We start from the raw sequence: 57,671 nt of genomic DNA, 5'->3' as shown, positions 1-57,671 counted from the left end.
TTTAAAAGCGAGTTGGAAAACCCCTTCGGTTTCGCCAAAAACATACGCACCCGTCTCGGTTACACCGATTATCAACATACTGAAATCACTAATGGCCAGCCCGGCGCATTTTTTACCAATCAGTCTTATGAAGGCCGCATTGAACTGACCCATCAAGATTTGGGCCCTCTGCATGGCAGTGTTGGTTTCCAGGCGCAAGCAAGCGATTTCAATGCCATCGAAAAACTCAGCGGCGAAAGCATTGTACCCCGCTCCCTGATCAATAGTTATGGTGTGTTTGCGGTAGAATCCTTCGAAGTCGGCAAGCTGAGTTACCAATTGGGCGCGCGTGTCGAACCCACCACCATCAGCCCGACAAACATGGCGGACTTGAATTACACCCCGGTCAGTGCCTCCGCTGCCGCCATTTGGAAACTCGATGACAGCAATAGCGTTAATCTGGGAGTGACCCGCTCGTCGCGCGCACCGCAAGTGCAGGAATTACTCTCAAACGGCTTTCATGATGCGACCCGTAGCTTTGAACGCGGCAATTTACAGTTAAGCAAAGAAACCAGTTACAACCTGGATTTGGGCTATCGTTACCAATCCGATGCCTTTAGGGCCGAGATCGATGTTTTTCACAATTGGGCATCGGACTATATCGTCCAACAGCGCACCGGCGAATTTGTCGATGAAGGCGGCAACCCCTGTATTACTGACTGTGTGCCGGTACTCGGCACCGGCCAAGCCGATGCGATTTTCAAAGGCTATGAAGCCAAGCTGATTGTTCCGCTGATGGAAAATCATTTCGGCATGCTGGATTTAAGCCTGTTCAGCGATTATACCCGCGGCGAATTTGTGAACGGCGGTGACGTTCCGCGCATGCCGCCGTTACGTTACGGCCTGCAATTGGACTACAATCAAAACAAACTTGCCGGCTATCTTCGTTTTACCCGGGCGGAATCCCAAGACCACCCGGGCGATCACGAAACCCGCAGCGCCGGTTATTTGCTGTTGAATGTGGGCATGAATTATCAACTGGAAGCCTATCAGGGTGCCAACCTGATGCTGTTTGCCAAGGGTAACAATTTGTTGAATCAGAATATCCGTAACGCCACCTCCTATTTGCGCAACTTTGCCCCGGAAGCCGGCCGAGGTGCGGAGATTGGCTTTAGAGTATCTTACTAGAGGCCGGATACAGCCATGAAAGCCACTAAAATCCCCGTCATCGTGATTACCGGTTTCCTCGGTAGCGGCAAAACCACCCTGTTGAATCGCTTACTGGCCGATAATCCCAACACCGCCGTGATTATCAATGAATTCGGCAACACGCCGGTCGATCAAGATTTAATCGAACAACAAGGTCTGCCATTAACCACCCTGGCCGGCGGCTGCATGTGCTGCCAAATCAAAGGCACTTTGGCGCCTACCTTACGCAACTTATGGATGGCCTGGGAGCAAGCCGCGCAAAAACCTTTTCAGCGTATGATCATTGAAACCAGCGGCATAGCCAGTCCGGAACCTATTTTGGACACCTTGCTGCGCGACAAATGGCTGTCCGGCCGCTATCACTTGCTGCAGGTGATTACCACTTTAGCCATACCCTCGGCTATCGAGCAATTGAACCGGTTTGCCGAAGCCAAAGCCCAAGTGGCTTGGGCGGATACACTGCTGCTGACTCATGCGGATCTCGCCGATGAAGACCAGAAAGCGGCACTGGAAGCGCAGTTAGCCGCATTGGCACCTACCACACCTCGATTTGAAACCGTTACCGCGCGCCTTAGCGCGGCACAAATACCTGACCATGTTCCGGCCATGCGCCGCCTACCCAATCAGGCTACCCCCATAATTCACGGTTTTTCCAGCCTGTCCTTACATTTGCAAACTCGCATCAGTTGGCCACAGCTGGAAACCATTTTGCAAAACCTGGTATCCGAACAGGCGGCGGATCTAGTCCGAATAAAAGGCGTGGTTTTATTGTTAAACGAACCTCAACCCATGGTGATACAAGCAGCCGGACAGCGGCTGTATCCGCCGGCAGCATTAAGCGGTAGAGCCACGGACGATTTAAGAAGCCGGCTGATATTTATCACCCGGGCGAATCAGCAAAGTCTGGCGGAGCAGATACTGCAGGCATTCGGGGCTATAATCGATAAATCCGCGCTACGGCTACACGCCGAGAGCTAGCGGATTTGCGAATTTTGTCCGCCTAAGCGCCGGGCGGCTCCGCTTCACCTTGCGCCGCGGCTTTTTTAGTCACCGTTTCGGAAAATACAAACCCCTGGTCCATACGTTCCATTTCCTTCATCACTTTTTCGAACAATACCTCCAAGCTTTCGCGGCTGAAAATCACATGACGCATCAGATTTTCGGCGTGGGTCTGACGTTTTTTATAATGGCTATACAGGGCAAACAACAAAGCCGCCAGACCGGTAACCGATGTTTGTACCATGGCACTATAACCGACGCCCAAGCTATCCAGCTTGAAGGCAATCACCGGCCAGACCAAAAGTGCGATACCGGCGACCAAGGCCAACCAGAAAAAAACTTTATTTAAAATAGCGTAGCTGCGGGCTTTAATGAATAAATCAAACACCATCAAATAGCGTAATCTCATCGGCTCGGACGGACTTTTACCCCAGATGTCGGCGGCAAAATCCACTAATAACCGTCCGCTGGTTTTATTGGGGCTGAACAAAGTACGCATGATTTTCTCCCAAAAGACTGACAAGCCGAAGGTACCTTATAATTCGCTTTTTATGTTGAAATTTTAATCACTGTTCTGCGAGGCGGCTCGCCCCTGCTCCTGCCGGGAGAAAGGCTGGGACGAGCCAGATCAAAATAAACTGGGTCCTTGATAATGCTCTCGCCGTACCTTCGCGCGACGGAAACGGTTTCCGATAACAGCTGTTGCGATTTGCGCGAAATAGTGACAAATTTTATACCTCAACCGCAAACAGCGTTACCATAACCGCGATTAATCAGCCCTGGTTCACCATGCTTTCACATATCCTGCCCAAAGCCGAAATCTCCATCCGCGAAAATCTCAACTGGCTCTACATCCTCAGGAACCTGATGCTGTTTGCAGTGGTGGTTTCTGTGTTTATAGCGGTACACGGCCTGGGCATAGAATTACCGATGAACCAGCTCTGGCTGGCCATTTTCGCGATTTCCATCCTTAACCTGTACACCTGGCTGCGCCTGCGCACGCCGGAACCGGTCACCGAGCATGAGATTTTTTCGCAAATCTGTATGGACGTACTGGCACTCGCGTATTTGTTATACCTGACCGGCGGTGCCTCCAACCCAATTATTTGGGTGTTTTTATTGCCGCTGATCGTCACCGCCATCATGCTACCGCAATCTTATGCCTGGAATATGGTAATCATCACTTCCTGCATTTATACGGTGCTGATTGCCTACAATGTTCCCTTGCCGGCTCTGGCGCCCCATTCGGATCATCACAGCATGTTAAATCTGACGCCCGAGATGAGTCTACGCATGCAATTATTGGAAGACCGACGCTATTTCAATCTGCATGTCTTTGGTATGTGGTTCGGATTTGTGTTTAGTGCTGGATTGGTAGCCTTCTTTATCATCGCATTGGCAAAAACCTTGAAAGATCGCGAGCGCAGCCTGGCCGATGCACGGGAAAGCGCGTTGCGCGATGAGCGGGTCGTCTCGCTGGGCACTTTGGCGGCCAGTGCCGCGCATGACATGGGCACCCCACTCGGCACCATAGCCATACTGGTACATGAAATGGCCGAGGAATTACCCGAACACCGCTTCCCCGAGTCCCACCAAAAGCTGGTTATCCTGCAACAACAGTTGGACCGCTGCAAGCAAGCCTTGTCGGTGATGTCGGCTTCCGCCGGCGAAATGCGGGCCGAATCGGGCCAAGTGATGCTGGTCAGCGATTATATCGATCAAGTGCTTAACCAATGGCGCACCCACAAGCCCAGCACCAAACTGAATCTATTCGTCTCGGGTGATGTGGATACCAGCGCGAATATCATTGCCGAACGCACCCTGACCCATTCGCTGATTAATATTCTCAATAACGCCGCGGAAGCCACCGATAGCCAGTCCGGCATTGAATTTCATGCCCATTGGGACGACTTTATCCTGACTTTAAAAATCCGCGACTTCGGCCCCGGTCTGCCGCCGGAGTTTGTCGATTTTGCCGGCCATAAACCAGTGAAAAGCAATAAACAGGGTATGGGCGTCGGTTTATTTTTAACCTATACCACCATCAAACGCTTGGGCGGTACAATACGCTTTAATAATCTCGATTCCGGTGGCGCCTGCGTGGAAATCAGCCTGCCCATATTAACTAAGGAGAGTATGTATGACAGATACACCCATGGATAAACCCAATCTGCTATTGGTCGACGACGACGTCACTTTTTGTTCCGTACTGAAACCAGCCCTGGAAAAACGCAATTTCCAGGTGACGATCGCGAACGATGTCAACACAGCCATGCAGTTAGCCGAGCAAACCGAGCCCGAATACGCGGTGATCGATCTGCGTATCGGTTACGACTCCGGCCTGGAAATGGTGAAAAAACTGATCTCGCTGGACAGCAATACCCAAATCGTCATGCTGACAGGATTCGCCAGCATTGCCACGGCGGTGGAAGCCATTAAACTGGGTGCCATTCATTATCTGACCAAACCGGCCAGCCCGGATGAAATCGTCAACGCCCTGCACAAGAACGAAGGCGACGCCAGCGTGGCCATCAGCGACAACCCGCTTTCGGTCAAACGTCTGGAATGGGAGCATTTGCAAAAAGTCTTGATGCAGCACGACGGCAATATCTCCGCTGCCGCCCGAGCACTCAACATGCACAGACGCACCTTGCAAAGAAAACTGGAAAAGCGCCCGGTTAGAGAGTAGTTACCTTTTTACAACGATCACTTGGTCATGCTGATGATAAAAATTTTAGACTGGATAGCCTTACTGGCCTACTGTGGCTTGATTTTCTGGTTATCGAATCAAGAAACCATACCCCTGCCGCCGGTGTTTGAATTTCAGGATAAACTCATGCATTTCGGTGCCTATTTTGTGATGGCAGCGTTCAGTTGGCGCGCCTTCAGGCATCAAGGACTGACGAGAAACAAGCTGGCACTGGCAGCCTGGCTGTTTTGCTGTGTTTACGGCTTGTCGGACGAGTGGCACCAATCGTTCGTGCCGGGCCGAACCACCAGCGGCTGGGATTGGCTGGCCGATAGCTTGGGAGCCGCCACGACAGCATTGGCGCTATTATCCTTAAAGCCAAAGCAGCAATGCCAGGCTAGTTAGATTCCTTTCTTGAAAAGGAGGCCGAACCCTATAAAAGGACGCTCTGAATTATCCACTGCGGGGCGGGTTTACAAAACCCGTCCCATTTAGTTACAAGATGCATACCATTACTTACCCAGCAATCTTAAAAGCCCCCTGCAGTCCTTCTATCGCCATCTGCGTTCCGATCACCGCGAGGATCAAGCCCATCATACGCGTGATGACGCCCAATGCACTGGCCCCGAGGTAGCCGACGAATTTCTCGCCAAACACAAAAAACACATAAGTGATCACGCAAAGCACAGCAAACACGGCGATCGTCACCACAACCTCCATAAGACCACCGCCCGATGAATAATTCATCGCCGTCGCGATGGTGCCTGGGCCTGCCAGTATCGGCATTCCCAAAGGCGATACCGCGACACTGAGCGCAGCTTCCCGAGACTGCCGCTTGTCCTGTTCACTTGGATGTTGGATATTCGAGTGATTGCCTTGCAGCATATGAAACCCAATCAGAAAAACCAACAGCCCACCGGTAATTCGGAAGGCGGGTAGCGTGAGGCCGAACAGGTCAAAAATCACCTTCCCGGCCAGCGAAAATAACGTAACGATCAGAAATGCCAGCAGCAGCGAACGTAATGCGATGACCGCAGTGGTTTGCTCATCATCGTCAACGGTGAGGCCAAGAAAAATCGGTACATTGGCAATCGGGTTCATGATTGCAAAAAACCCCATAAACACGCTTACAGCGTGGAGCAGCGTATTTTCCATTCTAAGGTCAACTCCTGTTCAGTGTCATTGTATAGTGCGTGAAATTTCCCGCTCAAGCCAGTATTTGATTGATTCGAAACTCGTCGAGATGGCATTTGGATAATGAGTTGCTAATCGATAACTTTCGAAAGGTTCTGTGCCAAAACGGGGCAAGATGATCAACCAAGTAATTCCCCGTTCAACTTAGCTGGGTGGATTATTCAATCCGCTCGGAACGTTTTGCCATGCTTCTGCAAATGGTTAAAACGTGCGGGACGGGTTTACAAAACCCGTCCCGCTTGAGGTTCTACGCTATCCATTGTTGCCCTTTAACGCTGCCATAATTTGCAGTTTTGGAGTGGAGACTTTTGTGCTATTTTTAAGCACAAAAGGCGTAACGGAAAAACTGTCAAATTGATGGCCTTGTTAGGGCTATACCAGTCCCCATTCTTGATGAGCTTCGCGAGTGTAGTAACCATACCCATTTGTAGGATAATTTTTGTTGGTTATATCGAATTGACTCAAGGCATCTAAAACGGGTGCTTTTCTAAAAGGTATATGAATAGCTCTTGCTGAGCCGTTCTCGATTCTGGTTTTTAGTGCCGGAGGCCAATAATCGGATAATTCAGCCGGAGCCATTATTGAATCGTAATCAGGGTATGCCAGTATTAATGGCAACTCACAAGTGTCGACAGCATAGGCAATCTCGAATGGAACCCAATCTGTATCATTTTTTGTGGTTTTTGTGAGTATCAATAGAAATTGCTTAGAATTTCTAAGCCTTGTAATCAAGCTTCTTTTCAGAGTTTCTTTTTTTGACGAGTCTCGTACTGACGAAGTTTTTTCATGGCTATTACATAGGCTAAATTCAATATGCTTGCTAGCATCCCACATCTTCATTGTATTGTAATACTTTATATCTGACTTAGTTGGGTCTGTGGTTCCGCCTGCGTGAAAGGCCACATATGTTCCGTTACGATATGCCATTTTTAGCTCCAAATAATACGCTTAATCTATTCTTACAAGGCTGCTACTAACTAAACTTAAATACCGTTTCTAGCCGACTTTATGTCCAGAAGATTAATTTTATCAATCTTGTCCTTGTGGATAATAATGGTAAGTCTGGCTGGGTATTTAAAACGCATTTCGCTAATCCTAAAGGTCCAGAGCATGATTTTAAGTAGGTCTTCATCACTTATATTTTTATGCCCTTGAATTCGTGTTATGCCTGATCCGAATATAGGTGTTGATACATTTTTTTGTGCATAAACTCTATTCACCCGATCCCAGAAGTTAATCAGAAACTCTAAATACTCTGGCATTGTAATTAATGCTTTGTTTGAATCATCAAACTTAGTAAAGGCTGTCAGCAGATAATCTTTGTAAATACAAATAGAACCAATTTGGTGCCGAAGTTTCTTGCCTTGCTTTCTGTTCTCATTAGCGCCCAAAATTTCATCTTTATCAAAATCATAAGCAGCAATGTGTTCGTCCAGATCTGAAACTGCAATATCAAGATGCTCTTTAATAAATACTCCATTCAGCGAGCCTTCTGAAATTATTTTATTATCTACCTGAGTATCGAAGTACTCATTGAAAGCAATAACCTTAAAATCAGACTCTTGAAAAATATCACCCACCTTTATAGTCACATCGCTTCCTTCGATAGTGACATTGATATTTGTAAGTTTATTTGACCAAACCCATATCTCAAAATAGATAAGCAACAAGCTTATTAAGAAAATCCCTCCATATACTTCCTTACACTCTTTTGGTATATCAACGAAAATTACAATCAATGATAAAGCAGTGCTTATGAAAGCGGTGACCTTGAGAAAGGTCTCAATTACTCTTCGATCAAAAAAGCTAACCTTAGTCATTAATGTATGCCCTTATCATTTCTATACATCTACATGTTCGGATTGTAGTCACAGGCTTGAGCCCTAACGCCGCCATAACCGGCGGCCGGAGCGCAGCGTAGGCTGTCCGGCGCCGATAGGCGCGAAGTTAATGGCCTTGTTATACAATTTACTAGCAGACACTTAGGATCACCTGCTCCTGCATACCTTCATGAGTTAATTTGACCTCATTTTTAGTAACTGTGGCTAACCATTCCAGGAAACTTACCAGCTGGATGTATGCACTTTCAGTTTGTATATCATGCGGTGAGACATCTAGTTCGATTTCCGTTTCTACGAAGAAATGACAATTTAACTGAATATTATCGGTTACCCAGATAAACAAGGTCGTAGGATCAGTTTGCTGCATACTCTTGATTGCATTTAGATCACAAGGGAATTCTTTTACGACATCTCCGTGGGAAAACTCAAACTTATACCCTGACCGCTTCACCTCTCCGATAAATTTATTCCAAACAGCCGAGTCTATATGTTCTACATAGATGTCTCTCAAAGATCCATCCGTTTCGAATTCGTGCTTTATGTCACTCCATTGCTTCATATTAGTTTCGTATAACGCCGCGCTCTGCGGCAAATTTGGAACGTAGTGGAAAATTTGTCCGGCAGCAGCGCCTTGTTAGCTGTCTGGCGCATATATATCAGTTCCAATCGTTTCCACAAACTCATTCGCGAACGAGAACTCATTTTTAGACGAGATTACAAAACGCTTACAGGAAAACACCTGCCCTGCATTTTCATGCTCGACCATTTCAGTTGAAAACTCAACAGGCGAAAGAGCATTGTTTGCCGCACTGATCTTTTCCCAGAACGTTGGCTCCTTGCAGTAAAGGATATACTTAGGAGAAAGAGGAAAAACTACATATGTGCCTTCAGACATAATTCCTGGCCCCTTTAGCCACATCCTGTTATCCCCCGTTTTGAAGCAGACAGGATTATCGGATGTCCAGAAAGGAGTTTCGGTATTGTTTTTAGCAAACAGCCAAATAGAGCTTTCTATCCGACTAGTCATCTCCATTATCAAATCGCTAGTAACTAAAAAATATGCGTGAAGGTCAATTCTTTCTTCAGGAGATAGCTCAGATTCGTAACCACCTTTAGTTTCAGCAAAAATAGCTAGGATATCTCTCTGATCCGCAGTCCGAAAAAACTGAATAATGATGAAATAAGAAATGATGTGCCTTTCTTCATCTTCCATCTCTAATTTTTGCATTGGTTCAAGAGATTCCAATCTCTCAAACCATTGCTTCAAAATTACTGCCGCTTTTGCCTCCAAATTGGCTAGGTCATATTCTAAGAATAGTGGATCTGTCTCAGATTCTACAAACTCTGGAACTCTGTAAAAGTAGTTTTCAGCAGCTACACCATAAGGATTTCCTTTAAAACTATTCTTATGGTCTTTATTCCATACCCAAAATTGTTCTTTATGGTCAGCAAAGCTCTTCAAATAGAAGCGAGGAACATAGTGGTGTAGTTTAGGCGAACTCATTTAGTTTCCTACTTACAGCTAACAAGTAATTAGATAGTTAACAGTATACCTACCGTAAAATTTACTTCGACACACTAAAGTTTTGATACGCATCTGTTTTTCCTTTCCGTATACCATCGCTACAAAGCATAGTAGGGTGGGCACTGCGTTTTGTGCCCACGCGAAAACGAAGGCATCAACTCTAACCGGTGGGCAGAAAAGCGTTGCCCAGCCTACGCTTGACGATCGAATTTGGGTCGACGCCGGCAAGCGCCAGCATCCAGCCGCATTGACACAAAACGGCAAATATCCACGGTCACAGGCAATCGGTTCGCTCAATAAACACAAAACCGTTATTTCTTTTTAGCGGCGGTCTTTTTTTTGCTGGTGGTTTTTTTCGCCTTTTTAACGGCCTTATTCTTTTTATTAGCGGTTTTTTTCGATTTTTTAGACTTGGCGGGTTGCGTGGTTTTCTCTACCGGCCGGGCTTGTTCTGTTGCAACGGGCTCAACCTCATCCGGCGGCAAGGGTTGCGCCACCGACTCGGTATCGTGATAGGGTTTTTCGCAATCCGGCAGCACTTCACCGCCCGGTGTGCAAATCACCCGGTAGATAATCCGCCTGTCGTTCGCTGCGGGGTTAACCGGCTCGGTAACGGCCGGGGCCAATTCATCCGACATATGGCGCAGCACTTCACCTGCCTGGGCAGGAATTAGCCAAGCGATAAGGCCCAGCAGCAACAGCGACCGTATCAGATGCTTCATTGCTTACCACCTGAATGGGTGTTTTTTTGCACGCGTTTGGCTTCATGCCATAGGCCATCCAATTCTTCCAACTCGCAATCCCGCAACTGCCGGCCGCTGGATTCAATTTGTTTTTCGATGTAATTGAAGCGGCGGGTAAATTTTTTGGTGGCTTCTTTCAGGGCAATTTCCGGATTCACCTTCAAGTGTCTGGCCAGATTGACTGCCACCAGCAACAGGTCGCCGACTTCTTCCTGGACATGAGCCTGATCGCCGGATTGCCAGGCTTCATGGACTTCCTGCAATTCTTCTTGGACTTTATCGAATACCGGCGCAATATCCGGCCAGTCGAAACCATGGCTGGCGGCGCGGTTTTGGATTTTTTCGCAAGCGACCAAGGCCGGCAGGCTTTTCGCGACGCCAGACAGCACGCTTTCGGGCTTATTTCCGGTGTTTTTCTGCTGCCTTTCTTGGGCTTTGGCCTCTTCCCAGGCTTGCTGGCGCTGTTGGTCGGTCTCGAAATTGACACCGGCAAACACATGCGGATGGCGGCTGATCAGCTTTTCGGAAATGCCGGCCGCCACGTGTTCAAAATCGAACAAGCCGCGTTCTTCGGCAATCCGGGAATGAAACACCACTTGTAACAGCAAGTCGCCCAGCTCGGCCCGCAAATCCTCGAAGTCGTTGCGTTCGATAGCGTCGGCCACTTCGTAGGCTTCTTCTATGGTATAGGGAATCAGGCTGTAAAAATCCTGTTTAACATCCCAGGCGCAACCCGTTTCCGGGTCGCGCAAACGGGCCATTAAGGACAGTAATTCCCGGGTTTTATCCAAACTCAAAACGTGGAACCGAAAGTCTCTTGATAACGTTGTTTGAATTCTGTCATGCTGAACAGATGATTTTGGGTGCCGTTATGTTCGATTTTGATCGCGCCCAATAAGGAGGCGATCCGGCCGGTGACATCCCAATCGTAGTCGTTGATCAAACCATACAATAATCCGGCCCGATAAGCATCGCCGCAGCCAGTCGGGTCCAGCACCTGTTTGGGCTTGGCTGGCGGAATTTCTATACACTTGCCCTGGGTATAGATGTTTGAACCTTTGCTACCCAAGGTGATGATCAAGGCATCGACTTTTTCGGCAATTTGTTCCAGCGTCAAACCGGTACGCTGTTGCATCAATTCGGACTCGTAATCGTTGAAGGTGGCGTAATTCGCCAACTCCAGGAACGCCAGCAGTTCGTCGCCGTCGAACATCGGCATGCCTTGGCCGGGATCGAAGATAAAGGGTATACCCAATTCGGCAAACTGGGCCGCATGTTGTTGCATGCCTTGCTTGCCATCTGGCGAGACGATGCCGATGCTGATTTCCGATGCGGCCGGCACCTCGTTAAGATGCGAAAAATTCATCGCGCCCGGATGGAAGGCGGTGATTTGATTGTCGTCTTCGTCGGTGGTGATATAGGCTTGGCCGGTATAGTGGTCGTCCAGGGTTTTGATATAACGGGTACTAATGCCGCATTGGCTCAACCATTGCGCGTAGGGTTCGAAGTCATGACCCACCGTGGCCATGATCAACGGTTCTTCTTTCAACAATTGCAGGTTATAGGCAATATTACCGGCACAGCCGCCATATTCGCGGCGCATCACCGGCACCAGAAACGACACATTCAAAATATGCACTTTTTCCGGCAAAATATGGTGTTTGAATTTATCGTGAAACACCATAATGGTGTCGTAAGCCATTGATCCACAGATTAAAGCACTCATTGTTTTCCTTTTATTAACACATTCAGCGGGCTGTAAAGTACCGGATGTTGGGTTCCGGCACAAGGTAAAAGTTGAAAGAACAGCCCCTGTTTCGGCGCCTGTGCCACGCCGTTATAACAAAATCAAACCCCAGGTGACGGCGGCCCATATCAAGGACAGCATCACGGCCGCGGAGCCGATATCCTTGGCGCGACCGGATAACTCGTGATGCTCGAAGCCCACCCTGTCCACCACGGCTTCAACCGCCGAATTGAGCAATTCAACCAATAACACCAATACGACGCTGCCGATCAATAACACCATTTCGATCGCGGTTTCGCCCAGCCACAACGCCAGCGGCGTGGTAACGACGAACAATATCACTTCTTGCCGAAAGGCTTCTTCGTGCTGCCAAGTGGCCTTAAAACCCGCCGCCGAAAAAAAACAAGCGTTGATTAGTCGCTTCAAGCCTTTTGCATTTTGATTAGCCATAAAATATTCTCATTACTCCTCTATCATAGTTTGGTAAGCCTGGGCATCCAATAATTGCTCAAATTCGGCGGGATTATCGGCTTTGATACAAAACAACCAGGTTGCAAATGCATCGTCGTTGACTTGCTCGGGCGCATCCACCACCGACTCGTTGATTTCCACCACCGTGCCCGTGACAGGGCTAAATAAATCGGACGCGGTTTTCACCGACTCCACCACCGCCAGCTGTTCCTGGGCAGCCACCGCCCGGCCCACTTCGGGCAAACCGATAAAAACGATGTCGCCAAGCTCCGATTGGGCAAAGTCCGTGATACCCACGCGTACCAGCTGCCCATCTTCCAGACTGGCCCATTCGTGAGTGCTTGCATATTTTAGATTTTCGGGATTTTGTTTCATTTGTAATTCCTGTTTTTAGCCTTAACATCAACCCGGAAAGGATAACCGGCTATTTTTTTTACACAACAAATAATTTAGAAACCCCAGGTTAGCTAACTCTATAATCAACAGCCAAATCATTCTTTAATTTGAAAAATGCACGCTTTAATTCCACTAACTGCTCTGATTCTTTTGTTCCACAGTATCGCAGCCTGCGCGACTGTAGACGATGACGATCTAAATCCGCCGCGCGCATCAAGCCGGACACCCGCGCAAACCGGCCAGCCCGCGCGGCAAACCGCGGGCATCAAAACCCAACCGCTACAAGCCGCCGCCAAGCAACCGGAATTTAGCGGCTACGGTAGCGTCGTTGACCTGCAACCGTTACTGGCCCTGCGCCAACAATTTCTGGCTGCCCAAGCCGTGCGCGACAGCGCTCAGGCCCGTTATCAGGAAGCCGACGCCAATTTGTCCCGTACCCGGCACTTACATCAGCAGGACATCGTCTCGACCCGCCGTTTACAGGAACAACAGGCGCAATGGCGCAACGATAAGGCCAACCTGTCCACCAGCAGTTACCAGCAACAAACCATCGTCGCCGCCAGCCGCCTGCAGTGGGGGGAGGTGTTAACCGACTGGTTTACCCAACCGAACAGCCGCCAAGCCGAACAATTTTTAAATCACCGCAGTCAATTACTGCAAATCAGCCTGCCGGCCAATACCCGGCTGCAACCCGAAATCCGTACCATAGCAGTGGATGACCACGGCCGTCGCGATCAAGCCATTACCGCCACACTGATTTCTCCCGCCCCGCAAGTCGACCCTATCACCCAGGGCGAACGCTATTTTTTCAAAACCGAGGCCCGCCGGCTTTCCTTCGGCGCCCGCGTCAGCGCCTGGATTGCCAGCGGCGCGCCCGGCACCGGCGGTGTGATTATTCCGGAAAGTGCCGTGGTTTGGCATTTGGGACAAGCGTTTGTATATATCAAAGCCGAGAATGGCGAATTTAATCGCCGCCTATTACCCGACATCGCAACCGACAATGGCGGTTATTTTGCAGCGGAAGGATTTAAGACCGGCGAAGAGATCGTCACCACTGGCGCACAGACTTTGTTATCTCAAGAATTGAAAAACCTGATCCCAAGCGAGGACGACGACTAAGTCGTTGCCCTTTGTCAGCCGGGTTTGACCACTTGCCCATGCTTGACTTGTAGCACTTCTACACTGTCCCAAACGCTTTCCACAAAATCATTATCCATTTTTGGCATACCGGACTGCAGCCAGTTGACGATCACTTTAGCCACATTGGGATAGGTGACCCGTACCGCATGCGGATTGTGCAGCCAATCCTCTATGACCTGAGCATCCATATCAAACATGGTGCGGCCATAACCCAATTGTTCCAGCGCGGCCGCATTGGAAATTTGCTCCATTTGCGCGTGCAACGGCTTGGCCAGGATTTTTTTGCCCAACTGCAAGGATTCGCTGGCCAACTCGAAGCCGGCATTACTAATGATGCCGACGCTATCGTATAAATCGCGTTGAAAGCCTTCCCTCGACAGCGACTTGAAGGAAATATGCGGATACTTCGACTCGATCACATCCGGGGAATAGACATGAAATTCAAAGTTCTCGAATGGACACAATAAGCGCATGACCGCCTGTTGATCTTCAAAGGGCAGATAAACCACGATTTTGTTGGCTTGCACCTGCTCAGGAAACGCCGGGGTTTCGATAATCGGCGGCAGGATGGGTTGCCCGAAGTGGTGCCAATGCAGCCCTACGCCCACATTAGCGGGCGCGAATAATTTCATGACTTGTTCCGCCAGGGGATCGGAACCTTTCCGGGGAATGGCATGGCCGAAAGCATATTGATGACCGATGCCGATCACCTGCTTGTTTTGCCGTTTGGCGGCCCAAGCCGTGACAGGCTCGAAATCGCTGATCACATAATCAAAGCCACTCAGATCCAGGGCATTGATATCTTTTACAAAGCGTATCGGACTGGCTTGCAAGGCGGTTTTTAAATACGACACCTGACCTTTACTGGTATTGAAGGTCAGACCTTCCCGGGTTTGATAACCGTTGAAAACCTGCATATCGAAGTATTTATCAGCCGGACGGCCGGTAAATTGAAAGGTAACCTCAAATCCGGCAGCGTATAGTTCGTTAGCCATGACTCGTGCACGGGTAATGTGACCATTACCCGTGCCTTGCACACCATAAAAAATTTTCATCATAGAATGTTATTAAGACTAAAAACGGCGGAACCGACTCCCAGCACCACCCCCATCAATGTGTCGGTCGGAAAATGCACACCCAACACTATCCGCGAAAAGCCCAGCAACACGGCCCACGCGTATAAAGCAATCGCTAAACCCGGAAAAAAGTAACTCACCAAGGTGGCAACCAAAAAAGCGGCCGAGGTATGTCCGGAAGGAAAACTGAATTGATCGGAAGGCGTAATCACGCTACGGAAGTTCAGGATCGCCTGCTGCGGACGGTTCCGTTTAAAGGCATTTTTCAAAACGAAATAGACAGATCTTTCCAGAGCAAATCCCAGCAGCATGGCCTGTAACAGCAAGTTAGCGGTGCCCTGCTGCCAATATAAACAGCCGGCCAGCACGATATACAAAATGCCGTCGCCACTCCACGACAGCAGACGGCAAAACCGCACCAAACTGGCATGGATTGAACTATTGTTGAGCCGGCTGAACATCAGCACATCATATTGGTGAATCGAATACATCAGTTTCATCACTCTCTCCCGTTCTATGCCGCAACCCTTTGCGGCGTTGGAAAACCCATTCTTCCGTTAAATTTTGTTTACTCTTTTATGTCGGGATCAGCTTAAAGCGGCTTTATTACAGTCTTGTGAAGAGATGTTTAAGATTATGTGACAGCATGAATTTGTAGGAATGTTTGCTACAATTTCAGGTTTGCGATTGATACCAGTCTCACTCACACTGTCGACCTATTCCGCTAACACAGGCCAACTATGCAACGCTTCTGTACTCTCGCCTTTGTGCTCGGCTTGATTTTGATGATTTTCGGGCTGACCTATGCCCTGCCGATAGCCACCTCAATCTACTTTGATGACGGCATGACGGAACACTTTCTGCGGGGCATGTCTCTGAATATTGGCGTCGGCGGTTTACTGGCCAGCGTGACCATGCAGTTTCGCGGTGACATGAAAACCCGCGACGGTTATTTATTGGTGGCTTTTTTTTGGATATTGATGGCCTCGGCGGCGACACTACCCTTGATGTGGGGTATACCCGGCTTGACGTTTACCGACGCATTTTTCGAAACCATGTCCGGCTTCACCACTACGGGCGCCACCATATTAGTGGGGCTGGACCAGCTGGCCCCCTCGTTAAACTTATGGAGGCATGAGCTGAATTGGATAGGCGGACTGGGCATTATCGTTCTGGCGGTGGCCATTTTGCCCCTGTTGGGCGTAGGGGGCATGCAGCTCTATAAAGCCGAAATACCCGGCCCGGTTAAAGACAGCAAACTGACCCCGCGGATTACCGAAACAGCTCGCCTGTTGTGGATGGTGTATGTCGCTTACACCTTGCTGTGTATCGTTTCACTGAAGTTTGCCGGCATGAACTGGTTCGATGCGATCTGCCATTCATTTTCCACCTTATCGCTGGGCGGTTTTTCTACCCACGACGCCAGCATAGGGTATTTCGATTCGCCGGCCATCGAACTGGTGATTACCCTATTTATGCTGCTGTCCGGGATGAACTTTGCCACGCATTACACGGCCTTGCACCATACCAGTATCAAACCTTATTTTATTGACCCCGAAGCCATCCCCATGCTGGGATTAATCGCCTCCGCGATTTTGTTGTGTGCTTTTTACATCTGGCACTTCGATATTTATCCGGATTTTTTTTCCGGCCTGCGTTTTATCAGCTTTAATACCGTTTCATTGGCAACCGGCACCGGATATTCCAGCACGAACTACGAAAAATGGCCGGCATTCATTCCCTGGCTAATTCTGTTCCTAAGCGGCGTGACGCCTTGTACCGGCTCCACGGGCGGAGGCATCAAAATGTTTCGCGCCTTGCTGTTATGGAAACAAGCAGGCCGGGAATTATTCAACCTACTACATCCTCACGCCGTAAATCCGATCCGGATCGGCCACACCCCTATTGCCAACAAAATCATTTTTGCGGTGCTGGCTTTTATATTTTTGTATTTTATTTCGATCGTGCTGATGACCTTCACCTTGATATTTACCGGCATGGATCCCGTGTCGGCCTTCAGCGCGGTCATGGCCTGCATCAATAACACCGGCCCCGGACTAAATACAGTAGGTCCCGCCGCCAACTATGCGCATCTGAATGATTTTCAAACCTGGCTTTGTGCCATCACCATGCTGCTGGGACGGCTGGAAGTATTTACATTAGTTGTGCTTTTTACTCCTACTTTCTGGAGAAAATAGTACAATTCCTGGTTTTGGTACGTGTCGCCCATTAAAAACGGGTACTATCGATCACCACTCATTACAATTTATTACTCAGGATTTGTGCATGAAACCCATACGGCAACTTGATTTTCTCGGCAAAAGAAAACTGGCCTTTATCTTTTCCAGTATTTTGCTTCTGATCTCGGTCTCATCGTTTTTTGTTAACGGTTTGTCGTTCGGTATCGATTTCACCGGTGGCAGCATCTATGAAATGCACTTCAATCAATCCGTCGATTTGAACAAAATGCGCTCGACCCTGGCGGAACGCGGCTTTGCCGATGCCAATGTACAGCATTTCGGCAGTTCCGAAGAAGTCTTGCTCAGACTGAAACCCATGGAAAATATCAACCAACAGGAACTGGGACAGCAAATTCTGGAAGCCGCCAACGCCAGCCAGGCGGAGCCCGGCGAAATGCGCCGAGTCGAATTTGTCGGCCCGCAAGTGGGAGACGAATTGCTCGACGATGGCGGCCTGGCATTGTTGTTCGCCTTTATCGGCGTCATGATCTATGTCAGTATCCGCTTCGAATGGAAATTCTCGGTCGGCGCGGTAATGGCCTTGATTCACGACTCCGTCATTACGCTGGGTTTTTTCTCGGTATTCCAATGGGAATTCGACATGACCGTGCTATCGGCGATACTGGCCATCATCGGTTATTCCATCAACGACACCATCGTGGTTTACGACCGTATCCGCGAAACCTTTCGTATCAGCCGAAAAACGGAAGTCGAAGAAATCACCAATAACGCACTCAATGAAACCCTGGGCCGTACCATCCTGACTTCATTCACGGTCTTTTTGACCGTATTGGCGCTGGTATTTTTAGGTGGTAAAACCATACACGGCTTCGCGATCGCCATGCTGATAGGTGTGGTTATCGGCACGTACTCATCGATTTATGTAGCCAGCGCCATTGCGCTGGCCTTGGGGTTAAACAAGGAAGACCTGTTGGTCACCCAAAAAGAAAGCATCCTTGACGACTTACCCTAACACACCATTTTCAAATATCTCACAAGCGACTACTAACGGAATAACTTGATGACCCAAAAGCTTAACACCAGCCAATTAACGCAACCGACCCTAGGCATACCCGGCTTTGAATACAAAGATCTGTACGATGCCAAACGCCTGGCCGATTTGTTGGACGTTTTCGACCAATCCGTACAACAACACGACGCGGATTTATTTGCAGAGATAGGCGCTTACCGTGCCTGTGCCGGCGAAGGCATGAAACCGGAAGAAATTTCCGAACTATTGGTCAGAATGGCGCCCTTGGTTGGTACTTTTGTAGCCCGGTTATTTGACGTCAGCGATGTCCGCGAACAGCAAATAAATCTGATTCGCGGCGAATTCGACGCAGTTTTCGTGTACCGCACCGAAATCGTCGGCAAACTAGCCAGTCGTTTCAAGGGCCAAACCGCGGAGGGTTGGGACACAAACGAATTGCAGCAACAACTGGAAGCGCTATTGGTTGCGACCGGAAAGCAGGCCTTGTTCAATGACGATCCCGAACTGGCTGTCAGCCAATTGGGCGCGGAACTTTGGCGCTTGTCGCAGCAACCCGACCTGAGCGATACCGATGTCGCCATTTTGAAAAGTCAAATTAGCGAACAACCTGTGCTTGTCCTGAGTTGTAACTCCGCCACCGGTTTAATCGCCTGCTTACTGGATATCGTTTACCGCTGGAGCTTTGCCGCCAAACAAGTACCGGAATTACAAGCCGTGGTAGCCAAATGGCTGAGCTTTAAAGTGCCGGAAAAAACCAATCTCGGCAACTTGGTCGAGCATGCATCGGCGGAGCAAAAAGGCTATGACGTGTGGGCCTGCGATGATCACCATCACCGCCGTCGCGATGGTTTTGCGCTGACCGACAAACGTTTCAACCAAAGACAGGCATTGTACGAAGTAGACCATTGCATCTATTGTCACGATCGCGACAACGACTCCTGCTCCAAAGGCATCAAAAACAAAAAAGACGCCACGTTTAAAACCAACCATCTCGGCGCCTTGATGACCGGCTGCCCGCTGGAAGAAAAAATCTCCGAGATGCATGTGGTTAAACGTCAGGGCGACAATATCGGCGCCTTGGCGATGATCATCATCGACAATCCGATGTGTCCGGGCACCGGCCATAGGATTTGCAACGACTGCATGCGCGGCTGCATTTACCAGAAAACCGAAGCGGTCAATATTCCGCAAATCGAAACCAATGTGCTGACCGATGTACTTTTCATGCCCTGGGGTTTTGAAATATACAGCCTACTGACCCGCTGGAACCCGCTGAACGTCAAACGCCCCACCGCCCTACCCTACAACGGTAAAAACGTGCTGGTGGCCGGCATGGGTCCGGCCGGTTACACCCTGGCGCATTATCTGCTGAACGAAGGTTTCGGCGTGGTCGGTATCGATGCGTTAAAGATTGAACCGCTGCCACTCTATTTGACTGGCGACAAAGACACCATTCCGCAACCGGTCATCGATTTCAAGGACCTGTACGAAGAACTGGACAAACGGGTCATGCTGGGTTTCGGCGGCGTAGCCGAATACGGCATTACCGTGCGTTGGGATAAGAATTTTTTGAAAGTGATTTACCTGACCTTGTTACGTCGTGCCGCCTTTAAATGCTATGGCGGCGTGCGCTTTGGCGGCACTGTATCGATCGATGAAGCCTGGAAACTGGGCTTTGATCACATTGCCATCGCCAGCGGTGCCGGCAAACCGACCGTCATTGACCTGAAAAATAATCTGATCCGCGGCATTCGTAAAGCCTCGGACTTTTTGATGGGTTTGCAATTAACCGGCGCGGCGAAAGAATCCTCACTGGCCAATCTGCAAGTGCGCTTGCCGGCCGGCGTGATAGGCGGCGGCTTGACTGCTATCGATACCGCGACTGAATTGCTGGCGTATTATCCAGGCCAGGTCAGCAAAATCGTCAACCGTTACGACAAACTGGTCGCCAAGTACGGCGAACAGACGGTACGTAGCCGATACGACGCCGAGGAACTGGAAATTCTGGAAGAATTTTTGGCGCATGGCCGTATTATCGAACAAGAACGCGACCGCGCCGCTGCCGCCGGCGAAACGCCCAACTTTTTGCCTTACTTGAAACAATGGGGCGGCGTCACGCTGTTCTATCGTAAAGGCATCAAGGATTCACCGGCTTATCGGCAAAACCACGAAGAGATACACGAAGCCTTATCGGAAGGCATCTATTTAGCGGAAGGCATGAGCCCGCTGGAAGCCATCGAAGATCGCTACGGCCACCTGCAAGCGGTGCGCTTTGAAAAACTGGCTGAACAGGACGGCAAATGGCGCAAGACCGATGAAGTAGAGGTGACACTGCGCGGCTTGTTTATTGCCGCCGGTACCGCGCCGAACACCATTTACCAGTCCGAACATCCGCGCACCTTCGTGATGGACAGCAAATTCTACAAACGCCACGAACCGGAATGGTTGCAGGGCCAGGCGGAATTGGTGCCCATGGCTGACGACACCCAGGTCAAGGTCGGCAAACCGGCGCCGTTTACCTCATATAACAGTAACGGCCGCTATATCACCTTTTACGGCGACAACCACCCGGTTTATGCCGGTAACGTGGTCAAAGCCATGGCCAGCGCCAAAGACGGCTACCCTTACATTGTCAAACTGTTCGGCAACGAACTGGCCGAGCTGGATCCTTCGCAGCAAAGCCAACGTGACCAGCAGCTGCTGGATTTACAACAACGCCTGGATGCGACCTTCCTTGCCCATGTGGTTGAAGTGAATCGTTTGACCCCAACCATTATCGAAGTGGTCATCAAAGCGCCGGCTGCCGCGAAAAATTTTGAGCCAGGCCAATTTTACCGGGTGCAAAACTACGAATCCCTGGCCCCCGTTGTGGAAGGCACCTCCTTGGCGGCAGAAGGCCTGGCTTTAACCGGCGCCTGGGTGGACAAGGAAAAGGGACTGGTCTCGTTGATTGCCCTGGAAATGGGCAGTTCCAGCCGCTTGTGCGCCACCTGGAAACCCGGTGACCCGCTGGTGTTAATGGGTGTTACCGGTGCGCCCACCGAAATCCCAACCGGCAAAACCGTGCTTTTACTAGGCGGTGGCTTGGGCAACGCAGTGTTGTTCTCCATCGGCAAAGCCATGCGCAATGCCGGCAATAAGGTGATTTATTTTGCCGGTTACCGTAACCGGGAAGATTTATTCAAGGTGCAGGAAATTGAAGAGGCGTCGGACTTGATTGTCTGGGCCGTGGACAACCGCCCCGGCAATGAGGCCATTCCGGTTACCCGGCCGCAGGATAAAACCTTTGTCGGCAACATTGTTGAAGCCATGATAGCCTTCGGTAGCGGCGAAATGGGCGAAACCGCTCTGAAACTACAAGATGTCGATCACCTGATCGTGATCGGTTCCGACCGCATGATGGCGGCCGTGAAAGCGGCCCGCTTCAATGCCTTAAAACCTTACCTTAAACCGGACCATGAAGCCATCGGCTCCATCAACTCGCCAATGCAATGCATGATGAAAGGCGTCTGCGCGCAATGCCTATGCAAGCATGTCGACCCCGAGACGGGCGAAACCAGCTTTACGTATTCCTGCTATAACCAGGACCAGGCATTGGATTATGTCGATTTTCCCAATCTGCAAGCCCGTTTACGACAGAATACAGTCCAGGAAAAATTATCGTCCTTGTGGCTGACTTATCTGTTGGAAAACGCCTGATCCGGGACGCGCTTTTTATGCTGGCAACACGTCCGACGTGATTGTCAAAACAAGTGTAAACCTGAATAATCGGGGTTTAATGGTTGACCAAGGCAGTTACGGCATATCGCCCATCGTAACTGCCTTAGTGCTTTGACGCAGCAACACTGATTTTGGAGAATCGCCCATGAATCTTGACGTGTTTTTATCGCTTTTCAGCCTGATGCTGATCTCCCTGGCAGTGTTTTTACTGTCGAAAAAACTCAAACTACCTTACACAGTATTACTGGTGATTGCCGGTTCCTTATTGATACCGCTTTCCCATCTGGAATTTTTTTCCTTTATTACCAGTTTTGAACTGACCCCGGAGTTACTGTTTTTTGTGTTTTTACCGATTCTGATTTTCGAATCGGCCTACAACATGAATATTCGCAATGTCACCGAAAACATATATTCCATCGGCTCTTTAGCCGTGGTGGGTTTATTGATTTCCACCCTGTTTGTCGGGATTGGCGGATTTTATGCTTTCGAATTTTTAGGCGTTGATGTACCCATGCTGGTCCTGTTGCTGTTCGGCGCTATTATTTCCGCGACCGACCCGGTAGCGGTACTGGCCCTGTTTAAAGAATACGGCGCCCCGCAGCGATTAACCTTAATTTTTGAAGGCGAGAGCTTATTTAACGACGCCACCGGTTTCGCTGCCTTTTTAGTGATACTGGATCTGATTATGGAAGGCTACCACGGCTATACCTCGGCAGCCTCAGCCCTGTTTTCCTTCGTCACCATGCTGGGTGGCGGTATCGTCTTCGGCCTGATGATGGGATTTTTGTTTGCCAAACTGATCGAGACAGTAAACGGCAACGAACACCTGGAAATCACCCTGACTCTGCTGGTCGCCCACTTTACCTTCATCCTGACCGAAGTTATTTCCGAGCACTTGATCATCGCCGGCCAGGAAATCCGCCTGTCGTCGATTGTAGCCACCTTGATTGCTTCAATGGTTATCGGTAATTTCGGCCGCTACAAAATGTCGCCGGATGTTGAAGAGTACATGGAAAAATTCTGGGGCTATTTTGCTTTCGTAACCAACTCCTTGGTATTCATATTAATGGGGCTGTTGTTCGCCGATTTAGCGATCGACCTGAATATCGCTCTGTGGCCTATTCTGTTATGTATTGTTACGGTAGTGATTGGCCGCGCCATTTCGGTTTATCCACTGATGTGGCTAATGAATAAAGTCGGCAAGGAGCGCCCTATTCCGCGTAACTGGATGCATTTAATGGCCTGGGGCAGTTTGCGCGGATCGTTGGCGGTCATTATGGTATTGTTGATTCCGGATGATTTAACCGTTCCGAATTGGCACTTTAATTTCAGTGTCAAGGACTTCGTGTCCGCCGTCACCATAGGCAGTATCTATTTCACCCTGCTGGTGAAAGCCACCACCATAGGTAAAGTCATGCATGCGTTGGGTATTGACGCGCTGACCGGCATGGAACAAGTCGGCTATCACAAAAGTAAGGCGCAGATTTACGACAAGACTTTACATAAGCTGGATGCGCTATTAAGCGATCAGCAATTGACTCAAAAGCAGTACGACAAGCTGAAGCAACGCTACGAAAGCCTGTACCAAATTGCCTGCCTGGAATGTAAAAACGCCATCGGCGATTCCGATACCTTGATCGAAAACATGTTGCGCACTTATGCCCTGGGTATCCAGAAAGAAGAATTGAAAGATATTTTTCAACGCGGCGAAATCGAGGAAAAAACCTATAAAAAAATCACCAACATGCTCAGCATTCAAACCGAGCGCATCAAACGCGGGCAACAACAGGTAGCTTCGGTTAACGAGCATTTTCCTATCGACAGCTTGGAGCGTTTCGTGCTCCTGGTTAGCCGACTGGCGTTTTGGCGCGATCACAGCTTTAAAGATGAAGAACTGTATCGTTATTACCGGGCTCTAAGCAAAATCAGCGGTAAAGTCGTCAAAGAACTTAATGCGGTAGAAGGCTCCAGCCTGAGCGCGGTATTTGACGATAAACCCGCCTTGGAAAAGTTATTGACCCTGTACAAAAGCATACAGGAGAACACTCATGAAAAAATGTTGGCCGTGATTCATAAAAATGAAGAGCTCCTATCCCAGGTGAACGAAACCTCCGCGGCACAATCCCTGGCTGTGCTGCAAGAAGACACCTTGGATAAACTGCATAAAAACGAGATTATCACCAACAAACTCTACATCATGCTGCGTCATGAACTGGAGCAAAAATCGCATTAAGTATCGGGGTGAGTTGTGCAACGGTTTCTGTTGCAGCTCACCGGAACCGTTACCGATCCCGCGATTGGCTCCCCCTAAAGCGTTTTTAGCATTCTGAACCGCTGCATCCTAACCAATCCGCGACAACAGACGCAAAGTAGCATCACGTTTGCCCATTGGCGTTCTAAGCGTTTCTCTTCCGATAAAACAGGATGCCCATGAATTCAATAATTTGGCTTTCCTCCTTCGCGAACATGTCAATTCAGGAATGGCAACCGTTGTTATTTGCCCTGAACTAACGGGAATAATATCGGGAAAACCGCGGAGATAAGTCAACGTTATCTCTAAGATTGCTCTCGCTGAACGCAGTAACCGAATTCAGCCCTACTTTTGGCTGTATTACGCCGCTTTAAACAACCCGCAAAATCCTCCCCCCTAACGAAGCGGTTTCGATTAATTCAATCAGTTTTTTCCTGCCTTTATCAGAAATTACCGCTAAATTAGCGACTAATTTCAAGCTACCCCGTCAGGCGCCTCGCACAGTCGCCAGAGTGATTTTGCCCGAAAACCACCCATAAAAACCAATAAATACAATACTTTAACAAGTTAACGAGTATTTACAAAAACGCAAGGAAATGACATGTTTTGAAATTCATAAAACCTTAACAGGCCGAATCCATCTTTTTTCTTGGTGTATTGCCATAGCTATGTATAATGTCACTGATTTAGCTAGGTAATCGTTGTCGCTTTACACGTCTTCCACTACCCGCTTTATTCACCACCCGTAACACAAACGCCGGTTTCGGCACTTTTTAGAAAGAGAGATTTATGTCAGCACAAGTAGAAGGCAAAGTAAAATGGTTCAACGATGAAAAAGGCTTCGGTTTCATCGAACAAGACGGCGGTAAAGATGTATTCGTACATTTCAGCGCCATTGTCGGCAGCGGCCGTAAAACCCTGAAAGAAGGCCAAAAAGTCACTATGGAAGTGACCAACGGTCAAAAAGGCCCTCAAGCTGAAAACGTGAACCCTTTATAAGCTAACGCCTATAATTGAAAAACCCGCCAATGCCGAGCAGCGGCGGGTTTTTTTATGCCCAATGGGCTATGCCATTAAATCAGCTTGCCCCATACATCATATTCATCGGCTTCTTCGATTTCCACGTCCACGAAATCGCCGACATTAAGATGAGTGGCGCCATCGATGAAGACTTGCCCGTCGATTTCCGGCGCATCGCTTTTGCCGCGCGCCACCGCGCCCTCTTCGACCACTTCGTCGACCAACACGGTTTCGACTCTACCCACCCTGCGCTGTAGACGCTCGGCGCTAATCGCCGCCTGATGCGCCATAAATCGGGCTAAACGCTGTTGTTTGATATCTTCTGGCACGGAATCCGGCAATTCGTTAGCCGCGGCGCCTTTCACCGGCGAATAGGCGAAACAACCGACCCGGTCCATTTGCGCTTCGGTCAAAAATTGTAATAACGCTTCAAACTCCTGTTCGGTCTCGCCGGGGAACCCAACGATAAATGTACTGCGAATAGTCAGATCGGGACAAATGTTACGCCAGGCTTTTATCCGTTCCAGATTGTTTTCCGCCGCCGCCGGACGCTTCATCAGCTTTAAAATACGCCTATCGGCATGTTGAAACGGAATATCCAGGTAAGGCAGAATTTTACCCTCCGCCATTAACGGTACCACCTGGTCCACATGCGGGTAGGGATAGACGTAATGCATACGCACCCATATTCCCAACTCGCCCAACGCGGCGGCCAAATCATAAAAACGGGTTTGTAGATCTTGTCCGCGCCAACGCCGGTGCTGATATTTCAAATCCAAGCCATAGGCACTGGTGTCCTGCGACACAATCAAAAGCTCCTTTACACCGGCATCGGCCAAACGTTCGGCTTCCTGCATCACTGCGTCGACGGGTCGGCTGACTAAATCGCCGCGCATGGACGGAATAATGCAAAAGGTGCACCGGTGATTGCAACCTTCGGAGATTTTAAGATAGGCATAATGCCGGGGCGTAAGCTTGATGCCCTGCGGCGGCACTAAATCCGTAAAAGGATTATGTGCCGGCGGCAAATGCTCGTGTACCGCGCTCACCACTTCATCGGTGGCATGGGCGCCGGTAATTTTTAACACTTGCGGGTGTCTGGCCAGAATTTCATCCTGCCGCGCCCCCAGGCAACCAGTAACAATCACCCGGCCGTTTTCCGCCAGGGCCTCGCCTATGCTATCCAGCGACTCTTCCACGGCGGCGTCGATGAAGCCGCAGGTATTCACTATCACCAAGTCTGAATCCTTATAATTCGGCGAGACTTGATAGCCTTCACTGCGCAGACGCGTCAAAATCTGCTCACTATCGACCAGGGCTTTCGGACAGCCCAAACTGATAAAACCAACGCGGGGATTACTCATTTATTACTCTCAAAACGTTTAAAATCAGGTTACAAACAGGTAGGTGGCTTGGGCAAACCAGCCAATTTACAGGCGTATTTCAACGGCCCGTCGGGAAATAATTTTTGCAGGTAGCGGCTATTGGCTTTGTCGTCGCCAAGCTTTTTTCGAATCGCGGCGGCAAACATGCGCGCATTGGGTAAATGCTGATACTGCTGATAATAATGCCGAATGAAAAACAGGATTTCCCAATGCGCGTCAGTGATTTCAATACCGTTTTGGTCCGCCAGCGCTTCGGCAACCTGTTCATTCCAAACCCCGGCATTCCGCAAAAAACCATCAGCCGTGGTTTCCAGCTCAACATCTCCGACAATCAACACCACGTATGTATCACCGGATTTTTTATCGTCAATGCGACTAAATGCACATATTCGAGAGGTTGAACTCCTGCCAATAATTGCTGGTGACTCATGCCGTTCATGGCAAGCACATCGCTTAGCGCGTAAACGCTGCAACCTTTCGATAACAACTCGCTCAGTTTGGGGTTGTCCCGGTGTCCCAAAAAGGCCGCCCAAACCGCACCGGCTTGCAAGACCACATCGTCTCCATTCGATATGCGCGCCACCACTGTTTGCGATAAGGTGTTTTCCGCTATCAGATGCAACATTAATCTACGTGAGTCAGTTTCAATCCGGCGATACCGATCACTATCAGCACGATGGAAGTTAAACGTATCCAGTCCGACGATTCTTTAAATAAAAATATGCCGATAATCGCCACGCCGACGGCCCCCATGCCTGTCCAGACCGCATAGGCGGTACCTAATGGCAGGGTTTTTAAAGACAACATCAGCAGATAAAAACTACCGACGCCGGAAAAACAAGTCACCACGCTGGGCCATAGTTTGCTAAATCCTTCATTGTATTTTAGGCTTAGCGCAAAAATGATTTCCGAACAACCCGCTGTAAATAATAACAACCATCCCATCAACTTACCCTTTTGTGTGCATAATAATTCTAGCTATTTTACAATAGCCACTTTGTTACACAGCAACATTTAACATATTAATTAAATGGCACCGGAATCTGAGTACATCGTCAAAAATGCCAAAATGGTATTTAACCACTTCAATGAATTGGTAACTAAGAAATGCCTGATCTCCGCGCATTTTGGCGATAGGAACACCTCCTTTTTGACGACGATAGTCGAACTAGACTCCAAAAATAAGCTGTTACAACTGGATTGCGGCCCTTCCGAAGCGGTAGACTCGCAACTATTGGCCTCCGGAAAGGTTCTGTTTCGTACCGAATATAACGGTATTAAGGTCTCGTTTAGTGCTAAAAATATCCAGAAAATCAAAGCGGGGGGCGAGTCTGTTTTCTCCATGCCTATTCCCGACAGTATTTTTTGGCTGCAGCGCCGTCAATATTATCGAGTCCGAATCCCTTTTTCGCATAAAGGCAGCTATTGCCTGCTAACAATAAAATCCGATCAGGACGACACTATAGAAACATTGAAATTTCAGTTGTACGATCTCAGCATGACTGGCGTTGCTTTTCTAAATCCTGATCCAAAATGGGCTGAACGACTGCAACCCGACTGCCAATTTATAGATTGCGATTTGCATCTCAATAATGGCAATCATGCCATTGTGGGCTTTGTGATCAAAAATAACGTCAAGGTCCGCAGCGGCACCCTTACCCTACAAGACAAAATAGGCTGTTTGTTCCAAAGCATGCCCACCAACTTTGAAACCAGTATCCAACGCTATATGCAGGAAATTGAGTTGCAGCAAAAGAAAAATACCGGCTAAGGCGATCCGACAGCCCGCACGGTTAAATCCCCGATAAATAAACCAGCTTCCTGCCGCATCACTGCGTATCGCGTTTATAATTAAGCTCGTTTCCGCTTAATTTGATCGTAATGTCGTCTTCAACCTTTACCCAAGCCGCGCTTCCCCAATCTACCGATACCCCGCTTTACTGGGCCGGACTAAAAGGCTGCGGCGATTCCTTGGCATTAGCCAACACCATTCACCGGAAAAATCGCTTACTGGTCATCGTTACCCCAGATACCCAAACAGCGTTACGTCTAGAACACGAACTGGCTTTTTTTCTAAATAACGACCTACCCATTCTGCATTTTCCGGATTGGGAGACTCTGCCCTACGACGTATTCTCGCCACTGCCGGAAATCATCTCGGAACGTTTGAGGACTCTGGCTGTATTGCCGGATACCAAACGCGGCGCGCTAATTCTCTCGGTTTCCACTTTGATGCACCGGCTGGCGCCGCGAGAACACGTGTTGGCGCATAGCTTTGCCATAGAAGTCGGCGGTAACTTAAATCTTGAACTGACCCGTGCCAAACTGGAGGCCGTCGGCTATCAATGCGTGTCGCAAGTTTACCAACATGGTGAATTCGCCGTGCGCGGCTCGATTCTGGATTTATTCCCGATGGGTAGCAAGCAACCCTACCGCATTGAATTATTCGATGACGATGTGGAATCTATCCGCAGTTTCGACCCGGATACGCAAATGTCTCAGGAAAAAATGCTCAAGATCGAGCTGTTTCCGGCCCGCGAATTCCCATTTACCGACGAAGCGGTCAAACATTTTCGACAGGCTTTTCGCGAGCAGTTCCCCGAGTCGTCACCCAAGAATCCGCTATATGTCGATATTTCCAAGCAAATCGCTCCGGCTGGTATCGAATATTACCTGCCGCTGTTCGTAGAGCATACCGAATCACTGTTCGCTTATCTTCCCAAAAATGCCCTATTTGTATTGCCGGCCGGCTTTGCCGCGCATACCTCGCGTTTTTACAGCGAAGCCGAGGAGCGCTATCAGCAACGTAAATACGATCTCGAGCGGCCGCTGTTGCCACCATCAAGACTGTTTTTATCCGAAGCGGAAATCCAACAGCAAACCGTCCACTTTAGTCGCATCATTCTTGACGATCAGGCAGAACAGGCACACTGGTTTAATTGCAAAAGCCTGCCCGACGTCGCAATCGACAGCCGTTTGAAAGAACCCGCGCAACGCTTGCGTCATTTCATTGAGGGTTTTACCGGAAAAATCCTGTTCGTGGCCGAAACCGCCGGTCATCGCGAAGGACTGATAGACAAGCTGAAAAGCGTCAGACTAAGCGTCAAACCGCTGCAAAACTGGCCGGAATTTTTAGAAAGCGACGAAGCCCGCTGCATTGTGGTTGCTCCCATGGACCAGGGGCTTTGGCTGGATAATCCCGCGCTGGCCATCATCACCGAAAGTCAGCTCAGCGGCGCCAAGGCCCAGCAACGTCGCCGCCGCAGGCAATCGGCCGCCCGCGAGCTGGAAAACATTTTCAACAACCTCAACGAGCTGACCATTGGCTCGCCGGTGGTTCATCAGGAACATGGGGTAGGCCGTTATCTGGGCCTGCAGACTCTGACGGTCGGCGATATCGAAGCCGAATTTTTGATGTTGGAATATTCCAATAACGACAAGCTGTATGTGCCGGTCTCATCGCTGCATTTAATCGGCCGTTATAGCGGCATTTCTGCTGAAAACGCCCCATTGCACAAACTCGGTACCGAGCAATGGAGCAAGGCCAAGAAAAAGGCTATGGAACGGGCTCGCGACGTGGCCGCCGAGCTGTTGGATATCCATGCCAAACGCGCCGCCCGGCTGGGCTTTGCGTTCGATGTCGACAATAGCGAATACAATGCCTTTGCCGCTGCTTTCCCCTTCGAGGAAACCCCGGACCAGCTTAGCGCCATCGACGCCATCCTGGGGGATATGGCCGCCACCCAACCCATGGACCGGGTAGTTTGCGGCGATGTGGGCTTCGGCAAAACGGAAGTCGCCATGCGAGCCGCCTTCGTCGCGGTACAGAGCGGTAAACAGGTGGCGGTGCTGGTTCCCACCACCCTCCTGGCCCAACAACATTATCAAAACTTCCGCGACCGTTTCGCCGATTGGCCGGTGCGGATCGAAGTCATGTCCCGCTTCGTCACCGCCAAACAGCAAAAGACCGTTACAGATGAGTTGGCGGCAGGCAAAGTCGACATCATTATCGGCACCCATAAATTACTGTCCAAGGATATGAAATATCAGGCCTTGGGACTAGTGATTATCGATGAGGAACATCGTTTCGGCGTCACCCAAAAAGAGTATTTCAAGAAATTGCGTTACGAGTTGGATATGCTGACGCTGACCGCGACACCGATCCCGCGTACTCTAAACATGGCCATGGCCGGCTTGCGCGATATTTCCATCATCGCCACGCCGCCGCCCAACCGGCATGCCATCAAAACCTTCGTCACCGAATGGATAGACTCGCAGGTTCAAGAAGCCTGCCAACGGGAAATCAAACGCGGCGGACAAGTGTTTTTTCTGCACAACGATGTCAAATCCATGGACAAAATGGCCCGCGAACTGGCGGTGTTGGTGCCGGAAGCCCGCATCCAGATCGCCCATGGCCAGATGGCGGAGCGCGAGTTGGAGCAGATCATGCTGGATTTTTACCACCAACGTTTCAATCTGCTGATTGCCAGTACGATTATCGAAAGCGGTATCGATATCCCCAGCGCCAATACCATCGTCATCAACCGCGCCGACAAGCTGGGTCTGGCGCAATTACATCAGCTGCGCGGCCGGGTCGGCCGTTCGCACCATCGCGCCTATGCCTATTGCATCGTTCCGCCCAAGTCGTTAATGACCAAAGATGCCATCAAGCGCCTGGAGGCTTTCGAGACCTCCGGCGAACTGGGGGCCGGTTTCATGCTGTCTTCGCACGACATGGAAATACGCGGGGCCGGCGAATTATTAGGCGACGAACAAAGCGGCCAAATTCAGGAAATCGGCTTTACTATGTATACCGAGCTACTGGAACGCGCGGTCGACGCGCTAAAATCGGGTAAACAACCGGAACTCGACGCGCCTCTGGACTTAGGCCCAGAGGTCGACCTGCAAACTGCCGCACTGATTCCGGAAAATTATCTGCCGGATATCCACGCCCGCCTGGTGTTATACAAACGCATAGCCAGCGCCGACACGGAAGACGACTTACGCAAACTCAAGATAGAAATGATAGACCGCTTTGGCTTATTACCCGATCAGGTCAAAGCCTTATTTGCCATTACCGAATTGAAACAACATTCCGCTCATCTGGGTATCAAGAAAATCGAAGCGTACGCCACCGGCGGCAGAATTGTATTCAGCGCCTCGCCGCAAATCGATACAGCGGAATTAATCACCCTGATCCAAAGCCAATCGCAGTTATATAAATTCGATGGCGCGGATAAGTTACGCTTTACCCATACCTTTAAAGACTTGGAAGACAAGGTGGCTTTTTTACATAAATTATTGTTGAGATTGGGGCCAAAACCGCTTTAGTCCAAAACGGATAGTTAAAACATTTTGCTCTGCTATTGTTCTTATAAAGGGCTTGTGCTATGTTCAGCAAGAACAAACTAAAAACCCATTCGACGAGAAACAATACATGGATGCCTTAACGCGCAAGCAACACGAAATCATTGATTTTTTATTACAAAATCAACAAAACTTTAGCCAGCCGCTCTCGTTGGATAAGTTATGTACTGCGCTGGGTTTAAAGTCGCGCGGCTCTCTGCATCGCATCGTTCAAGACCTCATTGAGATTGGCTTGATCGAGCCGATGGACAGGAAACACCGTGGCGTACGCTTGACCGAGAAAGCCAAACAAATCAGTCAAGCTAACGAAAACAATGAAAATAGCTTGCGTTATGTCGGCGTCATTGCCGCCGGCAAGCCCATCGAAGCCATTGAAAACCAAGAATACATGACTATCCCCAACCAGATCAAAACCGATAACCCTTGTTACGTATTAAAGGTGAAGGGGGATTCGATGATAGAGAAAGGTATTTACGATGGCGACTGGGTCATCATCGAACAACGTTGCCACGCCCGTAACGGCGAAATCGTGGTGGCCCTGGTGGATAAAACCGAAGCCACCTTAAAGTTCATCGAGCAATACCCTCACGAAACCTTGCTTATCCCGGCCAATTCCAGCATGCAGGCCATGCATTATCAGCCAAGCCAAGTAGAAATTCAGGGCGTATTGGTCGGGCAAATGCGCAGTTACAGGCACTAGTTGTGTATTCCGAACAAACCCACCACCTTTCCGACACAAAACCCAGCCAAGTTTTGAACGCCTTAGATCGGCCACAAGCCGTCGCCTACGATAAGATTAGCTATGGCAGCACTTGAATGGATAGCTGCCTGACAGTGTTTAGCCATAAAGATTGATTCCAAGACGTGTCCCCGTCTTTCCTTAAAATCATCCTTCGGTAATCCCTAACTTTTCTATCAATGGGCCAAGCGGCTTCGCGCGTAAAAGTATTTGGCTTATGCTTGCAGGAAATCCAACAATCTTGGTTATTTCGCCGTATTTTTTATAGCGCGCATTTTCGATGGGCCAAACAACATTAGTACCCCAATACTGAAAAGCCATCCAACGGTTGGAATAGGTATTGCGCTCACATCACCATCGTGGACCGCCCAGGCATGGAAACCGAAATTTGGACCTTTGGTTTGTTTGTACTGAATCCCATCGACAAAATAGAAATAATAAGCCTGATCTGTGTTTGGCTCATATTCGGTACCTGACCAATAGGCACTGCCGGTCATGACATTTTGAAACAGGTCGTAATTGGCATTATGCCCTACCGCGATGCTTTGTCCTGATTGGCCTCCAAGTTCCTCGTAGAACAGATGTCCCATTTCACTGCCGGTGCAATCGAAACTACTGGTTGTGGACGATGTATCCATACCGCAAGAGGCATCCGGGATCAATGTAGTCGGTAATCGCCAACCGGTAATGCCGGACACATTTAACGTGCTGACCCACGCCGTGGCGTTGAACCAATCCAACCTCCCATCTTGAGCGTTATTATCGTAAACCGATCCTATCGCGGCATTTGCGTCGGCGAGCCAAGTGATATTTCGGTCGGTGTCATAGACGGCTTGCCCGCCAAGCCGCGATTCCAGTGCAGCACTTGCATTGAATGAAACCAGAAAGACTGGCAGGTAAACAAGATTTTTTAATTTCAAGATGACCTCCTAGTTTGTAAAGGTAATTATCGTGGCCGAATTGATTACAGTGTAAATCCATTGCACATCGACTAGTTATCATCTGAGAAATGAGTTCCCGATCAATTCTGCCTGTTTTTGCAAATCTATCGAACGCTATGAAGACTCGGTAGGTTTGGTTTTCTCCAAAAGCCAATGATCAACAGTATCGAACTTGCAAACGAAAAAAATGATGGAGGAAGTGGGACTTGTGCCACGGGAATTAGCGTCGCTGTCAATCCAGTTATTTCCCATTCTAAACGGCCAATTTCCTGGTTGCTCGAGTTAAAAACGTTATATTGTCCCTGATAGTTTTGCTCTGGTAGAAACATTAAACGTTGGGCCAAGTTGTCCAGGAAAGTAAAACTGAGCGAATCGCCGGTTAATGAAGGCGCTCCGGCAGAAATTAAATCATCCGCATCCAAATAAATTCCACCTACGTCGTCACCACTGGCAAAGCTGTTTGCTTGGTAGTAAAAGCGGTCGTCAGGCCCGAATGCATTATTTTCCAGGTCTTGCAGAATTAGCCTGTGGTGATCTCTTATGGGGTCTCGTTGATTGGCTGCCGTGGTGTGAGATTCCAAACCATACAGAACGTTAAGCCCCCAAATTTCATTCAAATTCGGACTATCATTGGGCACGTATTCATTGTGATGATCCGTCGAAGTTGAAAAGGTGGTTGGTGACTCAGTAAACTCGGTGTCGATAAAAAAAGAGCCGCTGACAAAGCCATCGGCGGCATAGCCGTTTAGCAAGGTGACAGTTTCGTCGCCGAAAATACCGGTCGCGAGAGTAGCGACACCGGTATAATCCATGCGGACCTGAACGGCGTTTGCCGTTAAAGGATTAGTCAATAGAATTGCGAAATAGGTAAAGGCAATGGTTTTGCGCATTTCGGGCTACTCCATGTGTATCGTTATTACCTACAGACTAACAGAACATATGATGGGATTCAATTCTTCTAAAGATGCCTTGCTGCACCGTCCCTTTATAGGCCACATAGGAATGTAGGGCTAAACCGGCGAAAAGCAAAAAACCCAGTCCGAACAGAACAATGAGGACTTTCTCAGTTTTGACGATTAGAACATCTTCTGAGTGTAGGATGATCTTCATCTAAGGAATACCCCATAAAGTTGATGCATGTAGGGAGAGTGTATTTTATTCTGCTCTAACGCGGCTAATGGTTATGCGACGCTATTTTTTCAGTGCACAATTCGCATAAGGCCGCTAAGTTTGGGTACGGCATTCGCCCGTAAGAAATCAATACATCGCCTGGCCTCGGTGCATTTATTCGAGCCATGGGAATCCAATCCTGGAACTCAGAATCTTTTCTTTGATCAGCTGCTTACAGTTCTAATCTTGTTTTCGTCTCTGACTGGTAACGATCATATGGCTGTCATTTGATCACTTCGGTCGACAGTCGGTATTGGGTCGATTGCGACAATTCGCCACTTTCTAAAGCCCCCACTCACTACTGGCGTAATCGTATCGGAATGGGTGGCTGGTTTGGGGCGAATATGCCGGAGTGTTTTTGAATGCAATTAGACATATTGCCCTGCGCACCAGCCAGATGACCACGCCCATTGAAAATTGTACCCACCTAACCAGCCGCTCACATCGACCACTTCGCCAATAAAAAACAGACCCGGCACCTGCAAGCATTCCATGGTTTTTGATGACAAAGCATCACAATCGACACCGCCCAATGTTACTTCAGCGGTGCGATAGCCTTCGCTGCCATTCGGTTTAATGTGCCAGGCTTGGATGTGATTGGCGACCTGCTGCAATTGCTTGTCGGAACAATCAACCAGATTGCATTCCAGTAGTGGCTCGGGTATTAACGCCTGCAACAGTCGCTTAGGCAGATAGTCGGCTAGCCAGGTTTTAAGTTTCAGCTTATTACCCTGGCCACGCTGCTGTTTCAATAACTTGAATAAATGCATATCGGGCAAGCAATTGATCTGTAAGGACTCACCTGGCTGCCAATAAGAGGAAATCTGCAAAATGGCGGGACCACTGAGACCTCGATGGGTAAATAACAAATTCTCCTTAAAGCAGTGATTTTGAAAAATTACTTCGCAAGGCACGGCAATACCGGTCAAGGCGGAAAAAACCTCCTTATCGACGGGTTGCAACGTCAAGGGTACTAAACCGGCGCGCGTCGGCCAAACTTTGATACCGAATTGCTCCGCCAATTGATAACCGAACGGCGTGGCACCCATCTTAGGGATAGATAAGCCTCCCGTCGCCACCACCAATGATTGGCAACGCATGTCCCCTTGCGAAGTTTGCACCCGAAACCCGCCACCCGCTGCATGGGATACCTGTTGAATAGCACAGGGTATTTTCAGTTCCACACCGTGTTGCCGGCTTTCGGCCAGCAGCATGTCTAAAATATCTTTCGCGCTATTATCACAAAACAATTGTCCGTGCAGACGTTCATGGAATGAAATTTTATAGCGCTGCACCAGTGCCAAAAAGTCCCATTGATTGAAACGCTTTAGGGCCGACTTACAAAAATGTGGGTTATGGGAAATATAATGCTCCGGCTCAACCGTGTAATTGGTAAAGTTACAGCGGCCACCGCCAGACATGAGAATTTTTTTACCGGGACGGTTGGCATGCTCAAGCACACACACGCCACGCCCCCTTTTTGCAGCTTCTATTGCGCACATCAGGCCGGAGGCACCAGCACCAATCACCAGCACATCAGCCGTCGCGGTATAAGACATCAAGAAAAAACCCAATGTAAATAATGCATCAGTTCAATCATGCAATTGGCTTGACTTTAACAAGAGGCTTATCTTTTAATTCAATCACGAAATTGGCCCCATCAGCATCATTGAAAGCATGCAAGGTCCCGCCCATATTATTCTCGATAATAATTTTCGACATATATAAGCCGATACCGGTACCCTTTCCTTCTTCCTTGGTCGTAAAATAGGGATCATAAATTTTGTCAAAAATGCTGTCTGGAATACCGCCGGCATTATCCTTAACCGTTACAACGGTAATCTGGTCATTTTTTTTGTGAACCGATATTTCTATACTGGGCTGCTCGGACTTATTCTCGATTAAAACATCTTTAGCATTATTAATTAAATTAAGAATAACTTGAGAAAACTCACCCTCAAGCCCATCTATAATATAATCCTCATCGCAATTAATAATAAGCTTAATATCATTATTTTTTAATTGCGCTTCCAATAACTCGGTAGTTGATTGAATAATATGCTTAACATTAAACGATTCAACTTGCTTATTAGGCTTGAAAAAATTTCTAAAATCATCGATAGTCGTGGACATTTTTTGAATCAAGCGATCGGATTTATCCATGCTCGAAAGCATGAAAGCCTCATCCAACTTGCCCAACTTATATCTTAAGTGCAGATTTTGCTGAACCAGGCCTAAGGCATTTAAAGGCTGCCGCCATTGATGAGCAATAGCACCTATCATTTCGCCCATGGCTGCCGATCGCGATTGATGGATCAACAATGCCTCCTGCCTCTTACTTTTGGCAACCTCTTCCTTAATCTTTTTATCCAAATCGATATTTAAATCGGCTAGTTCTTGCGTCCTTTTCGTCACTTCGCTTTCCAACTCCTGATTGTAATGTTCAAGGTATTGATTGGAAGCCATTAAAGAATCCACCATTTGATTAAAGCTATCGGAAAGCACCCCAATTTCATCATTACGTTTAATAGTAGACCTAACGGTTAAATCCCCTGCGGCAACCTGAGTCGCCAACTGGCTAATTGTGGAAACAGGACCGGAAATCCAACGCGCGAAAAAGTAACCAACAATTAAAATTAAAACCAAGGATGCACCAATTATATAAATTATTTGATAATACATGTCATGCGTATATTTATCATATTCCGCAGTCGAGAATCCAATATGCAACCAACCCCAGTCTATGCCTGAAAATTGAATAGGATAGACGAAATGATATACATTTTTTATATGATCGTAATCCGTAATTTTATAAGCTATTTTATTAATCTCCAGGGACCCGACATTGGTATCCAGCGAACTTAACAAATGCCAGTTCTTTTGATTAACAAATATTTTTTCGCCTTGCTTAGGCGATATCAAAATATAATGAATACTAGCGTTATTTTTTAAAACCTCAACATTGTGCTCAACAATAAAGCCGAAGTCTTTGCTTATAATTGCATCCGAAGTAGCTTGAACAATAGATTTAGAGACTGTCTCGGCTTGCGTATACATGATTTGTTGCAATGCGGTTTTCTGCATGGGAATAACCATAAATGCAAAGAAAAGCGTTATTGCCATAACCAAGAATGCAAAAAACAAAAATACCCGTAAAAAAATTGTACGTCTTGGTTTATTAGACATAACTAATCAGATAGCTCGGATGCGCTTATAATCATAATTATTAATCATATAATAAAAAAAGTATTTTATCGCTGAAGATATATTTTATTATTTATAACTACAAACCGAGAATGATACTACCAATGCCGCTATTAATACCTTACAGAAGTCGAACCGCTTTCAGACTCTGATTGATTGCAGAAGAAGATAGTTTTATTTGATCTTTCAGCATATTACACCACCCAAAGGGCATCCATCATAGATTGCTAAAACCCTTTAACTCCGACGCCTTACTTTCAAGATATATATATTAGAGGCTACTTGCATGTATGTATAAATTAAACTATTGCCAAGCAACCGGCAAGGTTTATTTTTCACTTACCGGCCTGTTCTTTTAAATCGAGATAGTCTTTATAGAGATGATCAAAAACATCTAGATCGTTAACTTTACAATAATCAATATTAGGCGTCTTAAAAATCTCAAGAATTTGCTTGCCTCTCGGTGTATTTTCAAATGTTATGGCAGCTTTATTTAATTCTTTTATTAACGGGTAATCACGTCTAAAATAACTAAAATTTTTACTTTTCAACGGATAATTAGCCAATATTTTTACCTTATTTTTTATTTGAGGATTTAGCTCAACCATGGTGTCGTAAGCACTCCCATAAACCACTGCTGCATCGGCATTTTTAAAAAACACGTCTAACACTATCCGATTGGATTTTTTTTGATTCTGCAGGGTTAAATTTATTTCTTTATAACTTTTTTTAAACTCTTTCAAGACTAATCTATCCAAAAATATTTCAGCCGTTTCATCATGCGCTTGTATTACCAACCGCTTACCTGATAAGTTTCTAATGCTATTAATGTTCTTATCAGCATTAACAATTAAATATAAGTATTCGGATTTTTTGTCCTCCAAAACCCCCATGAATCCATCCATCAAACTAGACCGCTTAAAGTATTTGGCAATCAGCATTGGTGGGGCGATTATCATATCTAACTCACCATTTATGAAGTCATGTTTCATTGCCAGGATATCTTCATACAACGTGGCTTTCGATGAGGTTATTGTAAAATTATGTTTTTTGCCTTCCATTTCAAACAAGTCCTTGGCCCAAAAATTTAAAGTCACTTCCACATCGGCTCTGTTGACGGTTTCATTAATAGAATAAAAATAGTACCCCATATTCAACCGCCCTTCTTTCCGAAGCGGCACATCCTGAGCGCAGCTCAGCATCACACCGAACACGCAGTAAACGAGCAAAGCAGCTTTCATTATCGCCTTTGCATTCATTTATCAGGTACCAATTGAGGTTGATCGATATAAGCGTTCAGATGCAAGCACGCCTGCATTCCTTGAATATTGGAGTTAACTGCATAACTTTTACTCTCACGTGCCATCAATACATTTCGCACCCGCTTTGTAGAAGATACGCCAGCTCGTTTTGGAACATTGTTCCGTCACAATTAGATGTGTAATTTTTAGGCGAGCCACTCGTCTAACTCTAGCAGGCGGCCGATAAATTCTGCAATTTTGAGATTAAGTCACACTTGTAGACAGTTTCTTGTTACGTAACAGGGCTTTACTGCTTAATTCATTAGCCACATCAATAATGCCCCACTCAACACAGCAGTGTTAGGGTGCGGTAACCTCTCCACAGACCTATGCAATCGGGTAAATGGTTCTAACCTCGCGGCGCGAATCTGCAATACAGACAAGCCATGACACACTCACTCAATAATTTAAGGAAGCGCATTTTAGCGTCCATCAGATCGCAACGATGAGCTGCTCGCCCCCCCAAAAAACCAGCCTGATCGTCTATCGATACGCGATGTTTCACTGATGTCTTCCGACAACAACTATATTCTCTTCCCTGGGGTCGCCATTTTTCTGACCAAATCAACGATAGCTGCTCCGTGCTCAACAATTAACCTGCGACCTTCCTTTTGCGGTCATGCCCATCATCGCCGTTTAGATGCAAGCCTTTGGAATTATCTGTACATACCATGGCCAGCCAAAGGCTGCCAATATCCTAGCTGCGCCAATCGAAACCCGGTTAGTTTACCAAAATGCTAACCTTCCCGGACGTCTATCAGAGGCCTACATCGAATAATTTCTTGAATATCAAGTAGAACAGCGGTCCGCCGGTTGCCGAAGCAACCCGATACGCGGCAACAACTTTACCGCGATGAATGCGGCCCTCTACCTCTCATAAAGGCAATAATTACCAGATTACCTCAATGGCGGCGGCGGTGGCGTACCCGGAGGTGGGGGTGGAATAGGCGTGGCAGATCTTGTCCGCGGCGATTGATATGCATCACTAAACCGACCGGTCACCGGTACGCGATGGCCTTTGCTGTACATGCATTGAATATAGGCATTATCGTAACCCTCCTGAGTGGCATAAGCAGCTCCACGACTCTCACCCACACCGACCATACTGCCGGCAACCAGCCCGGTTCCGGCACCTATCGCCGCACCGCCGCCTCCGCCCAAAGCCGCCCCGGCAGCGGCGCCCACCGCGGCACCCGCCACGGCGCTGCCAATCTGGCTATCGGCGGCAGCTTGATTGGGGCTGCCGCCAACACTAGCAGAGGCATACTGTCGGCAGGCATAATCATCCTGCTGAAATTGTTCAAACGACATACTTGATCCTGGCAACACCATTACACTAGGACCGGTGGGCATCTGCGCGCACCCCGTTAACAGGCCAAGCAATCCACACCCAACAAATAATATTCCGCGACTCATAACCGAGCTCCTTAACGTTGCGGGATGGGATCAACCTGACGCCAACCGGCTGGACAATCCGTAACATAAGGATAATAGCCTTCCGGATTGTTACAGTAATACCAATAACCGGTTTGAAATTGCTGTTGCATCGCTTGCGGCGCCGGCCTTTCTATATACACAGGCGGACTGGATGGCACGGGCACAATCGCAGGCGGATAATAGGGATAATAAGGATATGCATAATAAGAGCGCGGATATAGCGGCAATCCCAAATAAAAGCCAAAGCGAGGGTAACTATGGTAGCCGTGGAAGCCGCCTCTCCAATGACCGCCGTGGTGATAAGGGCCGGCATGAACGGCAGAACCACTTACCAACAGCATGCCTGCCAACAGCCAGAATAAAACCTTTGTTTTCATTTTAACAACTCCCGAATACCTCTTAAGTAAATCAGCCAACCGATACAGGAAGCGGGGAAAATTGCAACTTAGAATGCTTGGTTTCCCATTAATATCAGTGTCAAGTAGGACGGTATAGGTTATCGCTTACCACCTGCTTAACAATTTTCCAAAGCAACCGAATGATATCCCCCCTTAATTCAGCTTTTATACATATTGGCTTTCACTTTTTCGTAATGAAGCTGGGCCAGCGCACGTCTATCCCTCCCAGCCATTAGCCTTTGGCGCCGAGAAGTTCGAAACCAAAAACGAGTAGATTACGTATACCCATGGTTGGTTATAGTTTAAAAGTGTTAGCGATTATTTTGGACTGTTCTATACCACGCTAAGTGAAATCGATTGGCATCTGGAAAAGACGCGAAGAAATTCAATTCTTCAATATGCGGCCCTTTCTGGCGGATCACATCAATTGCGGCTAATGTACGATGCTGCACTTAGGCAGTTACTTCGGCCTGGGGCGACGCTGTTGAATGCAGATATATAGACTGGGTTGGATAGGCAAAGCCGATACCTTGAGCCTGGAAGCGCTGAAAGATCGCCAGATTGATTGCCTGCTGAATGTCCATGTACAGGTTGTAGTCGGGGCTGCAGACATAATAGACCACTTCGAAGGTCAAGGCGAAGTCGCCGTAAGCTTTAAAGTGCGCACGGTCAAACCGCACTTGTTCCTGCGCTGTAATAATGTCTTGCAACATCAACGGAATTTGCGCTAATTGTTCGGCGAGAGTTTCATAGACCACACCAATTTGAAACACGACCCTTCGTTCACGCATACGCTGAAAATTACGTATGCGCGTATTGAGTAGATCACTGTTGGCGCAAATAATTTGCTCTCCATCCAGACTGCGAATCCGCGTGGTTTTAATGCCAATGTTTTCGACGCTACCAAGTATTTGGTCGAAAATAACAAAGTCACCGGCTAAAAAAGGTTTGTCCAACACGATCGACAGCGAGGCGAACAAGTCGCCCAAAATGCGTTGCAACGCTAACGCTACGGCAACACCGCCAATACCTAAGCCAGTTGCCAGCGCGGTAACGTCTATACCTAAGTTTTGTAGCATTAGCATGAACGCTATGGACCACACGACGCCTTGGCTGATGAAGTTGAAAATCGATAAGGCGCTTTTACTGGTGGCATCACGGCGAGCCTTGGCACCGAGGTAGCTTTGCATCCAGGTTTTAAAAAAATAATTCATCCAGACTGCGACCTGGAATATCAAGGCCACCATTGTCAAGTGTTTCAGATTTGCATGCGAGTCAGGATTCAGCGATAGCCAAAATACCGACACAAATACGGAGATCATAAGGAGGAAAAAGGTTGTGGTACGGCGTACGCTGGCAAAAAAGTGAGCGGCAATCGGCGAATCGCCCGCTTCAGCGTGTTTCTGCAGGCTTTTTACCAAGTAATTACGGGTGAATAACAAAAGAGAAAACAGGCCGATAGCCAATCCGGCCGCAGTCGCCCAATAGCCAAGACGATTGTCGTAAAGTTCATAATCCCAGGCCAATTGCAGCCATTCCCGCCAATTTCTGTGATTGGTTTTGTTAATGATTAGATCGATCAGTTTTTGCTGTAGGCGGCGACTGTTTTCCAAGAATATTTTTTGTTCTTGATAAGTCGCAATAATATCCGAGACGGATTGGTGCTGTTGCTTGATCCAGCGGACGACTCCAGCGCCGTTTTTATCCGTCAAAGCATTGTCCAGAGTGACCAATTGCTTCTGCCAATCATCCAGCCACAATGAAATTAAATGTTCATCTTGCTCCAAACCATCTAGTCGTTCCGTTGCCTGTTTTTTCCATTTCAACCAATTGGAGGCTTTCTCTAAATTGTTGAACACCACATAGCCTTGTTGCCAAGCGGTTTTCCGATTTTCCAATCCTCGAATGCGCTGTTGAAGTAGCTCGATTTGGACTTTAATAGCTTCATCGGCCAGACGTTTTGCTTCCACTTCATAAGTCAACATGTCGTGGTGATCGGGCGAAGCGTTAAATAGTCGACGTTGCGCATCCACTAGACTATTGGCCGCCGCGTTCTGTTGCTGCCGGGCTTTTAACAATCGGCGTTCGAGGTTGAAACGGTCTTTCTCGATACTCTGTAATTGATTATTGAGTTCGGCCTCGGTAAACACCGCGTGCCGCTCCAACAATTTTATCCGCTTAACGAGCCATTGTTCCTGCTGGGCATAGGCTTGCAGCGCTATCTTGGCGTTAGTTTCCTGGATTTCTCGCAAGCGTAAGGTTTGTTGGGCCAGGACTAATTGCGCATTGTTTAATGTCAACGGCGACTGCAAGTCGGAAGTATCGGAATCGGCACTAGTAACACCATCAGTTGGGGCTCGTTTATCCTGAAGGTCATTTTTGGCCTGTGCGAGTAACGTCTGACTTTGGCCGAGTTTGGCTTTAAGCACCAATTTGCGATTTGCCAAGCCACTGAGTTCCTCATGCGTGCGCACGAGTTCCAAAAACGAAGTGGATTCTGTGTTGCCGGAAACGTTTAATTCTGAAATATCCTCTTGGTACTGCTTTTCTTCCGCCGCCAAAATTTCTTTGTTTTTCAAAGCGACGGTTTGGAGCCGATAGATTTCGTTTAGTTGCGTTAACACAGGCAATAAGCGTTCGGCTGTTTGCCTTTTTAAAGGCGATGTAAGTTCTACTTGAAGATTGCGGATTTGTTCCGCCAGTCGGTCGCGTGCCGCTTTTACTGTGTTTGTTTGCTCCGCCTCAATACTGATTGGATTTGCCTCGCTACTTTCTGGCTGGCTATTCGAGGTTTGAGCCTGAGCATATTGGGCGCTCAAAAGAAAAAACAAGCTCAAACAGTAGAACCATGAAGTATGCTGAAAAACCCGCATTAAAACGTATTGCATGTTGTCTCCTGCGTTTTGTCGAACGAAGGGATAGGCTAACATCAAATGATGTTTTACTGACAAAAAGGCAGACAGGCCCGTGACTTATGAACCCAGACAAAACCAAGTAAGTAGTTCGAAATCACGTTACATTTCGACAGGCAAAAAACGGGGGGGCGCGGTGAGTTGGAGCTGAATGGACGGCCTCTTCTAGGCAGTAGAAACGATTTCGTATATGCGTATGAACAGAAAACCCAACCTGGTAAGTGGTGGAAAAAACATCCTACCAACCCCATGCTGCTTGCTGTCAGGCACAGGGTCGGCGGATAAAGGTTTATCGATTCATGCCATTGCCCATCCAGGCACCCGCGGCCGCGCCGATCCCGGCCCCCAATGGGTCGCCTTTACTCATTTCGTAACCCACGGCGCTGCCCAGCGCTCCACCCACCAAACCGCTGGTACTGCGTTGATCGTAACTTTGGTAGCGTGGCGCGGGTAGCGGCGCGGGCACATATTGCACGACCCGTTCGGGATAATAAACCCGCTCGACTTCCACGTAACGATCATGGCCGTGATGCCCGTGGTGCTTATGATGACCATGTCCGTGACCATCGGCCAAAGCAAGCGATGGAAACAACAAACTTGCGATCAGGATCTTCCCCAATTTGAACATTACGATTCTCTCCCAGCTAGAAAAATTAAGATGGGACAGATTCTAAATGAACAATGCTTAATAACTAATTAACAACAGATTAAAAAAACATTAAATCCGCCGGTCTAAAACCCCCGGATCGGCGGCTTATTGATAGGTCAATTGGTTTGCATTAAACCATCGAGAGTCAAGCCACAGCTTGGCACAAAAGCCTGCATAAAAAACACCACTTCCGGTTGTTGTAAATCGCGGATGTTTTTAGCTAACTGTTCCGCGGCTATCTCAAACTCGGTATTGCCGGCTTTTAATTCCGCCTGGCATTTCAGATAAGCGGAAATTTTATCGGCCGCTTTAATGATCTGCCGGTTTACCGCTGGTAATTGCTCGTGCTGAATCAAGGGTTCAAAATCCGCTTGTAGCGCATCCGGCAACAGTTTCAGCAATTCGACTTCAGCCTGATGCTCGATACTTTTATAGGCATGCATAATAGCCGGAGAGTGATATTTGATCGGCGTGGGTAAATCGCCGGTGATGACCTCGGTAATGTCATGATACAAAGCCGCCGTTGCAATGGCATTGGCATCGACCTGGCCATCGAAATAGCGGTTCTTGATCAAGGCCAGGGTATGTGCTATCACTGCCACTTCCCAACTATGTTCCATGACATTTTCATCTAAGGCATTGCGCTTTAAACCCCAGCGTTTGATCCATCTCAGCCGGGATAAATAGGCGTAAAAACTGCTTTTAACGCTAGTATGAGGCATAAAATTTAACCATCCGTAAACTGTTTAAACAAGACTTGAACGCGTTTAACGCTAGTCCAAGCCGCCATTAAAATGTAAAGCCGGGACGGCGCCGGCGGCGCGGCGCACTATTGACCGCACACGCCATTTGCATCTCAATGATGTCGGCAATCAGCCGGTAAAGGATACAGCGTTAGCCAGACTTGCGCATCACCGGGGAGCAAGTTGTTAGCTGCTAGTTTGGGCGGTGTCAGCGAACCCACGGGGAAAATGGTTTCGGCTTTAAATACCAGGACTTTTTCCACCCCGGCCACGCAAGACTTAAAACCAAAACGCAAAAAAACCGCCTGCAGATCGTCCGAATACGCCGATTGATTTAGCAGCGCCGTGACTATCTGATTTTCATGTCGATACGGTTTGACCGGTCGACCGCGCCGTCGATCCCAACCCGATGAATTCGCGGCCGCTCTAGCTAAAGCCCGCGACCATTGCGGGTAGTTCATCAATCGCCCCAAACTGACGGAGCTGATGGGCGATGAATTTTTCGCTAAAAAAACAGCCAACCCTTTCTGCAACAGCTTACTTAAAGAAACCATTGATAAATCGCAGTCACTTCTAACCATCAACAGACCGGGCTCTGTAGATCGCCGCTCAATCCGGGCCTCGCACTCAGGTAAAGCCAATCTAAAAACCTCATCGGCGCATGCGAGCTTCGCCCCCAGTAACACAAACAATAACCAGAATATTTTCATAGCGAATAATAACGAGCAGAGACCAAAAATTTCGAATTATGTTCAGCCGACTTTATTTCAAATAAAGAAATAAACAATGCATTAATGGATGCATTGTAAATTATTTGATTAGGATTATAGTTAAGTCGACTTCAAATTTTGACTGCCAATCAGGCAAGGACTCAACCATGAAACTCAGAAACAATTTCTTTAGAGATATCTTCACCGGCATATTATTTACTAGCGGTATATTTGGTTTCATGTCAGGGGAGTTTGTCTTGTCTACCGTATTGTTTGGCGCGGCTTCTCTTTCCAGTAACCTGAATTTAAGCCACGGTATCGAAGTTTGACCGGTTTTGCACGACCCTCGTTGTTTACCCCGCAGTACCTAAAGCTCTGCCCACTCCACAGCCCGCATTATCTTGCATAATACGGGCTTTTTTTGTGCACCCTTATGGCACACATCGTCAATATTCGTTATTTACCACGAACGCTGTAAATAACATAAGCTGCAAAAGTCATGGTCAAAATATAAATAGCCGTTGAAATCATGGTTTATCCTGGTTGTTTGATAAGTTTCCTCTACCTTATAACAGAACTGTATATTAGTACGGCAAGATTATTTTCGTAATCCCGCCAAACTCCACCGGCTAATTTCCACCCCCTGCGGCCGCATCAAACGCCGGTTACTTTTGACGACGACCCGCACCTGCTTTTAGCCGGACTCAGTCCATCCGCACTGGACGGCGTTTGGCCCTCCAAGCGCCGGGTTGCGATGCGAACAGTCCGGAACATTTTACGCCGCAAAACCGGCAACTGCCTTCACCATCCAGATTCCAATCGGACAACACATACCAATCCCGGCCGATCAATAATTCGCCGCATGCATGACAATAGGTGCTTTCGGCTTGCTTGTCGTGTACATTGCCCACATAGGCGTAACGCACGCCATTTTTGATGGCGATAGACCTAGCCCGCAGCAATGAAGAAACCGGCGTGCATGGTTTGTCGGTCATTTTCCAATCCGGATGAAATGCGCTGAAATGTATCGGCACTTCGGAGCCCAGATTTTCCACCACCCATTGCGTCATGGCCTCCAGCTCGGCATCCGAATCGTTTTCGCCAGGAATGATCAGCGTGGTCAGCTCGAACCAAACCTGCGTTTCATGTTTTAAATATTGTAACGTTTCCAGAACCGGCTGCAGATGACCACCGGTAATTTTGTAGTAAAAATCTTCACTAAAGGCTTTCAAATCGATATTGGCGGCATCCATCCACTGATAAAACTCGGCGCGTGGCTCAGGGCAAACATAGCCGGCACTAACCGCCACCGACTTCAACCCCAATTCCCGGCAGGCCTGAGCGGTATCGATGGCATATTCATGAAAGATTACCGGATCATTATAGGTATACGCCACACTGCTGCAGCCTTGCTCCAGCGCTGTTTTGGCGATTATATCCGGCTCCGCGCGACTCATTAAAGTGTCCATTTCCCGGGATTTACTGATATCCCAGTTTTGACAGAATTTGCAAGCCAGATTACAGCCCGCAGTGCCGAAGGAAAAAATTGCCGAGCCTGGCAAGAAGTGATTCAGGGGTTTTTTCTCGATCGGATCGATGGCAAAGCCACTGGAACGGCCATAACTGGTCATCACAATTTGACTACCCAGGTTTTGCCTTACGAAACACAAACCTCGTTGGCCTTCGTGCAATTTGCAAAATCGCGGGCACACATCGCATTGCACCCGGCCATCTTCAAGCAAATGCCAATACTTGGTGGTTACAGTATCATGAGCAATAAAACGGGTCATACAGACCTCCTGCCGGATTTGCGAGGCGGCTACAGATGGCTTATTCCCTTAACCTATCGGCAACGCCGGGATTTCCGAGCCAATAATCATAAAAATCAATCAGCGTAAATAATTGATCCGCCGTTAAAATTCGGAAGAATTTTCCCGTTTACCGGGATAGTTTGTTGTAACATATCGGACCTTAAACAGCACATAAAAATGCACCGGTATTTCTTAGGAGGTAGAGGTCATGAATAGAGCACCCGCCGTGGCCGGCAGTTTTTATCCAAACGACGCCGCAACCTTAAGCGATATGCTGAACGGTTTTTTAGACCACGCAGCCAGTGACGGGCATGCCCCCAAAGCCATCGTTGTGCCTCATGCCGGCTATATTTATTCCGGCCCGATTGCCGCCAGCGCCTATGCACGCTTAAAACCCGCCCGCGACAGTATCAGCAGGGTGGTATTGATAGGACCTTCGCACCGGGTAGCCTTTCAAGGCCTGGCTGTCAGCGCCGCCGATACCTTTAGCACCCCGCTAGGCAGCGTGGCTATCGATCAGTCCGCCATCCAGCAATTACAACAGCTGCCATTCGTGGGTTATCTGGAGCAGGCCCATGCCCTGGAGCATAGCCTGGAGGTGCACCTGCCTTTCTTGCAACAAACCCTGACCGACTTCAAACTGGTGCCGATTGTGGCCGGTGATGCCAGCCCGCACCAAGTCAGCCAGGTGTTGGACATACTCTGGGGCGGCGACGAAACCTTAATCGTCATCAGCTCGGATTTAAGCCATTATCACGATTACACCACTTCTCAAAAGCTCGACAGGCATACCAGCGAGCTGATCGAAACGCTCGATTATCAAGCGATATCGTCCGCTGCAGCTTGCGGCAGGGTGCCTGTCAGTGGCCTGCTAAAACTGCTACGGGAAAAATCGCTGCATATTAAAACCATAGATCTTAGAAACTCCGGCGATACCGCCGGCGACAAATACCGTGTAGTGGGTTACGGCGCTTATGTCGTTGAATGATTCGCAAAAAGTGGAGCTACTGAAACTGGCCAGAGCCTCCATTCAAGAGGGGTTAAAGTCTGGTCATCCGCTGCAAATAGATTTGCATCAATACGACCCGGCGTTAGCGCTAAAGCGGGCCAGCTTTGTCACATTGGAACACGGCGGGCAATTACGCGGCTGCATCGGCATGCTGGAAGCCATCAGACCCTTAGTCGAAGATATTGCCGAAAACGCCTTTGCAGCCGCCTTTCGCGACCCGCGCTTTCCGCCGCTGACTGAACACGAATATGCCGATCTTGATGTGCACATTTCCATTTTACATCCCGCCGAAGCAATCCATTTCGTTTCAGAACAGCACCTCATCGCCCAATTGCAACCCGGCATCGATGGCTTGATTCTGCAGGAAGGTTACCGGCGCGGTACCTTTTTACCTTCCGTTTGGGAACAATTGCCCGATCCGGCGCAGTTCTTACGCCACCTCAAACAAAAAGCCGGCCTGCCAGCCGACTACTGGTCCGATACCCTGAAAATATCTCGTTACCGTACGGAAATGTTTTCCTGATCAGCGCACGAGCCGTACTAAATTGAAAATAATGCCGAAAGCAGCGACAGCGCCTTGTTTGTCAAGCACTGCGGACACTATAATAGCGGAATTTTTACCCCTATAGCCCTTGTAATCGCCGTTCTACCGGGGGCCAATATTTTTGCTTCGTAACTATCGACATGACAGAAAACCCGAATTTCAAACCCTGCGACCTAGTGATATATGGCGCGCTGGGCGACTTATCCAAACGAAAACTACTGATTTCGTTATATCGTTTGGAAAAACACCACCTCATCAAAGCGGATACCCGCATCATCGGGGTCGATCGCCTGGACGAAACCAGCGACAGCTTCGTGGAAATAGCGCATAAGAGTTTGCAGGCGTTTTTGAACACCGATATCAACGACAGCATCTGGCAACGTTTTGCCCAACGCTTGTCTTACTTGAAAATCGACCTGACTCAGCCCGAACAATACAAACAACTGAACAAAGTGGTTGACCCTGAAAATCACGTCATGGTGAATTACTTTGCGGTATCGCCATTACTGTTCAAAAGCATTTGCCACGGCCTGCACAGCAGTGGCGTGCTGACTGCCGAATCGCGCATAGTGATGGAGAAACCCATCGGCCACGACCTGAAATCGTCTGCGGAAATTAACGATGTCGTGGCGCAGGTTTTCCATGAAAATCAGGTGTATCGGATCGACCATTACCTGGGCAAAGAAACCGTATTAAATCTGTTGGCCTTGCGTTTCGCCAATTCATTGTTCTACACCTGCTGGAACCATAACACCATCGACCACATCCAAATTACCGTTGGCGAAGATATTGGCATTGAAGGCCGCTGGGATTATTTCGATAAAACCGGCCAATTGCGCGATATGCTGCAAAATCATTTGCTGCAGATTCTGACTTTCGTCACCATGGAGCCGCCGACCAACCTGTCCGCTGAAAGCATACACATGGAGAAAATCAAGCTGCTTAAAGCGCTGCGCCCGATTACTTATCTGAATGTCGAAGAAAAAACCGTACGCGGCCAATATACCTCCGGCTATATTCAGGGCCAACCGGTACCCGGTTATTTGGAAGAAGAAGGCGCCAACACCGAAAGCACGACCGAAAGCTTTGTGGCTATTCGGGTGGATATCGATAACTGGCGTTGGTCAGGTGTACCCATTTACATGCGCACCGGCAAACGCATGCCAAACAAACGCACCGAGATCGTCGTCAACTTTAAAAATCTGCCGCACAATATTTTTAGAGATAGTTTTCCTGAATTGCCGGCCAACAAGCTGGTCATTCATTTACAGCCCAATGAAGGCGTTGATGTGATGGTACTAAATAAGATTCCGGGTATTGACGGCCTGATTAAATTACAACAAACCAAGCTGGATTTGAGTTTTTCCGAAGCTTTTAAGAAAAGCCGTATCTTCGGTGGTTATGAAAAACTGATTCTGGAAGCCCTTCGCGGCAACAACACTTTATTTTTAAGTCGAGAGGAAATCGAACAAGCCTGGACCTGGGTGGATTCCATCCAGGATGCCTGGCAACACAACCATACCCCACCCAAACCCTACCCGGCGGGTAACTGGGGCCCTGTGGCAGCAGTTGCATTACTGGCCCGCGATGGGCGTGCCTGGGAAGAATAACAACTACCATCCTTATTGAGAGAATAACGATCATGGTTAAAGAATTCTTTTTTGAACAGCATACTCACCTGTTTACCGCATTGGTTGCAGAGTGTCAGGACGTGCTATCAGAAGCCATTAGCAAACACGGCGCCGCTACGCTATTGGTTTCGGGCGGCAATACCCCCGCGCCGTTGTATGAGGCATTGTCAAAATCCGAACTAAACTGGAAAAAAATCAAAATTGCCCTGGTCGACGAACGCTGGGTCGATCAGGACCATCCTGCCAGTAATGAAGCACTGATCAAGCGCACTCTATTGATTAACAACGCCAAGGCCGCCGAGTTTACCGGCATGAAAAACACGGCCAAAACAGCCTCGGCAGGCCAAAGCGACACGGAAACCCGCTACCGCAAATTACCCCAACCATTTAGCCTGGCAATTGTGGGTATGGGCCCGGACGGCCATACCGCCTCGCTGTTTCCGCGCGCCAAAGGCTTGAGCGGCGCCCTCAAAAGCGATAACGACAACCTGACCGCGGCGATTACCGCCAACCAAAGTGAAGTGACCGGCCCCAATACCGAACGCCTGACACTGACTTTGACCGGTTTGTTAAAGGCCGACCGGATAGTCATTTTGTTTACCGGGGAAGACAAACTGGCTGTGTTCGGCGAAGCACAAAAACCCGGCCCGGTGGAAGACATGCCGATTCGCGCACTACTGCATCAGCAGCAAGTACCAATCGAACTGTATTGGGCGCCTTGAACGGAAACGATCAACCGGCCTCCGGAAAACCAAAATTGAGTTGGCCGCCGCGGGTGATTTTGGATACACTTCAGCGCCGTTTAAGCCATTAGTATTATCCTGCCCACTTTTTCTAACGGGATGCCCCCTATGAAATCCGACATGTTGACCCCATCGCCCCGTAATTTACAGTTGGATTTCTTTCGAGGGCTGGCTTTGATGATCATTTTCATCAACCACATGCCTTTTAACCCGTGGTTTGCTTACACACCCTCGCGCCTGGGACCCAGTGATGCCGCCGAAACATTCGTGTTTTTATCGGGGTTTGCCGCCGCCATCGCGTTTGGACGCACCTTTAAGCAAGCAGGAATCGCACTGGGTTCCATAAGGGTTTTATTCCGCTGTAGTCAAATTTACCTCGCGCATCTGGTCTCGTTTTTATTAATGAGCACCTTGGTGGTCATCGTGACATCCTGGGATGCCACGCATGCCACCTGGCACCTCGATAAACTAAAATACTTCTTCGACCACACCCCACAGGCACTCCTAGCACTGGCCAGCCTCAAATACGTGCCTAATTTCATAGACATCTTGCCGATGTATCTGGTTATTTTGCTCTGGCTACCGATGGTATGGGCGTTATCGCGTATTCATGTGATTCTGGCCCTGGGATTTTCAGTATCGCTTTATGTCGCGGCTCTCTATTTCGGCTGGGAACTTACCGCCGACCCCTCTACCGGCCGTGTCTGGTATTTCAATCCTTTCTGCTGGCAATTGGTTTTTTTTACCGGTTTTGCTTTTAGCAGTGGCTGGTTACCGATCCCCCCATATCGGCATAGCCTAATGATGCTATGTATGGCGTATGTGATTTTTTGCTATCCGCTGGAAAACGCATTCGGATACAACCGTCTACCCTGGTTTGCAGCTGTTCGTGAACAATGGGAGCCTCTGTTGAATAAAAACCATCTGGGTGTTTTACGTTACCTGCACTTTCTGGCCATGACCTACCTGTTAAGCCATTTTATGCGCAAACACGCTCATTGGTTAGAATCCAAGCCGGCGCGCGAAGTCATTGCCTTGGGTCGGCAATCGTTACCCATATTTATCCTCGGCATCTGCCTGTCGTTTTTGGGTGGGGTATTATTGGAAGGCTCTCATGCCGATTTTATCGATAGTCTCTGGGTTAATCTGGCCGGTTTAGGCTTGATGGTATTGAGTGCAAGACTACTGAACTGGTTGGACCAAAAACCTTGGAAAAACCTCGCCCAGCCCGCCATCAACCAGGACTGGTCAAAGCAAGCCATAATAGTTTTCTCGTTGCTGATATTAACCCTCGCCCCGCTGCAACTCCTGCAATCACCATCCCCGGATTTGAGTATGGCTGCCGCACCACTTGTCGCCGAACCGGATTTAGCGATTGGAGGATTAGAAGATTTAGCGGTCAGCGCCGATCTTTTGAATGCCGAACAAGTGACCTTCACCCCCCTGGAAACGGCCATTGAATTACCCGAAACTCTCTGACACCTTTCATTTTGTCCCGCTTTTGCGAATTTCTGGAGACAGCTTTAAATGCATCCTGTAATAGAAACCGTCACACAACAAATTATTGAACGCAGCAGGGAAAGCCGCGCTGCTTATTTAGCTCGCGTCGATGCCGCCATAACCTCTGGTCCGCAACGTACCAACCTGCCTTGCGGCAATCTGGCCCACGGCTTTGCCGTCTGCTCGTCCGTGGAAAAGGATGCACTCTCGCATGCGGTAAAAGCCAACGTCGGCATCGTTTCGGCCTATAACGACATGCTGTCGGCCCACGAACCTTACCAGCATTATCCCGAGCTAATTAAACAGGCCGTGCGCGAAGTCGGTGGCGTGGCCCAATTCGCCGGCGGTGTACCCGCCATGTGCGACGGCGTCACGCAGGGCATGCCGGGCATGGAAATGTCATTGTTCAGCCGCGACGTCATCGCCATGTCCGCCGCTATCGGCTTGAGCCATAACATGTTCGATGCCGCCTTGTTTTTGGGGGTTTGCGACAAAATCGTTCCAGGCTTATTGATCGGCGCCTTGAGTTTCGGTCATTTGCCCGCCGTTTTCGTACCGGCCGGCCCCATGACCAGCGGCCTGTCCAACAAGGACAAATCCCGTGCCCGGCAAAAGTTCGCCGACGGCAAGATCGGCGAAAAAGAACTGCTGGAATCCGAATCTAAATCCTACCACAGCCCCGGCACCTGTACGTTTTACGGCACCGCCAACAGCAACCAGATGATGGTGGAAATCATGGGCCTGCACCTGCCCGGCAGTTCCTTCGTCAACCCATATACGCCGCTGCGCGACGAGTTGACCAAAGCCGCCGCCAAACAAGTGTTGAAATTCACCGCGCAGGGTAACGACTTTAGACCGATTGCGCATGTGGTCGACGAAAAAGCCATCGTCAACGCCATCATCGGCTTACTGGCCACCGGCGGTTCAACCAATCACACCATCCATTTGGTTGCGATTGCCCGCGCGGCCGGCATCATCATCAACTGGGACGACTTCGATAATTTATCCAAATCCATTCCATTGCTGACCAAGATTTACCCGAACGGCCCGGCCGACGTCAACCAGTTCCAATCCGCCGGCGGCATGAGCTTGCTGATTCGCGAATTATTAGAGCATGGTTTATTGCATGGCGATGTGCTGACTATCGGCGATCAACACGGCATGTCGCAGTACAGCCAAGTTCCGACATTAATCGATGGGCAATTGCAATGGCAGGAAGGTCCAAGCGCTTCATTGGACCCCGAGGTGATCGCCAGCGCCGACCAACCATTCGCCACCGGCGGCGGTCTGCATGTGATGCACGGCAACCTGGGCCGCGGCGTATCCAAAATCTCCGCGGTAGCCGAGAAGCATCAAGTCGTAACCGCGCCTGCCATGGTGTTCGACGACCAGCTGGAGGTAGTGGCGGCCTTCAAACGCGGCGAGCTGGAAAAAGACCTCATCGTCGTGTTGCGCTTCCAGGGCCCAAAAGCCAACGGAATGCCGGAATTACATAAGTTGACGCCCATTTTAGGTTTGTTGCAGGACAGAGGCTTTCACGTGGCATTGATCACCGACGGCCGCATGTCCGGCGCCTCCGGCAAAGTGCCGTCCGCCATCCACATGTGGCCGGAATGCATAGACGGCGGCCCGCTGGCCAAAGTACGCGACGGCGATATCATTGCCTTGAATACTCAGACCGGCGAAGTGAATGTGCAAGTCGATCCCGCAGAATTCGAGGCTCGCGTCGCGGAACCCAACCATGCTACCGGCCACCACTTCGGTATGGGCCGCGAATTGTTCGGCGCCATGCGCGCGCAGGCGTCGAGCGCGGAAACCGGCGCCACCAATTTGTTTTTCGTGGATTAATTACAATAACAACAACGATGGATTTTTAACAGGCGACAGCGTAGCGCGACCTAATCCATCTCTCAAAGCCATCTTCGTTGGGTTACGCTATGCTGTGCCCTATGGGTAAACCCAACCACCGTTATCGAGATTTAGACATGACCGTATCAATCAATCAAGTAATGACCACCTCGCCGGTAATGCCGGTAATGGTGATCAACCAAATCGAACAAGCCGTACCGCTGGCCCGCGCCTTGGTCGACGGCGGCCTGAAAGTCTTGGAAATCACCTTGCGTACGCCGGTAGCGCTGGAATGCATCCGCCGTATCAAAGCGGAAGTTCCCAACGCCATCGTCGGCGCCGGCACCATCATTAATACCCAAACACTGCATCAAGCCATAGATGCCGGCGCCCAATTTATTGTCAGCCCCGGCATCACCGCCAGTCTGCTGGATGCTTCCCTGACCTGCGGCGTGCCGATACTGCCCGGTGTCGCCACTTCCAGTGAAGTGATGCGCCTGTTGGAAAAAGGTATTACAGCGATGAAATTCTTCCCGGCGGAAGCGGCCGGCGGCATCCCCATGCTGAAATCGTTCGGCGGCCCACTACCACAAGTCACCTTCTGCCCTACCGGTGGCGTCAATCCGAAAAATGCACCGGATTATCTGGCCTTGAGCAACGTGGCTTGCGTGGGCGGCTCTTGGATGGCGCCGGCGGATTTAGTCGATGCCGGCGATTGGGCGGAAATCACCCGCCGGGCGATGGAAGCGGCAGCCTTGAAAAAATAAGCACTATGGGTGGATAGCCCTGTGCTGTCCACCGTTTTCGCCCAGCAGCTAAACAGCCTATGTTTACGCTATTTCGAAATACCTTGTATATCCGCATCCAACCGGAACGAATCGCTATTTTACATGTTGAATCGGACCGCGAATTAATCGATATCCCCGCCCCGGCGGTCGAAATGAAAGGCAAACAATCCAACATTGTTGCTGTCGGCCAAGCCGCTATTGCGCTGACCGGCAAAACTGATATTTCCGTCCGCAATGGCTTCCGGCATCCCCGCACCTTACTCGCCGACTTTAGCTATGCCGATAGAGCCTTGCGGTATTTGGTAAAGCAAGCCCTGCCAAAATCCTGGTTGGTTACTTCGCCCATTATCATCATGCACCCACAAGCGTTGTTGGAAGGCGGTTTAACAGCTATCGAAACCCGCGCATTTGCCGAACTCGGCGCGTCGGCGGGTGCCAGACGCGTGTATGGTTGGGTGGGTGCGGAATTAACGCGGGAAGAACTGATTGCATTAAATTTTTCATGTTTAGAGGGGCAATTGCTTTTTCCATGGCAAGCGCCAAGCGATACCTGAACGCAAACCTAATTCTATCCAAACCCGGACATTAACCGGACTTTCCTTTTCCCTGATATAGAATAAGGTTATATTAGTCGTGAAACATTAACCCCTTCGTTTCTAACCTGTACATCCGCTTTAACCTAAGATGGAGACTCGAACAATGACCTGGAAGAACTCAAATCTCCGCTACGGCTCGATAAGCATCGCCCTGCACTGGCTGATATTCATTTTGATTGCCGCCGCCTACAGCTTCATCCTGCTGCGGGAAGTTTTCCCCAAGGACAGCGATCCGCGGGAAACCATGAAAGTCCTACATTTCATGCTGGGTTTATCGGTATTGCTACTGGTTTTACCGCGCATTGCAATGCGCTTTATGGGTTCTGTCCCTGCAATCACGCCTGAACCGCCAGCCTGGCAACACTCGGCAGCACGAATGACGCATCTGGCACTCTATGCGTTTATGGTCGTAATGCCCCTACTCGGTTGGCTGATGCTGAGCGCGGCCGGCAAGCCAATTCCTTTTTACGGCTTACAGCTACCGGCATTAATCAATGAAGATAAAGAGCTAGCTAAATTCATCAAAGAAATTCACGAAACGCTCGGCGAAATCGGCTATTACCTGATCGGCTTACATGTTCTGGCGGCGCTGTATCACCACTTTATCCAGCGTGATAACAGTTTGCTCAACATGCTACCAGCGACATTAGCCATTCGTTTAAAGCTTAAACAAAATTAGCAACCATGACTTCCGGAAACGAATTCAAATTATTGGCGGGCTCGGCATTATCATTCACAACCGAATACGGGGCTAGCAAGCTAGGTTCGCACGCCAAATTGACGCTGATGCGCAAGCCACATCATGTTATCAACGCCAAAACCTGGATGTAGCAGAACGGAATCGCGGGTACTCGTGGTAAAATTTCCGGCACAAACAACCGACAAAGCAGGCAAACATGAAAGCAAATATTGGTTTAATCGGTCTGGCCGTGATGGGTCAAAACCTGGTATTGAACATGAACGATCACGGTTTCAAAGTGGCGGTCTACAACCGCACCACCAGCAAAGTCGACG

Annotated in this window: 56 protein-coding genes (1 of these 56 running past the window's edge); 27 read left to right on the top strand and 29 right to left on the bottom strand. The window is 48.8% G+C overall.

Translation table 11 applies throughout. The annotated features are described in order from the left end of the window. Positions 1-1,167, top strand: partial view of a TonB-dependent receptor gene (locus M0R33_RS14430; RefSeq protein WP_292570546.1) — the 3' portion only. It extends 831 nt beyond the left edge of the window; 1,167 of the gene's 1,998 nt are visible here — the last part of the coding sequence; its start codon lies beyond the left edge, outside the window; its stop codon occupies positions 1,165-1,167. Between the two features lie 15 nt (positions 1,168-1,182). Next, on the top strand, positions 1,183-2,166 hold the full coding sequence (locus tag M0R33_RS14425; RefSeq protein ID WP_292570544.1) for a GTP-binding protein: 984 nt from the start codon (positions 1,183-1,185) through the stop codon (positions 2,164-2,166). 22 nt (positions 2,167-2,188) lie between these two features. Here M0R33_RS14425 and M0R33_RS14420 read toward each other — a convergent pair whose 3' ends face one another. Next, on the bottom strand, positions 2,189-2,686 hold the full coding sequence (locus tag M0R33_RS14420) for a hypothetical protein (RefSeq protein ID WP_292570542.1): 498 nt from the start codon (positions 2,684-2,686) through the stop codon (positions 2,189-2,191). A 290-nt stretch (positions 2,687-2,976) separates the two neighbouring features. Between M0R33_RS14420 and M0R33_RS14415 the strand changes: the two genes are divergently transcribed. Genes M0R33_RS14415 through M0R33_RS14405 form a run of 3 tightly spaced genes read left to right on the top strand, consistent with a single transcriptional unit; the run spans position 2,977 to position 5,281 of the window. Then, a complete protein-coding gene (locus M0R33_RS14415; RefSeq protein WP_292570539.1) occupies positions 2,977-4,350 on the top strand; it encodes an ATP-binding protein in 1,374 nt (457 codons plus the stop codon). Continuing rightward, entirely contained in the window at positions 4,328-4,876 is a 549-nt protein-coding gene (locus tag M0R33_RS14410) for a response regulator transcription factor (protein ID WP_292570537.1), read from the top strand. The genes M0R33_RS14415 and M0R33_RS14410 overlap by 23 nt, the downstream gene beginning before the upstream one ends. 33 nt (positions 4,877-4,909) lie before the next feature. Further along, the gene (locus tag M0R33_RS14405; RefSeq protein WP_292570534.1) at positions 4,910-5,281 is read left to right on the top strand and encodes a VanZ family protein; all 372 of its coding nucleotides are present in this window, start codon (positions 4,910-4,912) and stop codon (positions 5,279-5,281) included. 111 nt (positions 5,282-5,392) lie between these two features. Here the strand turns inward: M0R33_RS14405 and M0R33_RS14400 are convergent, their stop codons facing one another. The 10 genes from M0R33_RS14400 to gcvH all read right to left on the bottom strand — a co-directional run bounded on the left by M0R33_RS14400 (position 5,393) and on the right by gcvH (position 12,772). Then, positions 5,393-6,031, bottom strand: coding sequence for a MarC family protein (locus tag M0R33_RS14400; RefSeq protein WP_292570531.1), 639 nt, complete (start codon positions 6,029-6,031; stop codon positions 5,393-5,395). Between the two features lie 411 nt (positions 6,032-6,442). Further along, positions 6,443-6,997 carry a TIR domain-containing protein gene (locus M0R33_RS14395; RefSeq protein ID WP_292570528.1) on the bottom strand — a complete coding sequence of 185 codons (555 nt, stop codon included), beginning with the start codon at positions 6,995-6,997 and terminating at the stop codon, positions 6,443-6,445. A gap of 56 nt (positions 6,998-7,053) precedes the next feature. Further along, on the bottom strand, positions 7,054-7,890 hold the full coding sequence (locus M0R33_RS14390; RefSeq protein WP_292570525.1) for a macro domain-containing protein: 837 nt from the start codon (positions 7,888-7,890) through the stop codon (positions 7,054-7,056). A gap of 151 nt (positions 7,891-8,041) precedes the next feature. Further along, positions 8,042-8,470 (bottom strand): hypothetical protein, encoded by a 429-nt coding sequence (locus M0R33_RS14385; protein ID WP_292570522.1) that lies wholly within the window; start codon positions 8,468-8,470, stop codon positions 8,042-8,044. Between the two features lie 75 nt (positions 8,471-8,545). After that, positions 8,546-9,415: a DUF4238 domain-containing protein gene (locus M0R33_RS14380; RefSeq protein ID WP_292570519.1), complete on the bottom strand. Its 870-nt coding sequence runs from the start codon at positions 9,413-9,415 to the stop codon at positions 8,546-8,548. Positions 9,416-9,747: 332 nt separating this feature from the next. Continuing rightward, positions 9,748-10,158, bottom strand: a complete 411-nt coding sequence (locus M0R33_RS14375) for a hypothetical protein (RefSeq protein ID WP_292570517.1) — start codon at positions 10,156-10,158, stop codon at positions 9,748-9,750. Further along, complete coding sequence (mazG, locus tag M0R33_RS14370; RefSeq protein ID WP_292570514.1) at positions 10,155-10,976, bottom strand: nucleoside triphosphate pyrophosphohydrolase; 822 nt, start codon at positions 10,974-10,976, stop codon at positions 10,155-10,157. Before mazG ends, M0R33_RS14375 begins: the two co-directional genes overlap by 4 nt. Further along, positions 10,973-11,905 carry a carbohydrate kinase family protein gene (locus M0R33_RS14365; RefSeq protein ID WP_292570511.1) on the bottom strand — a complete coding sequence of 311 codons (933 nt, stop codon included), beginning with the start codon at positions 11,903-11,905 and terminating at the stop codon, positions 10,973-10,975. Before M0R33_RS14365 ends, mazG begins: the two co-directional genes overlap by 4 nt. 111 nt (positions 11,906-12,016) lie before the next feature. Beyond that, on the bottom strand, positions 12,017-12,376 hold the full coding sequence (locus tag M0R33_RS14360; RefSeq protein ID WP_292570508.1) for a diacylglycerol kinase: 360 nt from the start codon (positions 12,374-12,376) through the stop codon (positions 12,017-12,019). Positions 12,377-12,388: 12 nt separating this feature from the next. Continuing rightward, positions 12,389-12,772, bottom strand: coding sequence for a glycine cleavage system protein GcvH (gene gcvH / locus M0R33_RS14355; protein ID WP_292570505.1), 384 nt, complete (start codon positions 12,770-12,772; stop codon positions 12,389-12,391). Between the two features lie 171 nt (positions 12,773-12,943). On the opposite strand from gcvH, the gene M0R33_RS14350 reads away from it, so the two are divergent. Beyond that, positions 12,944-13,912 carry a hypothetical protein gene (locus M0R33_RS14350; RefSeq protein WP_292570502.1) on the top strand — a complete coding sequence of 323 codons (969 nt, stop codon included), beginning with the start codon at positions 12,944-12,946 and terminating at the stop codon, positions 13,910-13,912. A 14-nt stretch (positions 13,913-13,926) separates the two neighbouring features. Here M0R33_RS14350 and M0R33_RS14345 read toward each other — a convergent pair whose 3' ends face one another. Then, a complete protein-coding gene (locus tag M0R33_RS14345; protein WP_292570499.1) occupies positions 13,927-14,988 on the bottom strand; it encodes an MJ1255/VC2487 family glycosyltransferase in 1,062 nt (353 codons plus the stop codon). Beyond that, positions 14,988-15,509: a phosphatase PAP2 family protein gene (locus tag M0R33_RS14340; RefSeq protein ID WP_292570496.1), complete on the bottom strand. Its 522-nt coding sequence runs from the start codon at positions 15,507-15,509 to the stop codon at positions 14,988-14,990. The genes M0R33_RS14345 and M0R33_RS14340 overlap by 1 nt, the downstream gene beginning before the upstream one ends. 240 nt (positions 15,510-15,749) lie before the next feature. On the opposite strand from M0R33_RS14340, the gene M0R33_RS14335 reads away from it, so the two are divergent. From M0R33_RS14335 to M0R33_RS14315, 5 genes are all read left to right on the top strand, one after another. Continuing rightward, positions 15,750-17,207, top strand: coding sequence for a TrkH family potassium uptake protein (locus M0R33_RS14335; protein ID WP_292570493.1), 1,458 nt, complete (start codon positions 15,750-15,752; stop codon positions 17,205-17,207). A gap of 88 nt (positions 17,208-17,295) precedes the next feature. Beyond that, entirely contained in the window at positions 17,296-18,222 is a 927-nt protein-coding gene (secF, locus tag M0R33_RS14330) for a protein translocase subunit SecF (RefSeq protein ID WP_292570490.1), read from the top strand. A 48-nt stretch (positions 18,223-18,270) separates the two neighbouring features. Then, a complete protein-coding gene (locus M0R33_RS14325) occupies positions 18,271-21,939 on the top strand; it encodes a pyridine nucleotide-disulfide oxidoreductase (protein ID WP_292570488.1) in 3,669 nt (1,222 codons plus the stop codon). Positions 21,940-22,105: 166 nt separating this feature from the next. Then, positions 22,106-24,193, top strand: coding sequence for a sodium:proton antiporter (locus M0R33_RS14320; protein WP_292570486.1), 2,088 nt, complete (start codon positions 22,106-22,108; stop codon positions 24,191-24,193). A gap of 807 nt (positions 24,194-25,000) precedes the next feature. Next, positions 25,001-25,210, top strand: coding sequence for a cold-shock protein (locus M0R33_RS14315; RefSeq protein ID WP_013818493.1), 210 nt, complete (start codon positions 25,001-25,003; stop codon positions 25,208-25,210). A 74-nt stretch (positions 25,211-25,284) separates the two neighbouring features. Here the strand turns inward: M0R33_RS14315 and rimO are convergent, their stop codons facing one another. The 4 genes from rimO to M0R33_RS14295 are packed head-to-tail and all read right to left on the bottom strand — an operon-like array spanning position 25,285 to position 27,561. After that, entirely contained in the window at positions 25,285-26,595 is a 1,311-nt protein-coding gene (rimO, locus tag M0R33_RS14310; RefSeq protein WP_292570477.1) for a 30S ribosomal protein S12 methylthiotransferase RimO, read from the bottom strand. A 29-nt stretch (positions 26,596-26,624) separates the two neighbouring features. Further along, positions 26,625-26,957 (bottom strand): TusE/DsrC/DsvC family sulfur relay protein, encoded by a 333-nt coding sequence (locus tag M0R33_RS14305; RefSeq protein ID WP_292570474.1) that lies wholly within the window; start codon positions 26,955-26,957, stop codon positions 26,625-26,627. Then, on the bottom strand, positions 26,948-27,241 hold the full coding sequence (locus tag M0R33_RS14300; protein ID WP_292570472.1) for a DsrH/TusB family sulfur metabolism protein: 294 nt from the start codon (positions 27,239-27,241) through the stop codon (positions 26,948-26,950). The genes M0R33_RS14305 and M0R33_RS14300 overlap by 10 nt, the downstream gene beginning before the upstream one ends. Beyond that, positions 27,241-27,561: a multidrug efflux SMR transporter gene (locus M0R33_RS14295; protein ID WP_292570469.1), complete on the bottom strand. Its 321-nt coding sequence runs from the start codon at positions 27,559-27,561 to the stop codon at positions 27,241-27,243. Before M0R33_RS14295 ends, M0R33_RS14300 begins: the two co-directional genes overlap by 1 nt. 85 nt (positions 27,562-27,646) lie before the next feature. On the opposite strand from M0R33_RS14295, the gene M0R33_RS14290 reads away from it, so the two are divergent. From M0R33_RS14290 to lexA, 3 genes are all read left to right on the top strand, one after another. Further along, positions 27,647-28,387, top strand: coding sequence for a flagellar brake protein (locus tag M0R33_RS14290; protein ID WP_292570466.1), 741 nt, complete (start codon positions 27,647-27,649; stop codon positions 28,385-28,387). 110 nt (positions 28,388-28,497) lie between these two features. Next, entirely contained in the window at positions 28,498-31,947 is a 3,450-nt protein-coding gene (gene mfd, locus M0R33_RS14285; RefSeq protein ID WP_292570464.1) for a transcription-repair coupling factor, read from the top strand. Between the two features lie 106 nt (positions 31,948-32,053). Beyond that, a complete protein-coding gene (gene lexA / locus M0R33_RS14280; RefSeq protein ID WP_292570462.1) occupies positions 32,054-32,683 on the top strand; it encodes a transcriptional repressor LexA in 630 nt (209 codons plus the stop codon). 284 nt (positions 32,684-32,967) lie between these two features. Here the strand turns inward: lexA and M0R33_RS14275 are convergent, their stop codons facing one another. From M0R33_RS14275 to M0R33_RS14225, 11 genes are all read right to left on the bottom strand, one after another. Next, positions 32,968-33,642 carry a DUF1566 domain-containing protein gene (locus M0R33_RS14275; protein WP_292570459.1) on the bottom strand — a complete coding sequence of 225 codons (675 nt, stop codon included), beginning with the start codon at positions 33,640-33,642 and terminating at the stop codon, positions 32,968-32,970. Between the two features lie 125 nt (positions 33,643-33,767). Then, the gene (locus tag M0R33_RS14270; RefSeq protein ID WP_292570457.1) at positions 33,768-34,553 is read right to left on the bottom strand and encodes a hypothetical protein; all 786 of its coding nucleotides are present in this window, start codon (positions 34,551-34,553) and stop codon (positions 33,768-33,770) included. A gap of 648 nt (positions 34,554-35,201) precedes the next feature. Next, the gene (locus M0R33_RS14265; RefSeq protein ID WP_292570685.1) at positions 35,202-36,392 is read right to left on the bottom strand and encodes an NAD(P)/FAD-dependent oxidoreductase; all 1,191 of its coding nucleotides are present in this window, start codon (positions 36,390-36,392) and stop codon (positions 35,202-35,204) included. A gap of 37 nt (positions 36,393-36,429) precedes the next feature. Next, positions 36,430-38,019 (bottom strand): ATP-binding protein, encoded by a 1,590-nt coding sequence (locus M0R33_RS14260; protein ID WP_292570455.1) that lies wholly within the window; start codon positions 38,017-38,019, stop codon positions 36,430-36,432. A 353-nt stretch (positions 38,020-38,372) separates the two neighbouring features. Next, a complete protein-coding gene (locus M0R33_RS14255) occupies positions 38,373-39,296 on the bottom strand; it encodes a PhnD/SsuA/transferrin family substrate-binding protein (protein WP_292570452.1) in 924 nt (307 codons plus the stop codon). 939 nt (positions 39,297-40,235) lie between these two features. Further along, positions 40,236-40,649: a hypothetical protein gene (locus M0R33_RS14250; RefSeq protein ID WP_292570450.1), complete on the bottom strand. Its 414-nt coding sequence runs from the start codon at positions 40,647-40,649 to the stop codon at positions 40,236-40,238. Positions 40,650-40,765: 116 nt separating this feature from the next. Then, complete coding sequence (locus M0R33_RS14245; RefSeq protein WP_292570448.1) at positions 40,766-41,152, bottom strand: hypothetical protein; 387 nt, start codon at positions 41,150-41,152, stop codon at positions 40,766-40,768. A gap of 473 nt (positions 41,153-41,625) precedes the next feature. Beyond that, a complete protein-coding gene (locus M0R33_RS14240; RefSeq protein ID WP_292570445.1) occupies positions 41,626-44,061 on the bottom strand; it encodes a mechanosensitive ion channel domain-containing protein in 2,436 nt (811 codons plus the stop codon). A gap of 313 nt (positions 44,062-44,374) precedes the next feature. Further along, positions 44,375-44,713 carry a glycine zipper 2TM domain-containing protein gene (locus M0R33_RS14235; protein WP_292570443.1) on the bottom strand — a complete coding sequence of 113 codons (339 nt, stop codon included), beginning with the start codon at positions 44,711-44,713 and terminating at the stop codon, positions 44,375-44,377. A gap of 137 nt (positions 44,714-44,850) precedes the next feature. Next, on the bottom strand, positions 44,851-45,456 hold the full coding sequence (gene yfbR / locus M0R33_RS14230; protein WP_292570441.1) for a 5'-deoxynucleotidase: 606 nt from the start codon (positions 45,454-45,456) through the stop codon (positions 44,851-44,853). Positions 45,457-45,590: 134 nt separating this feature from the next. Next, positions 45,591-45,938, bottom strand: a complete 348-nt coding sequence (locus M0R33_RS14225; RefSeq protein ID WP_292570439.1) for a hypothetical protein — start codon at positions 45,936-45,938, stop codon at positions 45,591-45,593. A 25-nt stretch (positions 45,939-45,963) separates the two neighbouring features. Here M0R33_RS14225 and M0R33_RS14220 point away from each other — a divergent pair, with 25 nt between their 5' ends. Both M0R33_RS14220 and M0R33_RS14215 read left to right on the top strand, forming a co-directional pair. Next, complete coding sequence (locus M0R33_RS14220; RefSeq protein WP_292570437.1) at positions 45,964-46,260, top strand: hypothetical protein; 297 nt, start codon at positions 45,964-45,966, stop codon at positions 46,258-46,260. Between the two features lie 94 nt (positions 46,261-46,354). Continuing rightward, positions 46,355-46,516 (top strand): hypothetical protein, encoded by a 162-nt coding sequence (locus M0R33_RS14215; RefSeq protein WP_292570435.1) that lies wholly within the window; start codon positions 46,355-46,357, stop codon positions 46,514-46,516. A 375-nt stretch (positions 46,517-46,891) separates the two neighbouring features. Here the strand turns inward: M0R33_RS14215 and amrS are convergent, their stop codons facing one another. Further along, positions 46,892-47,977, bottom strand: a complete 1,086-nt coding sequence (gene amrS, locus M0R33_RS14210) for an AmmeMemoRadiSam system radical SAM enzyme (RefSeq protein ID WP_292570433.1) — start codon at positions 47,975-47,977, stop codon at positions 46,892-46,894. Positions 47,978-48,206: 229 nt separating this feature from the next. Between amrS and amrB the strand changes: the two genes are divergently transcribed. The 11 genes from amrB to M0R33_RS14155 form a co-directional block, all read left to right on the top strand. Next, complete coding sequence (gene amrB, locus M0R33_RS14205; RefSeq protein WP_292570431.1) at positions 48,207-48,986, top strand: AmmeMemoRadiSam system protein B; 780 nt, start codon at positions 48,207-48,209, stop codon at positions 48,984-48,986. Further along, on the top strand, positions 48,973-49,530 hold the full coding sequence (gene amrA, locus M0R33_RS14200; protein ID WP_292570429.1) for an AmmeMemoRadiSam system protein A: 558 nt from the start codon (positions 48,973-48,975) through the stop codon (positions 49,528-49,530). Before amrB ends, amrA begins: the two co-directional genes overlap by 14 nt. A 161-nt stretch (positions 49,531-49,691) precedes the next feature. Then, positions 49,692-51,161 carry a glucose-6-phosphate dehydrogenase gene (gene zwf / locus M0R33_RS14195; protein WP_292570426.1) on the top strand — a complete coding sequence of 490 codons (1,470 nt, stop codon included), beginning with the start codon at positions 49,692-49,694 and terminating at the stop codon, positions 51,159-51,161. Between the two features lie 32 nt (positions 51,162-51,193). After that, complete coding sequence (gene pgl / locus M0R33_RS14190) at positions 51,194-51,904, top strand: 6-phosphogluconolactonase (RefSeq protein ID WP_292570423.1); 711 nt, start codon at positions 51,194-51,196, stop codon at positions 51,902-51,904. Positions 51,905-52,033: 129 nt separating this feature from the next. Further along, a complete protein-coding gene (locus M0R33_RS14185) occupies positions 52,034-53,404 on the top strand; it encodes an OpgC domain-containing protein (RefSeq protein WP_292570421.1) in 1,371 nt (456 codons plus the stop codon). A gap of 48 nt (positions 53,405-53,452) precedes the next feature. Continuing rightward, positions 53,453-55,273, top strand: a complete 1,821-nt coding sequence (gene edd / locus M0R33_RS14180; protein ID WP_292570419.1) for a phosphogluconate dehydratase — start codon at positions 53,453-53,455, stop codon at positions 55,271-55,273. 137 nt (positions 55,274-55,410) lie between these two features. Further along, the gene (locus tag M0R33_RS14175) at positions 55,411-56,040 is read left to right on the top strand and encodes a bifunctional 4-hydroxy-2-oxoglutarate aldolase/2-dehydro-3-deoxy-phosphogluconate aldolase (protein ID WP_292570416.1); all 630 of its coding nucleotides are present in this window, start codon (positions 55,411-55,413) and stop codon (positions 56,038-56,040) included. A gap of 59 nt (positions 56,041-56,099) precedes the next feature. Then, positions 56,100-56,615 carry a rod shape-determining protein gene (locus M0R33_RS14170; protein WP_292570412.1) on the top strand — a complete coding sequence of 172 codons (516 nt, stop codon included), beginning with the start codon at positions 56,100-56,102 and terminating at the stop codon, positions 56,613-56,615. 145 nt (positions 56,616-56,760) lie between these two features. Further along, positions 56,761-57,336, top strand: a complete 576-nt coding sequence (locus M0R33_RS14165; RefSeq protein ID WP_292570409.1) for a cytochrome b — start codon at positions 56,761-56,763, stop codon at positions 57,334-57,336. Between the two features lie 5 nt (positions 57,337-57,341). Continuing rightward, positions 57,342-57,488 (top strand): hypothetical protein, encoded by a 147-nt coding sequence (locus M0R33_RS14160; protein ID WP_292570405.1) that lies wholly within the window; start codon positions 57,342-57,344, stop codon positions 57,486-57,488. Between the two features lie 65 nt (positions 57,489-57,553). Further along, on the top strand, positions 57,554-57,671 hold a 118-nt coding region (locus M0R33_RS14155; protein ID WP_292570683.1), incomplete at its 3' end, for an NAD(P)-binding domain-containing protein.

It is taken from the genome of Methylomonas sp. (genome assembly GCF_023228165.1).
In the GTDB taxonomy this organism is placed as follows: domain Bacteria; phylum Pseudomonadota; class Gammaproteobacteria; order Methylococcales; family Methylomonadaceae; genus Methylomonas.
This window is presented reverse-complemented; position numbering and strand designations above follow the sequence as displayed.

What these genes read in the sequence shown, in the direction of transcription:
- M0R33_RS14300 (WP_292570472.1), bottom strand. Translation starts at nt 27,241, where the DNA reads ATGTTGCATCTGATAGCGGAAAACACCTTATCGCAAACAGTGGTGGCG.
- M0R33_RS14340 (WP_292570496.1), bottom strand. Translation starts at nt 15,509, where the DNA reads ATGAAACTGATGTATTCGATTCACCAATATGATGTGCTGATGTTCAGC.
- M0R33_RS14260 (WP_292570455.1), bottom strand. Translation starts at nt 38,019, where the DNA reads ATGTCTAATAAACCAAGACGTACAATTTTTTTACGGGTATTTTTGTTT.
- gcvH (WP_292570505.1), bottom strand. Translation starts at nt 12,772, where the DNA reads ATGAAACAAAATCCCGAAAATCTAAAATATGCAAGCACTCACGAATGG.
- secF (WP_292570490.1), top strand. Translation starts at nt 17,296, where the DNA reads ATGAAACCCATACGGCAACTTGATTTTCTCGGCAAAAGAAAACTGGCC.
- M0R33_RS14165 (WP_292570409.1), top strand. Translation starts at nt 56,761, where the DNA reads ATGACCTGGAAGAACTCAAATCTCCGCTACGGCTCGATAAGCATCGCC.
- M0R33_RS14170 (WP_292570412.1), top strand. Translation starts at nt 56,100, where the DNA reads ATGTTTACGCTATTTCGAAATACCTTGTATATCCGCATCCAACCGGAA.
- M0R33_RS14290 (WP_292570466.1), top strand. Translation starts at nt 27,647, where the DNA reads ATGGCACCGGAATCTGAGTACATCGTCAAAAATGCCAAAATGGTATTT.
- edd (WP_292570419.1), top strand. Translation starts at nt 53,453, where the DNA reads ATGCATCCTGTAATAGAAACCGTCACACAACAAATTATTGAACGCAGC.
- M0R33_RS14390 (WP_292570525.1), bottom strand. Translation starts at nt 7,890, where the DNA reads ATGACTAAGGTTAGCTTTTTTGATCGAAGAGTAATTGAGACCTTTCTC.
- pgl (WP_292570423.1), top strand. Translation starts at nt 51,194, where the DNA reads ATGGTTAAAGAATTCTTTTTTGAACAGCATACTCACCTGTTTACCGCA.
- M0R33_RS14335 (WP_292570493.1), top strand. Translation starts at nt 15,750, where the DNA reads ATGCAACGCTTCTGTACTCTCGCCTTTGTGCTCGGCTTGATTTTGATG.
- M0R33_RS14360 (WP_292570508.1), bottom strand. Translation starts at nt 12,376, where the DNA reads ATGGCTAATCAAAATGCAAAAGGCTTGAAGCGACTAATCAACGCTTGT.
- M0R33_RS14295 (WP_292570469.1), bottom strand. Translation starts at nt 27,561, where the DNA reads ATGGGATGGTTGTTATTATTTACAGCGGGTTGTTCGGAAATCATTTTT.
- M0R33_RS14365 (WP_292570511.1), bottom strand. Translation starts at nt 11,905, where the DNA reads ATGAGTGCTTTAATCTGTGGATCAATGGCTTACGACACCATTATGGTG.
- M0R33_RS14315 (WP_013818493.1), top strand. Translation starts at nt 25,001, where the DNA reads ATGTCAGCACAAGTAGAAGGCAAAGTAAAATGGTTCAACGATGAAAAA.
- M0R33_RS14420 (WP_292570542.1), bottom strand. Translation starts at nt 2,686, where the DNA reads ATGCGTACTTTGTTCAGCCCCAATAAAACCAGCGGACGGTTATTAGTG.
- M0R33_RS14395 (WP_292570528.1), bottom strand. Translation starts at nt 6,997, where the DNA reads ATGGCATATCGTAACGGAACATATGTGGCCTTTCACGCAGGCGGAACC.
- lexA (WP_292570462.1), top strand. Translation starts at nt 32,054, where the DNA reads ATGGATGCCTTAACGCGCAAGCAACACGAAATCATTGATTTTTTATTA.
- M0R33_RS14185 (WP_292570421.1), top strand. Translation starts at nt 52,034, where the DNA reads ATGAAATCCGACATGTTGACCCCATCGCCCCGTAATTTACAGTTGGAT.
- M0R33_RS14220 (WP_292570437.1), top strand. Translation starts at nt 45,964, where the DNA reads ATGGGCGATGAATTTTTCGCTAAAAAAACAGCCAACCCTTTCTGCAAC.
- M0R33_RS14265 (WP_292570685.1), bottom strand. Translation starts at nt 36,392, where the DNA reads ATGTCTTATACCGCGACGGCTGATGTGCTGGTGATTGGTGCTGGTGCC.
- zwf (WP_292570426.1), top strand. Translation starts at nt 49,692, where the DNA reads ATGACAGAAAACCCGAATTTCAAACCCTGCGACCTAGTGATATATGGC.
- M0R33_RS14320 (WP_292570486.1), top strand. Translation starts at nt 22,106, where the DNA reads ATGAATCTTGACGTGTTTTTATCGCTTTTCAGCCTGATGCTGATCTCC.
- M0R33_RS14325 (WP_292570488.1), top strand. Translation starts at nt 18,271, where the DNA reads ATGACCCAAAAGCTTAACACCAGCCAATTAACGCAACCGACCCTAGGC.
- M0R33_RS14160 (WP_292570405.1), top strand. Translation starts at nt 57,342, where the DNA reads ATGACTTCCGGAAACGAATTCAAATTATTGGCGGGCTCGGCATTATCA.
- M0R33_RS14175 (WP_292570416.1), top strand. Translation starts at nt 55,411, where the DNA reads ATGACCGTATCAATCAATCAAGTAATGACCACCTCGCCGGTAATGCCG.
- M0R33_RS14405 (WP_292570534.1), top strand. Translation starts at nt 4,910, where the DNA reads ATGATAAAAATTTTAGACTGGATAGCCTTACTGGCCTACTGTGGCTTG.
- M0R33_RS14225 (WP_292570439.1), bottom strand. Translation starts at nt 45,938, where the DNA reads ATGAACTACCCGCAATGGTCGCGGGCTTTAGCTAGAGCGGCCGCGAAT.
- amrB (WP_292570431.1), top strand. Translation starts at nt 48,207, where the DNA reads ATGAATAGAGCACCCGCCGTGGCCGGCAGTTTTTATCCAAACGACGCC.
- rimO (WP_292570477.1), bottom strand. Translation starts at nt 26,595, where the DNA reads ATGAGTAATCCCCGCGTTGGTTTTATCAGTTTGGGCTGTCCGAAAGCC.
- M0R33_RS14385 (WP_292570522.1), bottom strand. Translation starts at nt 8,470, where the DNA reads ATGAAGCAATGGAGTGACATAAAGCACGAATTCGAAACGGATGGATCT.
- M0R33_RS14410 (WP_292570537.1), top strand. Translation starts at nt 4,328, where the DNA reads ATGACAGATACACCCATGGATAAACCCAATCTGCTATTGGTCGACGAC.
- M0R33_RS14415 (WP_292570539.1), top strand. Translation starts at nt 2,977, where the DNA reads ATGCTTTCACATATCCTGCCCAAAGCCGAAATCTCCATCCGCGAAAAT.
- M0R33_RS14250 (WP_292570450.1), bottom strand. Translation starts at nt 40,649, where the DNA reads ATGTCGTTTGAACAATTTCAGCAGGATGATTATGCCTGCCGACAGTAT.
- amrA (WP_292570429.1), top strand. Translation starts at nt 48,973, where the DNA reads ATGTCGTTGAATGATTCGCAAAAAGTGGAGCTACTGAAACTGGCCAGA.
- M0R33_RS14380 (WP_292570519.1), bottom strand. Translation starts at nt 9,415, where the DNA reads ATGAGTTCGCCTAAACTACACCACTATGTTCCTCGCTTCTATTTGAAG.
- M0R33_RS14375 (WP_292570517.1), bottom strand. Translation starts at nt 10,158, where the DNA reads ATGAAGCATCTGATACGGTCGCTGTTGCTGCTGGGCCTTATCGCTTGG.
- M0R33_RS14245 (WP_292570448.1), bottom strand. Translation starts at nt 41,152, where the DNA reads ATGAAAACAAAGGTTTTATTCTGGCTGTTGGCAGGCATGCTGTTGGTA.
- M0R33_RS14345 (WP_292570499.1), bottom strand. Translation starts at nt 14,988, where the DNA reads ATGAAAATTTTTTATGGTGTGCAAGGCACGGGTAATGGTCACATTACC.
- yfbR (WP_292570441.1), bottom strand. Translation starts at nt 45,456, where the DNA reads ATGCCTCATACTAGCGTTAAAAGCAGTTTTTACGCCTATTTATCCCGG.
- amrS (WP_292570433.1), bottom strand. Translation starts at nt 47,977, where the DNA reads ATGACCCGTTTTATTGCTCATGATACTGTAACCACCAAGTATTGGCAT.
- M0R33_RS14235 (WP_292570443.1), bottom strand. Translation starts at nt 44,713, where the DNA reads ATGTTCAAATTGGGGAAGATCCTGATCGCAAGTTTGTTGTTTCCATCG.
- M0R33_RS14215 (WP_292570435.1), top strand. Translation starts at nt 46,355, where the DNA reads ATGAAACTCAGAAACAATTTCTTTAGAGATATCTTCACCGGCATATTA.
- M0R33_RS14240 (WP_292570445.1), bottom strand. Translation starts at nt 44,061, where the DNA reads ATGCAATACGTTTTAATGCGGGTTTTTCAGCATACTTCATGGTTCTAC.
- M0R33_RS14270 (WP_292570457.1), bottom strand. Translation starts at nt 34,553, where the DNA reads ATGCGCAAAACCATTGCCTTTACCTATTTCGCAATTCTATTGACTAAT.
- M0R33_RS14400 (WP_292570531.1), bottom strand. Translation starts at nt 6,031, where the DNA reads ATGGAAAATACGCTGCTCCACGCTGTAAGCGTGTTTATGGGGTTTTTT.
- M0R33_RS14255 (WP_292570452.1), bottom strand. Translation starts at nt 39,296, where the DNA reads ATGAATGCAAAGGCGATAATGAAAGCTGCTTTGCTCGTTTACTGCGTG.
- M0R33_RS14425 (WP_292570544.1), top strand. Translation starts at nt 1,183, where the DNA reads ATGAAAGCCACTAAAATCCCCGTCATCGTGATTACCGGTTTCCTCGGT.
- mfd (WP_292570464.1), top strand. Translation starts at nt 28,498, where the DNA reads ATGTCGTCTTCAACCTTTACCCAAGCCGCGCTTCCCCAATCTACCGAT.